We start from the raw sequence: 56341 nt of genomic DNA on the forward strand, positions 1-56341 counted from the left end.
TGCCCATCCGCAGACCAACGGCAAGGACGAACGCTTCCACCGCACGCTGGCCGCCGAAGTGCTGCTGGGTCGCAAGTTTCGCGACCTGACCGATGTCCAGCGGCACTTCAACTCCTGGCGTCACGTCTACAACTTCGAGCGCCCGCATGAAGCTCTGGGTATGCAAACGCCGGCCAGCCGCTACAGCGCCAGCATGCGCTCGATGCCCAGTAAGCTGCCTGACGTCGAGTACGGCCCCGAAGACATCGTCCGGCGTGTCGACGACGGCGGGCGCATCAGTATCCGCGGCATCAAGCTGCGAGTGGGCAAGGCGTTGATCGGGCAGCACGTCGCCTTGCGGCCTCGCCTTGATCGCGATGGCTCCTTCGACGTCTACTTCTGCCATCACAAGCTCGATGCCATCGAGCTGGACGGGGTGGGCTGACCCCGTCCTCTCTGTCACCCATGTCCTCGCACGGGTGTTACCCATCTCCCCGGTCCATACAGGAGGCTGGAGGGGGGCGTCCGACGAGCGGGAGCACCCTCGTGGAGGGGGCTCGGGGGAGCCGTGCGTGAAACCGCAGGCTGGGAGTGGGCGCGGCTTTGGCCGCGCCGACTCCTAGACCGCGCTGGGCGGCACTCCGAAGCGGCGCTTGAAGGTGCGGCTGAAGTGCGCCGGGCTGGTGAAGCCCCAGGCCCAGGCGACCTCGGCGACCGGACGGCCGCGGCGCGAGCGCAGTTCCTGCCAGCAGGCCTGCAGCCGCTGCTCCTGCACCCATTGCATGACCTGCCGGCCGTCGTCGAACAGCCGGTGCAGATAGCGGGTGGAGACACCCAGGTGGGCCGCGATGTGCGCGACGTCGAGGCGGCGGTCGTGCAGGCGCTCGAGGATGAAGGCCTCGGCGCGCCGGCGCTGGCGCATCGCGGCGTTCTCGCCGGGGGCGCCCGCGGCGGCGCCGGCGTCGCCCTCGGCGATGCGCTCGATCATGCGCAGCAGCGCGTCGCCCAGCGCATGGCGCTCGGCCGGCGCGAGATGGTCGTGGTGGCCGGACACGTAGCGCGCCAGCGCGGCGGCGGCGCGCACCTCGGGCTGGCGGCCGTCCAGCCGCTGCAGCGCGGGGGCGCTGGACGCCGGCGTCGTGGGCAGGTCGACCAGCAACTGGCGCACGGCACGCTGGCGGTCGATCCAGATGTCGCGGCCTGGTGCCAGCAGGCAGATTTCGCCGGGCCCGATGCGCTGCGGCCGCCGGTGGCCGGCGACCTGGGCGCTGCCCTCGATCTGCACCAGCAGCGAGACGCTGCCGCCGCCGGCTGCCGCGTCGCGCGGGATGCGCCGCGGCGACTGCTCGACCTCCAGCAGCCGCAGCGTGCCGTGCTCGAGCTCGAGTTCGGCGCAGCGGTCCCGACGGGGCGGCGGGCCGCCGTCAGCCGCCGTCGGCGGCGACGCCGCGGTGATCGAGACCGGATACGCGGAGCAAGCACAAGGCGGTGTTGGTTGCTCTGCGATCATTCGACGGCCCTCTTGTTGGAGTGGTTTTGGCGTCGAATTTATTAACGGCTGATTAACGAATACATACGGATGGGCCCTATCGGGCCCAATCCGGATGGCGCCGCCGCCGCGGCTGGGTCAGCCCGCCGGCTTCAGCAGGATCAGCAGTTCCTTGGCCTGCACCCGCTCGCCGGGCTTGACGTGCACCGCCTCGACGACGGCCTCGCGGTCGGCGGCGACGTGGGTCTCCATCTTCATCGCCTCCAGCGCCAGCAGCGTGTCGCCGGGCGCCACGTGCTGGCCCGGCGCGACGGCGACGCTGACGATGGCGCCGGGCATCGGTGCCGCCACCTGCCAGGGGTTGCCGGGCTCGGCCATCGGCCGCGCCGCGGCGGCCTGCACGCCGGCGCGCGGCACGCGCACCGTGCGCGCCTGGCCGTTGAGCTCGAACTGCACCTTGTGCGCCGTGTCGCCGTCGGGGGCGACGCTCTGCAGCATCACCAGCAGCGACTTGCCGGGGTCGATCTCGACGGCGATCTCCTGCTGCGGCTGCGGGCCGTAGAAGAACACCGGCGTCGGCAGCATCGAGACGTCGCCGTAGCGCCGCAGGTGCTCGTGGTACTCGCGCGCCACCTTCGGGTACATCAGCCAGGAGGCCAGGCCGCGATCGTCGAGCTTGGTGCCGCAGTCGCGCTCGGCCTTCTCGCGCGCCGCGTCCAGGTCCACCGGCGGGATGCGGTCACCCGGGCGGTATGGCGCCGGCGGCGCGGCCTCGGGCGCCAGCTTCAGCACCTTGCGCGACAGCGCCTCGGGGAAACCGTCGGGCGGGAACCCGAGCTCGCCGCGGAACAGCGACACCACCGACTCGGGGAAGGCGATGTCGCGCGCCGGGTCGGCGACGTCGGCCGGCGTCAGGTCCTGCGCGACCATCATCAGCGCCATGTCGCCGACGACCTTGGAGGTCGGCGTCACCTTGACGATGTCGCCGAACAGCCGGTTGACGTCGGCATAGGCGCGCGAGACCTCGGTCCAGCGGTGCGCCAGGCCCAGCGCACGCGCCTGCTCGCGCAGGTTGGTGTACTGGCCGCCGGGCATCTCGTGGCGGTAGACGTCGGCGGTGCCGGAGCGGATCTCCGACTCGAAGGGCGAATAGAAGCGGCGCACGCCCTCCCAGTACATCGACGCCGCGTGCAGCGCGTCGGGCGGCAGGCCGGGGTCGCGTTCGGTGCCGGCCAGCGCGGCGGCGATCGAGGACAGGTTGGGCTGCGAGGTCAGCCCGCTCATCGCGTCGAGCGCGCCGTCCACCGCGTCGCAGCCGGCATCGATCGCCGCCAGCACCGAGGCCGCGGCCGCGCCGCTGGTGTCGTGGGTGTGGAAGTGCACCGGCAGGCCGGTCTCCTCCTTCAGTGCCTTGACCAGCGCCGCGGCGGCGCGCGGCCGGCAGATGCCGGCCATGTCCTTGATGCCCAGCACGTGCACGCCGGCCTGCTGCAGCGCACGCGCGGTCTTCACGTAATAGCCCAGGTCGTACTTGGCGCGTGCCGGGTCGAAGGGGTCGCCGGTGACGCAGATCGCACCTTCGCAGAGCGCGCCGGTGTCGAGCACGGCGTCGATCGCGACCCGCATGTTCTCCACCCAGTTCAGCGAGTCGAAGACGCGGAACAGGTCGATGCCTTCCTTGGCCGCGGTGCGCACGAACTGCTGCACGACGTTGTCGGCGTAGTTCGTGTAGCCCACCGCGTTGGAGCCGCGCAGCAGCATCTGGAACAACACGTTGGGCACGCGCGTGCGCAGCGCCGCCAGGCGCTCCCAGGGGTCTTCCTTCAGGAAGCGCATCGCGACGTCGAAGGTCGCGCCGCCCCAGCATTCGAGCGAGAAGAGCTGGTGCAGTTCGCGCGCGTAGTACGGCGCGATCGGCAGCATGTCGGCGGTGCGCATGCGCGTGGCCAGCAGCGACTGGTGCGCGTCGCGCATCGTCGTGTCGGTCATCAGCACACGTTTCTGCGCCAGCATCCAGTCGGCGAAGCCTTTGGCGCCGAGCTGCTGCAGCCGCTGGCGCGTGCCCGCCGGCGGCGGCGTCTCGTCGTCGACACGTGGCAGCACCGGCTTGGGCAGCGGCAGTTCGGGCAGCGCGCGGCCGCGCACCTCGGGGTTGCCGTCGACCGTGACCTCGCCGAGGAAACGCAGCAGCTTGGTCGCGCGGTCGCGGCGCGCGGCGAAGGCCAGCAGTTCCGGCGTCTGCTCGATGAAACGCGTCGTCACGTCGCCCGAGGCGAACTTCGGGTGGTTGATGACGTTCTCGAGGAACTGCAGGTTGGTCGCCAGCCCGCGCACGCGGAACTCGCGCAGCGCGCGGTCCATGCGCTGGATCGTCTCGTCAGCGGTCGGCGCCCAGGCCGTCACCTTCACCAGCAGCGAGTCGTAATAAGGCGTGATGACGGCGCCGCCGTAGGCCGTGCCGGCGTCCAGACGGATGCCGAAACCGGCGGCGCTGCGGTAGGCGGCGATGGCGCCGTAGTCGGGCAGGAAGCCGTTCTCGGGGTCTTCGGTCGTCACGCGGCACTGCAGCGCGTGGCCGTTGAGCGGGATCTGCGCCTGCGGCGGCACGCCGGCCGACGGGCGCGCCGGGTCGTCGTCGCCGACGCCGATCCAGGCACCTTCGGTGACGCGGATCTGGGCCTTCACGATGTCCACGCCGGTGATCATCTCGGTCACCGTGTGCTCGACCTGGATGCGCGGGTTGACCTCGATGAACCAGCAGCGGCCGGTGTCGGCGTCCATCAGGAACTCGACCGTGCCGGCGTGCGTGTAGCCCACCGAGCGCATCAGCCGCAGCGCGCTGTCGCAGAGCTCGGCGCGTGCCGCGGCGTCGAGGTAGGGCGCCGGGGCGCGTTCGACGACCTTCTGGTTGCGGCGCTGCACGGTGCAGTCGCGCTCGTGAAGGTGCACCAGGTTGCCGTGCCGGTCGCCGAGGATCTGCACCTCGACGTGGCGCGCGCGGCGGATCAGCTTCTCGAAATAGACCTCGTCGTTGCCGAAGGCGGCCAGCGCCTCGCGCCGCGCCGACTCCAGCGCCGCCGGCAGTTCGGCCGCGCTCTCGACGACGCGCATGCCGCGGCCGCCGCCGCCCCAGCTGGCCTTCAGCATCACCGGGAAGCCGATCTCCTCGGCCAGGCGGCGGCATTCGTCGACCTCGCGCGGCAGCGGCGGTGTCGCCGGCATCACCGGCACGCCGGCGGCCACCGCGGCATGGCGTGCGGCGACCTTGTTGCCCAGCACGCGCATCACCTCGGGCGAAGGCCCGATCCACTGCAGCCCGGCGGCGATGACACGTTCGGCGAACTCGGGGTTCTCCGACAGGAAGCCGTAGCCGGGGTGGATGGCGTCGACACCGGCACGGCGCGCGATGCGCAGGATGTCGTCGCCGTCGAGGTAGGCCTCCAGCGGCTTCTTGCCTTCGCCGACGAGGTAGCTCTCGTCGGCCTTGAAGCGGTGCAGCGCCTGGCGGTCCTGCTGCGAATAGATCGCCACCGTGCGCATGCGCATCTCGCTGGCCGCGCGCATCACGCGGATCGCGATCTCGGACCGGTTGGCGATCAGGATGGACCGGATCGGACGAAACTCCATCGAGGCTCCCGCGCGGGCGGTCGACGAAGTCCTGGCGCGCCGCCGCCCGTCCGCCGGCGCGCCTGAAGGGGCGTCAGAACCCGATCGCGAACAGCAGCGCCGCGCAGACCAGGCTGCCCACGGTGGCGAAGCCGTAGAAGAACACCGCCGCGCCATGCCCGGCGTGCACGCCGAGGTCGTGCAGGCTGTGCAGCATGCGGTGGCAGCCGTGGAACAGGAACAGCGCGATCACCGCCAGCACTGCCAGCTTGCCCAGCGGGTGCAGCACGAAGGCGTGCACGTGGGCGTAGCTGAGTGCGTCGGGCGACAGCACGATGGCCAGCGGAGCCAGCACGCCGGTGATCAGGATCAGCGCCGGGCCGACCAGCGCCGACAGCACCCCGCCGGCGCCGAAGAGCGACCAGAAGATCGGTTCGTGCGAGCGTTTCATCGTGTCACCCCCGCGACGACGGCGATCAGGCCGATGGAGACCACCAGCGCCGTGATCCAGCCGCCGACGGTGACCAGCCGGCCCGGGAAGGGCAGCTTGGGCGCGGTCTTCGGCATCACGCCGAACCAGGTGATGCTGTGATACGTGACCAGCGCCGCGGCGACGAGGTGGAAGACGATCGCCAGCGGCGAGGCCAGCGCCGCGCGCCAGGCCTCGTACTCGGCCTCGCCCTGGGCCAGGCGCGCCAAGCCGACGAGCAGCACCAGCGCGTAGGCCGCGAGCAGCACCGCGCTGCCTTCGCGGATCATGTAGAGCACGTAGAACGGGTTCTTCGTCCACCAGCCGGCCATCGGGCGCTGGTAGGTCTTCAGCGTCGGCTTGTAGCGGCTCATCGGGCGCCTCCCTTGGGCGCGAGCAGCTTGCGCACGCCGAAGTAGTCCATCGTGCTGTTCACCTTGTTCTGGTTGATCGCGTGTGCCGGGTCCACGCCCTTGGGGCAGACCTCGGAGCAGTAGCCCACCAGCGTGCAGCCCCAGACGCCTTCCTCGGCGTTGGCGACGTCGGCACGCGCCTCCCAGCCGCGGTCGCGCGAGTCGGCGTTGTAGCGGTGCATCAGCGCCAGCGCCGCCGGGCCGATGAACTCGGGCTTGAGCCCCACCTGCGGGCAGGCGGCGTAACACAGCAGGCAGTTGATGCACTGCGAGAACTGATAGTACTGGTCCAGCTGCGCCGGCGTCTGCCGGCTCGGGCCGTCGGCGACGCTGCGGTTCTCGCAGGGCTGGATCCAGGGCTTGACCGACTCCAGCTTGTCGAGGAACTCGTTCTGGTCGACGACCAGGTCGCGCACGATGGCGAAGTTGGCCAGCGGCTCGACACGCACCTTGTTCGGCCAGTAGTCGCGCAGGAAGGCGTGGCAGGACAGCTGCGGCACGCCGTTGATCATCTTGCCGCAGCTGCCGCAGATCGCCATGCGGCAGGACCAGCGGAAGGTCAGGCTGCCGTCGAAGTGGTCCTTGATGTACTGCAGGCCCTGCAGCACCGAGGTGTCGTCGTCGAACGGCACCTGCCAGCTCTGGAAGCGCGGCGCGCTGTCCGTTTCGGGATCGAAGCGCAGGCACTCGATCTCGATCGTGCGCCCGGTCGCGGGCGTCGGGGTCGTGTCCGTCATGGGGCTCAGGTCAGGATGGCCTTGGTGCCGGCGCCGCCGTAGCTGCGTGCGCGCGGCGCCGAGGTGGTGATGACGACGGGGCGGTGCGAGATCGCCGGGGCGTCGTCGCCGCGGCGTTCGGCCAGCGTGTGCACGAGGAAATGTTCGTCGTCGCGTTCGGTGTAGCCGTCCAGGCGCTGGTGGGCGCCGCGCGACTCCTTGCGCTCGCGCGCCGAGTGCGCCATCGCCTCGGCGACCTCGAGCATCGAGCCGAGCTCGATGGCCGACAGCCACTCGGTGTTGAAGGCGCGGCTGCGGTCGTCGAGCTTGACGCCGGCGCGCCAGCGCGCGCGCAGCTCGGCCAGCGTCGAGCAGGCTTCGGCCAGGCCGGACTCCTCGCGGTAGATGCCGACGTTCTTCTCCATGCACTCGCCCAGCGCCTCGCGCAGCACGGCGACACGTTCGCCGCGCTCGTGCTGGTGCAGCGCCTCCAGGCGCGCCACGGCGGCCTGGGCCTGGCGCTCCAGCGACGCCGCAGACGTCGCGCCCACCGAGCGCACGTACTGCGCCGCCGCTTCGCCGGCGACGCGGCCGAAGACGACGATCTCCGACAGCGAGTTCGAGCCCAGCCGGTTGGCGCCGTGGATGCCGACGCTGGAGCACTCGCCGGCGGCGTAGAGGCCGGGCAGCGAGGTCTCGGTGCGGCCGTTGGTGGCGATGCCGCCCATCGTGTAGTGCACCGCCGGGCGCACCGGGATCGGGTCGTGCACCGGGTCGATGCCGGCGAAGGTCTTGGCGACCTCGGTGATCAGCGGCAGGCGCTCGTGGATCTTCTTCGCACCCAGGTGGCGCAGGTCGAGGTTGACGGCGCTGCCGTGGCGCGTCGTCAGCGTGTTGCCCTTGCGTTCCTCGTGCCAGAAGGCCTGCGACAGGCGGTCGCGCGGGCCCAGTTCCATCGCCTTCGGGCGCGGCCACGGGTCCAGCGGCCCGAGGCCGTAGTCCTGCAGGTAGCGGTGGCCGTCCTTGTTCGTCAGGATCGCGCCTTCGCCGCGGCAGCCTTCGGTGATCAGGATGCCGCTGCCGGGCAGGGCGGTCGGGTGGTACTGCACGAACTCCATGTCGCGCAGCGCGACGCCGTGGCGGTAGGCCAGACCCATGCCGTCGCCGGTGACGATGCCGGCGTTGGTGTTCTGGCTGTAGACGCGGCCGGCGCCGCCGGTGGCCAGGATGACGGCCTTGGCGCGCAGCAGGAAGAACTTGCCGGTGGCGATCTCGATCGCCAGCACGCCTTGCACGCGGCCGTCCTCGACCAGCAGCTCGGCGACGAAGAACTCGTCGAAACGCTGGATGCCCGGGTACTTCAGCGAAGTCTGGAACAGCGTGTGCAGCATGTGGAAGCCGGTCTTGTCGGCGGCGAACCACGTGCGCTGCACCTTCATGCCGCCGAAGAAGCGCACGTTGATGCTGCCGTCGTCCTTGCGGCTCCAGGGGCAGCCCCAGTGCTCCAGGCGGATCATCTCCTCGGGGCAGCGCTCGACGAAGAAGCGCACGACGTCCTGGTCGCAGAGCCAGTCGCCGCCCGAGACGGTGTCGTCGAAATGGTGGTCCAGCGAGTCGTCGTCGCGGATCACGCCGGCCGAGCCGCCTTCGGCGGCCACGGTGTGGCTGCGCATCGGCACCACCTTGGACACGAGCGCGACCTTCAGCCTGGGGTCCGCTTCCTGGACCGCGATCGCCGCGCGCAGGCCTGCGCCTCCGCCCCCGACGATCACGATGTCACTTTGGATGATTTCCATCGAAACTCCGATATCCTCCGCCCGCGCCGCAGAACGCGGCCCGCGCGCCGGTCGCCCTTATACCGGGATTGGCTTTCGCGCACCCCCGGTTTCCGCACACGGTCGGTGCATTGCCGACCGTGTCACCCTCCCCAGGCGTTGCAGGGCTGGCCACAAGCACTATGCTTGCCCGCTGCGCGTCGGGGCGGTTTCCCGCCGCGTTTTTTTGCATGCCGTCGATCCCACCTGCCGCCCCCCCGCTGGAAGAGCTCCAGGGAACCGTTCTCTACATCGAGGACGTGGAGATGAACTTCGCCGTCGTCGAGGGCATCCTCGCGCGCCACCCTGGCATCCGGCTGCTGCGTGCGGCCAACGGCCTGGACGGCGTGCGCATGGTGCAGGAGTGCCGGCCCGACTTCGTGCTGCTGGACATGCACCTGCCCGACATCTCCGGGCTCGAAGTCGTGCGCCGGCTCAGCGAGGAGATCGCCGAGCGCCGGCTGCGCATCACCATCCTGACCGCCGACACGCTGACGATGGACGTGCTGAAGGCGATGAGCCTGGGCGCCTTCGAGTACCTGGTGAAGCCGGTCGAGGTGCGCACCATCGAGGACTGCGTGCGCCGCGCGCTGCTCGCCAAGCGTCAGCAGGCCCCCGGCCGCTGAAGGGCCGCGAGGCTCAGGTTCCTGTTTCGTCCCGGTCGCGTCAGAGCAGCCGCGGCACGAAGCGCCGGGTCCGGGCGCGGTAGGCGTCGTAGCCGGGATGCACCGCGCTCATCCAGCGCTCCTCGAGCGAGGACTTGATCCACAGCACCACGGCCAGCGCTACAGCGGCCGCGACGGTCGTCGCGCCCGGCGCCACGGCGACTGCCGCCAGCGCGAGCAGCAGCAGCGCGGCGTACATCGGGTGCCGGATCCAGGCGTAGATGCCGTGCTCGACGAGCCGGCCGCCGGCGCGCGGTTCGGGGTGCACGTTGAAGTTGCCGGGGCGGTTGGCCGTCACCGCCGCGAGCCCGACGGCCAGCGATGCCGCGGCCAGCACCAGCGCCAGCCAGGGCGCCGCCGGGTCGGCCCAGGCCGGTGCCGCACCGCAGGCCAGCGCCGTCAGCAGCACGAACTGCAGCAGCACCAGCACGGCACCGGCGCGCCGGTCGCTCATGTTGCCTCGCGGCGCAGCAGCCGCACCCGCAGCGGCCGCTCGAAGGCCGCGCCGTCGGGGCCGCAGTGCGGCATGAAGGCGGCGCGCACGCGCTCGACGGTCGCGTCGTCCAGCGTGTAGGTGGCGAAGCTCGGCCGCAGCATGCGACGCTCGAACTCGGCGAAGTCGGCGTAACGCACCGGCTGGGCAAAGCGGTGCTGCACGATCTCGGTCCAGGGGCCGTGCGCCAGCGCCTCGTCCAGCGCCGCCTGCGCGGCGGCGCGCACCGTGCCTTCGTCGTTGTACAGGCGCACGATGTCGTTCAGGCTGCCGTCGTAGACCGGCTCGGACACGTAGAGCAGGCCGCCCGGCACCAGCACCCGTGCGGCTTCGGCCAGCGCCTGGCCCATCGCCGGGATCGGCACGTGGTGCAGCGACTTCAGCATCAGCGCCAGGTCGAAGCTGGCGTCCGGCGTGGGCACGGCCTCGGCGCCGCCTGCGACGAAGCTCAGCCCGGGCGTCGGCGGCGCGGCCAGGTTCCTGGCGTGCTGCACCGCGTCGACCTCGAGCGCGGTGACGCGGCAGTCCGGATGGCGCTGCAGCACGCCGCGCACCAGGCGTGCGTCGCCGCAGCCGAGCTCGACGATGCGCCGCCCGGCCAGCGGCACCAGCGCCGACAGCACCTCGTATTCGTCCTGGCAGAGCGTGGGCGCGTTCATCGGCTGTCGGGGGTGATTTCGATACCGGCGATGGTATCCGGCGCGGCCGCGCAGGCCTGGCGCAGGAAGTCGACGATGTCGGCGACATGCGGCGCCAGCGCCTCGCGCAGGTCGTGGTCGCCGTCGACCGCCAGCAGCCCGGTGCCGGGAGCCGCGGCGGCCTGCAGGCGCAGCGCGTCGTCGAACGGCGCGGTCGTGTCGTGGCGGCCGTGCACCAGCAGCACCGGGCAGCGGGCGCGGCGCACGGTGGCCAGCGGCGCGATGTCGTCGAAGCGGGCGCCGATCACGCGCTGCACGTGGCGGATCACGTACCAGCCCAGCGGCCGGTAGGGCACGCGTTTTTCGGCCAGGAAACGCCGCATCACCTCGTCCGGGTGGGCGAAGGCCGACAGGCTGACGACACCGCGCACGCCACCCGCCCGCGCCGCGTGCAGCAGCGAGGCCGCGGCGCCGACCGAGTGGCCGACCAGCGCCAGCCGGTCGGCCTGCACCTCGGGCCGCGTTCCCAGCCAGGCCAGGCCGGCGGCGATGTCCTCGGCAAAACGCGGCATCGACGTGAAAGCCTCGTCGTCGCTGTCGCCATGGCAGCGTGCGTCCAGCAACAGCACGGCGAAGCCGGCGGCCGCCAGCGGCGGCGCCACCGGCCACATCGTCGTCGCGTTGGCGCCCCAGCCGTGCATCGCCAGCACCGCGGGCGCCGGTGTGCGTTCGGGCAGCACCAGCCAGCCGAAGAGCTTTCGCCCGCGCGGGCCGGGGATGCGCACCTCGTGCACACGCGAGGCGTCCATCGCGAGGCGCGTGTGCGTGCCGTCGTGCGCCATGCGCGGCGCACGCAGCCCGCGCAGGATGGCCTGGTGCGCCAGCGTGCGCAGCGCCACGGCGCCGGCGGCGACGCCTGCTGTGGTGGCCAGCATCAGTCCCAGGGCCGGCCGGCGGCGCGCCAGGCGTCGATGCGCGGCTTCAAGGCGCGGCGGCGCTCCAGGCTCTCCGGGCGCCAGACCTCGGCGGCGTCGTAGTACTCGACCACGGCGCGCGTGCCCTCGGGCAGCGCCAGCCAGGGCTGTTTCGTCGACGTGAAGATGTGGATGTCCGGCGGCAGGCGGTCAGGGTCGTCGAGCGTGCCGACACGCACGAAGGCCACCAGCGGCCCGCTGCCGGCGTAATGGCTCCAGACGGCGATGCGGCAGTGCGGGCAGCGTGCGATGCGCTGGCCCTGGCCGCTGGCCGAGGGCGTGAGCACGATCTCCGGCGCCTCCGCGGTGGCCTCCAGCCGGTCGCGTTCGATCATCGCGTTCAACGCGAAGGCCGTGCCGGTCTCGCGCTGGCACCAGCGGCAGTGGCAGGCGTGCACGACGAGCGGCGCGCCGTGCAGGCGGTAACGCACGCGGCCGCAGTCGCAGCCGCCTTCGAGCATCGTCGGGTCGGTCATCGGCGCGCCGGCGTCCGGCAGGTGGATGCCCGGCGTGCCGATGCTAGCCGTTCAGGCGTTGAGCGCCGGCGCCGGGCGGCGCGTGCGCACGCGCACGATGACGTCGACCTCGCTCAGTTCCAGGCCGTCGCCGAGCTCGGGCAGGCCCAGCACCTGGATCGCCGGGCCGGTGAGATCGGCGACCTCGCCGGTGTCGACGTTGTAGACGTGGTGGTGCGGCGTGACGGTCGAGTCGTAGACCGTGGCCGAGCCTTCGATCGGCAGCGCCTTCAGCAGGCGCTGGCGCACGAACAGCTGCAGCACCGCGTAGACCGTCGCGCGCGACAGCCCCGGCAGGTGCTCGCGCGCGGCACGCAGCACCTGCTCGGCCGTCATGTGCACCGGCGCCGAGAACAGCACCGTGCCGACGGCCACACGCTGCAGCGTCGGCAGGATGTCGGCGTCGCGCAGCTTCTGCTGGATCGAGGTGGTACGGGTCAGGTCCATCGTGTGCTTTCTTCGGGTGGCTGCGTCCGAGAGCTGGACGCATTCCAGGCATCGGAGCCATTTCATGCCCGTTCGCCGCTGCTCGGCCTGCGCTGGGTCAAGCGGCCTGCGGGAAGCCGTCACGCCACGCCGCTTGTTCCACGTGCCGGCGGCGACTATGATTGCTGCATTCCAAATGCAGCTTTAAGCCGGCAATGAAACTGACCAGCTTCACCGACTACAGCCTGCGCGTGCTGATCTACCTGGCGACGCGCCCGGGCCGGCGCGCGACGATCGGCGAGATCGCGGCCAAGTTCTCGGCCTCCGAGAACCACCTGACCAAGGTCGTGCACTTCCTCGGCACCGAAGGCGTGCTGGCGACGGTGCGCGGCAAGGGCGGCGGCCTGGGGCTGGCGCGGCCGCCGCAGGACATCGTCGTCGGCGACATCGTGCGCCGCACCGAGGGCGAGGCGATGCCGGCCGAGTGTTTCGGCAGCGGCGGCGGCTGCGCGATCGCGCCTTGCTGCCGGCTGCGCGGCGTGCTCGGCGAGGCGGTCGACGCCTTCTACGCTGTGCTCGACCGCTACACGCTGGAAGACCTGGTCGCCAACCGCGACCAGCTCGACGCCATCCTGCGCATCGGCGAGATGCCGGTGCCCGCGACGACGGAGCTGCGGGCATGACGACGATCCCGCTGCATTTCACGCCGCGCGAGCCGGTGCGCGGCTTCGGCCTCTGGCGCCTGGGTTTCCGCCCGTTCTACCTGCTGGCCGCCGGGTTCTCCGCGCTGTCGATCGCCTTGTGGTCGCTGCAGTACGCCGGCCTGCTGGGCGCGGCCTATCTCGCCGGGCCGCTGTGGCACGCGCACGAGATGCTGTTCGGCTTCACGCTGGCGGTGGTCGTCGGTTTCCTGTTCACCGCCGGGCGCAACTGGTCGGGCCAGCCGACGCCGACCGGCGGCGCGCTGGCGGCGCTGGCCGCGCTCTGGCTCGCCGGCCGGCTGCTGGTGCTGACGCCCTGGGGGCTGGCTGCCGCGGTCGTCAACGTCGCGTTCCCGCTGCTGGCCGCCGTCGGCCTGGGGCGTGCGCTCTACGCCGGACGCAACCAGCGCAACTACTTCTTCGTCGCGCTGCTGTGTGCGATGGCCGGCGCGCAGGCGCTGTTCCACCTGACGCTGCTCGGTGTGCTGGACCTGCCGCTGCGCGCCGGCATCCAGATCGGGCTGGACGTCGTGCTCTTCGTGATGGCCGTCGTCGCCGGCCGCGTGGTGCCGATGTTCACCAACAACGGCGTGCCGGGCACCGGCGCCGAACGCCGCCCGCGTGTCGAGCAGGTGGCGCTGGGCAGCGTGCTGGCGCTGCTGGCGGCCGACGTGCTGGGGCTGCCGGCGATGATCGTCGCCGCAGTCGCAGCCGTCGCCGCGCTGGCGCACGGCGTGCGGCTGGCGCTGTGGCGGCCGCAGCGCACGCGGCCCAATCCGCTGGTCTGGATCCTGCACGCTGCCTACGCCTGGATCCCGCTGCACCTCGCACTTCGCGCCGCGTCCGAGCTGGGCTGGGCCCAGCCCTCGCTGGCGACGCACGCGCTGACCGCCGGCGCGATCGGCGCGCTGACGCTGGGCATGATGACGCGCACCGCACGCGGCCACACCGGCCGGCCGCTGCGCGCCGACCGCTGGGACATCGCCGCCTACGGCCTGGTGCTGGCCGGCGGCGGGGTGCGCGTGCTGGGGCCGCTGCTGCTGCCGGCCTTGATGCAGGCCGAGATCGTCGTCTCCGGTGCCTGCTGGGCCGCGGCGTTTGCGATCTTCGCCTGGCGTTACGCGCCTTCGCTGTGGCGCGTGCGCGCCGACGGCCAGGCTGGCTGACACCCGCGTGACGGCCGGGGCCGGCCGTCGGCGGGCAAGATCGGCCGCATGAGCGCTCTGCATCCTTCGGCATCGGTCGACTCCTTCAACGCCCGCGGCGCCGGCCACCTGCCGGGCCATCTGGGCATCGTCGTCACCGCCGTCTCGGCGCGCGAGCTGCGCGCCGAACTCGCGGTGCAGCCCTGGCTGATGGCGCCCAACGGCTACCTGCACGCCGGCAGCGTCGTCACGCTGGCCGACACGGCCTGCGGCTACGGCTGCGTCGCCCACCTGCCCGAGGGCGCGAACGGCTTCACGACCGTCGAGCTGAAGTCCAACCACCTCGGCACCGCACGCGACGGCGTGCTCGACGTCGTCGCGACGCTGGCCCACGGTGGCCGCACGACGCAGGTCTGGGACGCCGTCGTCACGCACCGCGACAGCGGCCGCACGCTGGCGCTGTTCCGCTGCACTCAGATGCTGCTGTACCCGCGTTAACCGCGCTGCAGCACGACCGGCTGTTCGGCCGCGGCGCGGGCGCGCAGCTGGCCGCAGCCGCCGGCGACGTCCTGGCCGGCCGAACGCCGCAGCCGCGTCAGCACGCCGCGCCGTCCCAGCGCACGCGCCATCTCGGCGGCACGTTCCCAGGGCGGGCGGCGGAAGCCGTCGCCCTCGGTCTCGTTGTACGGGATCAGGTTCATCATCGCGTAGCGCCCGGCCAGCAGGCGCGCGATCGCGTCGACCTCGTCGTCGCCGTCGTTGATGCCGTCGAGCAGCGTCCACTGGTACTGGATCGGGTAGCCGGTGGCGCGTGCGTAGCGTTCGCCGGCCTCGACAATCTCCTCCGGCGCGAGCTTCGGCGCGCGCGGCAGCAGGCGTTCGCGCAGCTCGGCCTTGGTCGTGTGCAGCGACAGCGCCAGCGCCGGCTTCACGCGGCCCAAGGGCAGGCGCTCGAAGGCGCGCCGGTCGCCGACGGTCGAGAACACCAGGTTCTTGTGGCCGATGCCGCCGGCGGTGCCCAGCAGGTCGATCGCCTCGAGCACCGCGTCGAGGTTGTGCGAGGGCTCGCCCATGCCCATGAACACGACCTTGGAGACGCTGCGCCGCCGCCGCGCCAGCACGACCTGGGCGACGATCTCGGCGCTGCCCAGCTGGCGCAGCAGGCCGTCGCGCCCGGTCATGCAGAAGACGCAGCCGACCGCGCAGCCGACCTGCGTCGACACGCACAGCCCGTCGCGCGGCAGCAGCACGCTCTCCACCGTCTGGCCGTCGCCGAGGCCGACGAGCAGGCGCTCGGCGCCGTCTTCGCCCGGATGCGCCGAACGCAGCGTGGCCAGCGCGGCCAGCGAGTCGAACAGCGCCGGCAGCGCCTCGAACAGCGCGCGCGGATAGAAGTGTTCTGCCTGGCCGCGGCCGGCGGTCGGCGCGCGGCACTGCACCCAGTTGCGCAGCAGCCGCTCCTCGTGGCCCGGGCCGGCGCCCAGCGCGCGCAGGCGCTGGCGCAACTCGGCCACGCCACGCGGCGCGCTGGCGGCCTGGGCGGGGCTCATCGGGGCTCTCCTTCGGGCGTGTCGAGCTCACGCAGCCGCCGGTACAGCGTGCGTTCGCTGATGCCGAGCTCGCGTGCGAGGTCGGCGCGCCGGCCGCCGTGTGCGGCGAGGCGCTCGCGCAGCGCCTGGCGCGAGATCTCGCGCAGCGAACGCGCCGGGGCTTCGACGGCCAGCGCCGGGCGCGACAGCGGCAGCCCGGCGGCGAGCGCGCGTTCGACGTGCAGCGCCTCCAGCACCGGCCCGTCGCAGAACAGCGCCGCGCGCTCGAGCACGTTGCGCAGCTCGCGCACGTTGCCCGGGAAACGGTGGCCGGCCAGCCGCGCCAGCGCCGCCGGCGACAGCGCGAGCCGGCGTTTGGGCGCGACACGGGCCAGCAGCGCCTCGGCCAGCAGCGCCAGGTCGCCTTCGCGCTCGCGCAGCGGCGGCAGCCGGATCGGGAAGGTCGCCAGGCGGTAGTACAGGTCTTCGCGGAAACGCCCGTCGGCGACCATCGTGCCGAGGTCTCGGTGGGTGGCGGCGACGACACGCACGTCGGTGCGCCGCAGCTCGCTGCTGCCGACACGGCGGAAGGTGCCGCTTTCGAGCAGCCGCAGCAGCTTGACCTGCATCGCCAGCGGGATGTCGCCGACCTCGTCGAGGAACAGCGTGCCGCCGTTGGCGGTCTCGGCCAGGCCGGTGCGTGTCGTCGTCGCGCCGGTGAAGGCGCCGCGTTCGTGGCCGAAGACCTCGGCCTCGAACAGCGTCTCGGGCAGGCTGGCGCAGTCGACGACGACCAGCGCCTGCGCCGCGCGTTCGCTGGCTTCGTGCACGGCACGCGCGACCAGTTCCTTGCCGGTGCCCGACTCGCCGAGCAGCAGCACGCTGGCCTCCGACGGCGCGACACGCGCGACCTGCTCCAGCATCTCGCGGAAGGCCGGCGAGCGCCCGATCAGCCCCTGCTGGGCCGGCTGGCCTTGCGCCGTGCGCAGCGGCGCCATGCGCTCGACGAACAGCACCGCCTCGCCGCTGGCGTCGGCCAGCGGTGTCAGCTCGATGTCGATGTAGGCCTCGCCCTGGGGCGTGTGGTGCAGGTGCAGCACCCGTTCGCGCTGGCCCGATTCGCGTGTCTTGGCGAACGGGCAGGACTCGCCGGCCTGGTCGCAGGGCACGGCGAAACGGTGCGAGACCTCGTAGCAGGTGCGCCCCAGCACGCTGGCCGAGGGGCTGTACTGGCGCCGGTAGGCGGCGTTGGCGGCGACGATGCGGTAGCGCCGGTCGAAGACGATGTGCGGTTCTTCGAGGCCTTCGAGATAACTGGCGAGTTCGGGCGGCGCCGTCAGCCGTTCGGCAACGCGGAGCTTGGGGGGCATCGTGGCAGTGTAACGCGCGCCTCTGCCCGATGTGGCAGCAATGGCTGTCAAAAGTGGCAGACATTATTCCCTTCCGAGATCAGGGAATCAAGCGCAAGTGATTGTCATGAAAGAAGTTTTCGTCTTCTGTCAGGTTGGCACGGCACTTGATAGAGATCGTCTGACACGCAACTTCTGCGAGAAGGACCTGACTCGATGGACATGACGCTGCCCGCTCCGGGATCGCCCGCCAACGCCGAACGCCGCACCTGGATCATGGTGACCAGCGCGGCCGGTGGTGCCGCCGCGGTCGCCACCGCGATCCCGTTCGTCTCGACGTTCGCCCCCAGCGAACGCGCCAAGGCCGCCGGCGCGCCGGTGGAGGTGGACATCTCCACGCTGGCCCCGGGCGAGCTCAGAACCGTGGAATGGCGCGGCAAGCCGGTGTGGATCATGCGCCGCACGCCGGAGATGCTGGCTTCGCTCGAGGGCCACGACGACCAGCTCGTCGACCCGAAGTCCGAGCGCAACCAGCAGCCCGAGTACGCGCGCAACGCCACGCGCTCGATCAACCCCGAGGTCTTCGTCACCATCGGCATCTGCACCCACCTGGGCTGCTCGCCGAGCAAGGTGAACAAGGGCAGCGGCAACCCGAGCGTGCCGGCGGACTGGCCGGGCGGCTTCTTCTGCCCCTGCCACGGCTCGACCTTCGACGGTGCCGGCCGCGTCTTCAAGAACAAGCCCGCGCCGACGAACCTGGAGATCCCGCCGCACGTCTACGTCGCCGAGAACCGGCTGCTGATCGGCGAGGACCGCAGCGCCGTCGCCTGATGCCGTTTGCGGCCTGACGGCCGCCGGCGCCTGCCGCGGGTCACACCGCCTCGGATGCCGGACGCCTGCAGGCCCTCTTGCCACGCCCGGCCGCCGCCGGGCGTTTTTTCGTCACTGGTCGGCGAACGCGCGCTCGATGACGAAGTCGCCCGGCGTCGTCGTGTTGCCTTCCTTGAAGCGCATGCCTTCGAGCATGTGCTTCAGGTCGCGCAGCATCGCCGGGCTGCCGCAGATCATCACCCGGTCGTGGATCGGGTCGAGCATCGGCAGGTCGAGGTCGTCGAACATCTTGCCCGACTGGATCAGCTCGGTGATGCGGCCGCGGTTGCGGTAGTTCTCGCGCGTCACCGTCGGGTAGTACAGCAGCTGGCTCTGGATCATCTCGCCCAGGAACTCGTGCTCGGGCAGGTTCTTCGTGAGCAGGTCGTGGTAGGCCAGCTCGTCGACCTGGCGCACGCCGTGCACGAGGATGACCTTCTCGAACTTCTCGTAGGTCTCCGGGTCGCGGATGATCGACATGAACGGCGCCAGCCCGGTGCCGGTCGAGAACAGGTACAGGCGCTTGCCGGGCAGCAGGTAGTCGATCAGCAGCGTGCCGGTGGGCTTGCGGCCGACGATGATCGTGTCGCCGACCTGGATGTGCTGCAGCCGCGAGGTCAGCGGGCCGTTGGGCACCTTGATGCTCAGGAACTCGAGGTGCTCCTCGTAGTTGGGGCTGACGATGCTGTAGGCGCGCAGCAGCGGCTTGCCCTCGACGCGCAACCCGATCATCGTGAAGTGGCCGTTGGAGAAACGCAGCGACTGGTCGCGCGTCGTCGTGAACGTGAACAGGCGGTCGGTCCAGTGGTGGACGCTCAGGACGCGCTCTTCGTTGAATGCACTCATGACCGGAAAGGGTTGAACGAGATCAAATGCTACACATTCGCGAATACCCTGATGCGCACCCCCTTGCCGGCGACGTGGCGAATTCCCGCCGTCCGAGGCCTTCTGAGCGCGGCTAAAGTCGCGGCCGATGAACGATTCCCCGGGCGCCACGGGCGCCGATGATGTCTGCGCCGCGGTGCTCTGCGCCGCCTGGTGCCGCACCTGCGACGCCTATGCGCCGGTGCTCGACGCGGTGGCCGCCGAGTTCCCCGGCCTGGCCCACCGCTGGATCGACATCGAGGACGAGGCCGACCTGGTCGGCGACCTCGACGTCGAGACCTTCCCGACGGTGCTGGTCTTCGATCGCCGCGCGGTGCGTTTCTGCGGCCCGCTGACGCCGCAGCCCGAGACGCTGCGCCGCGTGCTGCGCGCCGCGCTCGACGACCCGCGGCCGGCGCGGGCGCTGGCGCCCGAGGCGGCCGCGCTGGCCGGGCGCCTGCGCGGCGAGGTCTTCGCGTGAGCGCCTACCGCGTGCCGGCCGACGCCCGCGCCGCGGCCTCGCTGCTGCTGCTGCGCGACGGCGCCGCCGGCCCCGAGGTGCTGCTGATGCGCCGCGCCGAGCGCGACGGCGACTACCGCAGCGGCCTGTGTGTCTTCCCCGGCGGCGTGCTCGACGCGCGCGACCGCGAGGCCCACGCCTGGGTCGTCGGCGACGGTGACGCCGCCTGGTCGGCCCGGCTCGGTGTCGCCGAAGGCGGCCTGGACTATGCCGTCGCCGCGCTGCGCGAGTGTTTCGAGGAGGTCGGCCTGCTGCTCGCTGACCGCCCGTTCGACGCCGTCGCCGCGGCCGCCTGGCGGCGCCGGCTGCACGCCGGCGAGGTCGGCATCGCCGACGTCTGCGCCGCGCTGGGCGTGAAGCTGGACCTGCGCACGCTGAGCTGCCACAGCCACTGGCTGACGCCGCCGGGCGTGCCCAAGCGCTTCGACACGCGTTTCTTCGCCGCGGCGGCGCCCGTTGGCCAGCAGGCCGAGGTCGACGGCAACGAGGCCGTCGAGCTGATGTGGCTGACGCCGCAGGCCGCGCTGGACCCGGCGCGCGGGCTCAAGCTGCTGCCGGTGACCGAGCGCACGCTGCAGGAGCTGCTGCCGTTCGCCGATGCCGCGTCGGCGCTGGCCGCCTCGGCCGCCCGCCGCGACATCCGCCTGACGATGCCGCGCAGCGCGCGCCTGGCCGACGGCCGGCGCACCGTGCTGATGCCCGAGCACCCGGCCTGGGCCGAGGTCGGCCGGCTCGACCCCGAGGGCCGCGGCGACGTGCTCGCCGACCTGGTGGCCGGCCGCGCCGTGCGGCTGTCGCCGCGCATCGTGCGTGTCACGGCGCCGAACCCCGGCCTGATGACCGGCCCGGGCACCAACAGCTACCTCGTCGGCGCGGGCGACGCCTGGACCGTCATCGACCCCGGCCCGGCCGACGAGCGCCATCTGCAGGCGCTGCTGGCCGCGGCGCCGGGGCGCATCGAGCGCATCCTCGTCACCCACACCCACCGCGACCATTCACCCGGCGCCGCGGCACTGGCGGCGGCCACCGGCGCGACGGTGGTGGGCCGCCGCCCGGAGTTCCACGACGGCCAGGACACGGGCTTCCGGCCCGACCATGAACCCGCCGACGGCGAGCGCCTGGACTGCGGCGGCGCCGTGCTGCGTGTGCTCGCGACGCCGGGCCATGCGTCCAACCATCTCTGCTTCCTGCTCGAGGACGAGGACCTGCTGTTCACCGGCGACCACGTGATGCAGGGCTCGACCGTCGTCATCAACCCGCCCGACGGCGACATGACGGCCTACCTCGTGTCGCTGGAGCGGCTGCGCGCGGCGCCGCCGGCCTGGCTGGCGCCGGGGCACGGTTTCCTCGTCGCCGAGCCGCAGGCGGTGTTCGACGCGCTGATCCGCCACCGCCTGCGGCGCGAGCAGCGTGTCCTGCGGGCGCTGGCGCAGCGCGGCGACGGGGACCTGGACTCGCTGCTGCCCGAGGTCTACGCCGACGTGCCGGCGCTGCTGCACGCGCCGGCGCGGCGCTCGCTGCTGGCGCACCTGCTGAAGCTGGCCGCCGACGGCCTGGCCGCCAGCGACGACGGCCTCGTCTGGCGCTACGTCGGCCCGGGCTCGCGCCAGGCGCCGTCGAGCAGCAGCTCGTAGGGCCGGAACAGGCTCTTGTAGGCCATCTTCGGGCTCTCGGCGATCCAGTAGCCCAGGTACAGGTTCGGCAGCGCGAGCTGGCGCGTCTGCTCGATCTGCCAGAGCACGCTGTAGGTGCCGTAGCTGGCCTGCTCCTCGGGTTCGTAGAAGGTGTAGACGGCCGAGATGCCGTCGTTGAGCACGTCGACGATGGCCACCATCTTCAGCGCGCCTGCGGGCGTGCGGAACTCGACCAGGCGCGAGTTGACGCGGCTCTGCAGCAGGAACTGCGTGTACTGGTCGACGCTGTCGTGGTCCATGCCGCCGCCGGCGTGGCGCCCGGACTGGTAGCGCAGGTAGAGCTGGTAGTGCTCGGGAATGAAACACAGGCGCAGCACACGCGCCTTCAGCGTCTCGTGCTGCTTCCAGGCGCGGCGCTGGCTGCGCGACGGCACGAAGCGCTCGACCGGCACGCGCAGCGGCACGCAGGCGCGGCAGCCGTCGCAATGCGGGCGGTAGGTGAACATGCCGCTGCGGCGGAAGCCCGCGGCGACCAGCGCCGAGTAGGCGTCGGCGTGGATCAGGTGGCTGGGCGTGGCGACTTGCGACCGGGCCTGCACGCCCGGCAGGTAGCTGCACGGGTAGGGCGCGGTCGCGTAGAACTGCAGCGACGAGAGGGGTAGCTCCTTCGGATGCGTCACGTGGGTGTCGTTCCGGCGCCGTGGGCGGCTACGGTGCGAGCCGCTCCCACAGCGAGGCATCATAGGTCCAACGGCCAATGTCTTCCTGGGCGCAGGCGTTCGCCAGGTGGCGCTCGAAGGCCTCGCGGTCGATCTCGTGTGCGCCCAGCGACGCCAGGTGGCGCGTGTTCTGCTGGCAGTCGATCAGCGTGATGCCGTTGGCGCGGGCGAAGGCGACCAGCGCCGCCAGCGCGATCTTCGAGGCGTCGGTGCGGTGCGCGAACATCGATTCGCCGAAGAACATGCGGCCGATGCCGACGCCGTACAGGCCGCCGACCAGCTCGCCGTCGATCCAGGTCTCGAAGCTGTGCACGCGCCCCAGGCGATGCCACTCGCGATAGGCGTTCATCACCTGCGGCACGATCCAGGTGCCGTCCTGGCCTTCGCGCGGCGTGTTCGCGCAGGCCGCGATGACGCGGTCGAAGGCCTGGTCGACGCGGATCTCGCAGCCCGGCGTGCGCGCGAAGCGGCGCAGCGTCTTGCGCAGCGAATGCGAGACGCGGAACTCCGCCGTCGGCAGCACCATGCGCGGGTCCGGGCTCCACCAGAGCACCGGCTGGCCGGGGCCGTACCAGGGGAAGATGCCTTTGCGGTAGGCCTCCTCCAGCCGCCCCGGCGTCACCTGGCCGCCGGCGGCGACGAGGCCCGGCGCGTCGGAGTCGGGCCCCAGCGCGTGCCGCGCCGGCGGCAGCGGCGTGTCCTCGTCGATCCAGGCGATCGGCAGCATCGTGCCCGGCGTCAGCGGCCCAGCTGCAGTTGCAGGAAGGCGTATTCGAGCGCCGTCATCTGCGCGCGCTGGCCGTTGTCGGCCGCGCCGCCGTGGCCGCCCTCGATGTTCTCCCAGTACAGCACGTCGTGGCCCTGGCGGCGCATGCGCTCGGCCATGCGGCGCGCGTGGCCGGGGTGCACGCGGTCGTCGCGCGTCGACGTGACGAACAGCACGCGCGGCATCTTCACGCCGGGGCGTACGTTGTGGAACGGGCTGTAGCGCGAGATGAAGCTCCACTGCGCCGGGTCGTCCGGGTCGCCGTACTCGGCCATCCACGAGGCGCCGGCCAGCAGCTTGGTGTAGCGCTTCATGTCCAGCAGCGGCACCTGGCAGACGACGGCGTTGAACAGCTCGGGGCGCTGCACCATCACCGCGCCGACCAGCAGGCCGCCGTTGCTGCCGCCTTCGATGCCGAGGTGGCGCGGGCTGGTGACGCGCGTGGCGATCAGGTCCTCGGCGACGGCGGCGAAGTCGTCGTAGGCCTTCTGCCGGTTGGCGCCGACCGCAGCCTGGTGCCAGGCCGGGCCGAACTCGCCGCCGCCGCGGATGTTGGCGAGCACGAAGACGCCGCCGCGCGCGAGCCAGCTCGAGCCGACGACGCCCGAGTAGTAGGGCTGCATCGAGACCTCGAAGCCGCCGTAGCCGTAGAGCAGCGTCGGGTTGGCGCCGTCGGCCTTGGCGCCGCGCGGCCAGACGACGAAGTAGGGCACCCGCGTGCCGTCGCGGCTGGTGGCGAAACGCTGTTCGACACGCATGCCGGCGGCGTCGTAGAACGAGGGCCGCGACTTCAGCACCTCGCGCTCGTCGCGGCCGACGTGGCCCAGCGACAGCGTGTCCGGCGTCAGGAAGTCGGTGTACTGCAGCAGATAGGCGTCGGCCAGCGGGTCGTCGGCGAGCTCGGGGTCGTGCAAGGCGACGGCCGACAGCGTGCCGGGGAAGGGCGCGGCGACCTCGCGGCGCTGCCAGCGGCCGTCGACCGGGCGCCACTCTTCCAGCCGGCCGGCGACGTTGTCCAGGATCTCGACGATCAGCGTGTCGCGCGTGGCCGTCATGCCGGCCAGCGAACGTGTCGCCGTCGGCTCGAACAGCGCGTCGAAGCGGCGTTCGCCGCGCAGGTAGGCGTCGGCGTCGGCGACCAGCAGCGAGCCGCTCTTCCAGCTGCGCCCGGCCACCGTCCAGTCGCTGCGCAGCGTGATCAGCACACGGCTCTTCCAGAAGCTCAGTTCGGCGTCGTCGGGCTTGTCCAGGCGCAGCAGGCGCTCGCCCTGCAGCAGGAACATCTCGCTGCGGTAGAAGTCCACAGCGCGCTGGAACACCGTGCGCTCGTAACCCGGCGTGTGGTCGATCGAGACGCCGGCGGCGACGTCGGTCTTCCGGCCCTCGAACATCGTCGTCGCCGCGGCCAGCGGCGTGCCGCGGCGCCAGCGCTTGACGACACGGGGGTAGCCCGAGTCGGTCAGCGAGCCGGGGCCGAAGTCGGTGCCGACGGCGATCTCGTCGGGGCCGATCCAGTCGACCTCGCTCTTGGCCTCGGGCAGCACGAAGCCGCCGTCGACGAAACGTTTGGCCACCGTGTCGAACTCGCGCACGACGTGCGCGTCGGCGCCGCCGCGCGAGAGCTTGACGAGCACACGCCGGTACTCGGGGCCGAGCGCGACGGCGCCGCTCCAGGTCCAGTTCTCGCCTTCGGCGCGGCCCAGCGCGTCGACGTCGAGCACCGTCTCCCAGGCCGGTTCGCGCTTGCGGTACTCGGCCAGCGTCGTGCGCCGCCACAGGCCACGCGGGTTGTGCTCGTCCTGCCAGAGGTTGTAGAGCCAGGGGCCGCGGCGCACGACGCCGGGGATGCGGTCGCGCGAATCGAGGATGGCGCGGATGCGCTGGCGCGTCGCGTCGAAGCCCGGCTGCTTCTGAAGCAGGGCCTCGGTCTCGGCGTTGCGCTCGCGCACCCAGGCGAGCGCACGTTCGCCCTGAACGTCCTCGAGCCACAGCAGCTCGTCGTCGGGAAGGGGGGCGGCAAGAGTCATCGTCGGCACGGCGGCTGCCAGCGGCAGCGCGAAGGAGAAGTCGCGGCGGGAGATCATCGGGGCGGGTCTTTCAGTCGGCGGGCCAGAGGCGCACGGGGGCGATCTCGACGCTGGAGCCGGCATCGCCGACCCAGACGTGGCCGTCCTGCACCGTCACCTGCAGCTGCATCGAGCGTGCGGCGAGCCGGGCCAGGTCCTGCGTCTGCGCGGCCGGCAACTGCCAGACCCGCAGGTTGCGCAGCCGCGTGATCTTGCCCTGCAGAGCGCTCCACCACACCGGCACCGACTGGCCGTAGGCGTAGAGCGTGACCTGGTCGGCACGGCCGCAGGCCTTGGTGAGGCGGCGTTCGTCGGTCTGGCCGATCTCGATCCAGTGGCGCAGGCGGCCGTCCAGATCACGCTGCCAGAGCGCGGGTTCGTCGCTGTCGGACAGGCCGCGCGTGAACTGCAGGTTGTCGGCAGCGTCGCCGGCGTCGGCCTGCAGCGCGAAGGCCAGCAGGCGCACCATCAGGCGCTCCTCGGTCTCCGAGGGATGCAGGGCCAGGGTCAGGGAGTGGTCCGCGTACAGCGGCCGGTCCATGTCGGCCACCGCGACGGCGGCCTTGTAGATCGTCGATTTGAGCGCCATGAAGGCCCGGGGGAGGCGGCAACGTCGCCGCGCCGCGCACTGTGCCACAGCGGCGACGCGCGGCGCGCGGGCCTGCCCTCGGAGCGCGACGGGGATGGTGGCGGGTGGCATCATTGCCGGTTCGGCCGGCGGGTGCCGGCCACCCCATTCACGAGGATCGTTCATGAAGCGCAACCTTGCGCCGCGCCTGGCCGCGGCCCTGCTCGTCGCCGGCAGCTGCACGGCTGTCTGGGCGCAAAACACGCCGCCTGCCGGCAAGGCGGCGGCCCCGGCCTCGGGCCGCACCTTGTCGCTGGGCGGCAGCGGCGTCGGCGGCGGGCCGCTCCTGACCCGCGCCCAGCTGCGCGACTGCCTGGAGCGCCGTGACGCCGTCGCGGCCGGCCGCGCCGAGGTCGAGGCCGAGCGGGCGAGCCTGGATGCCGAGCGTCCGGCCCTCGCCGCCGAGCAGGACAGCCTGAAGGCCGACCGCGAGAAGCTCAACGAGTTCTCGCAGCGCTCCAAGGAACTGGTCGCGCGTTACAGCGAGCTCAACCAGCGCGTCCAGGACTGGAACCAGCGCATGGAGGATCTGGGCGAGCGCACCGGGCCGACGGCCGAGCGCGAGAAGCGCAAGCTCGACCGCGAGAAGGCCGAGATCGACAAGACCCGCCTCGCGCTCGATGCCGAGCGCCAGCAGCTCGAGCAGGGCGCTCAAGGCGGCGTCAGCGCCTTCAACGCCCGCGCCGCGGCGGCCGAAGCCAAGGTCGTGTCGTGGAACGAACGCAATCTCGCGCTGGCCGAGCGCACCGAGAAGCTCAACGCCGAGCGCGACCTCTGGGCTGGCGAATGCGCCAACCGCCGCTACCGCGAGGACGACGAGATCCTGCTGAAGAAGGGCGCCAAGTGAGCGCCGCCGTGTCGACCCCTCTGGCGGACAACCCGCTGCTGCAGGACTGGACCGCGCCGTTCGGCCTGCCGCCCTTCGACGCCCTGCACCCGGCGCACTTCCGCCCCGCGTTCGAGGCGGCGATGCAGGCCCACCGCGACGAGCTGGCCGCGATCGGCGCCAACCCCGAGGCGCCGAGCTTCGACAACACCGTCGCCGCCCTCGACCGCAGCGGCCGGCTGCTGGCGCGTGTCGAAGCGGTCTTCTACAACCTCAGCGCCTCGCACACCTCGCCCGAGCTGCAGGCCGTGCAGCGCGAGATGGCCGGCCCGCTGGCCGCGCACGACAACGCCGTCTACATGGACGCGGCGCTGTTCGCGCGTCTGGACACGCTGCACGCGCGCCGCGCCGAGCTCGGGCTGGACGCCGAGCAGCAGCGCCTGCTCGAACGCGTGCACCTGGACTTCGTGCGTGCCGGCGCGCGCCTGCAGGGCGCGGCGCAGCAGCGCTACGCCGAGGTGATGGAGGAGTTGGCCGCGCTGACGACACGTTTCGCGCAGAACGTGCTGCACGACGAGGCCTCGTTCCGGCTGGAGCTGAAGACCGAGGACGAGCTGGCCGGGCTGCCCGGCTTCGTGCGTGCCGCGGCGCGCCAGGCCGCGGCCGACCGCGGCCTGGACGGCCACGTCATCACGCTGTCGCGTTCGCTGGTCGTGCCCTTCCTGACCTACTCCGAGCGCCGCGACCTGCGCGAAGCCGCCTGGCGCGCCTGGGTCTCGCGTGGCGAACATGGCGGCGAGCACGACAACCGCGAGGTCGCCCGCGACATCCTGCGCCTGCGCCGCGAGCAGGCTTCGCTGCACGGCCACGCCTGCTACGCCGACTACGCGCTGGCCGACACCATGGCCGGCCGCCAGGCGGCGGTGCAGCAGCTGCTCGGCGAGGTCTGGCCGCGCGCGCTGGACGCGGTGGCGCGCGAACGCGCCGCGCTCGAGGAGGTCAAGGCCGCTGACGGCGTGCCGGGCACGATCGAGGCCTGGGACTGGCGTTTCTGGGCCGAGAAGGTGCGCCAGCAGCGCTACGCGGTGGACGACGCCGAGGTCAAGCCGTACTTCGCGCTGGAGAACGTGGTCGCCGCCGCCTTCGACTGCGCCGGCCGGCTCTTCGGCCTGCAGTTCGTGCGCCGCGCCGACCTGCCGGTCTACCACCCCGACGTGCACGCCTACGAGGTGCGCGACGCCGCGGGCACGGCGATCGGCGTGTTCCTGCAGGACAACTTCGCGCGCCCCAGCAAACGCAGCGGCGCCTGGATGAGCCCGCTGCGCTGGCAGAGCCGCAACGCGCCCGACGGCGGCGCCGAGCTGCCGGTGATCCTGAACAACAACAACTTCGCCAAGGGCGAGCCCGGCCGGCCGACGCTGCTGTCGATGGACGACGTGCGCACGCTGTTCCACGAGTTCGGGCACGGCCTGCACGGCCTGCTGTCCAGCGTGCGTTACGCGCGCCTGTCGGGCACGCAGGTGCTGCGCGATTTCGTCGAGCTGCCGTCGCAGCTCTTCGAGCACTGGGCGACCGAACCCGAGGTGCTGGCGCGCCACGCCCGTCACGTCGACACCGGCGAACCGATCCCGGAAGACCTGGTGCGCCGGCTGCAAGCCGCGCGCCGCTTCAACCAGGGCTACGAGACCGTGCGCTACTGCGCCAGCGCGATCGTCGACATGGCGGTGCACGCGCTGCCCGACGCCGAGCCGCCGGCCGACCTCTGCGCCTTCGAGGCCGAGCTGATGGCCGCGCAGGGGCTGCCGGCCGCGGTCGGCATGAACCACCGCCTGGTGCACTTCCAGCACCTGTTCTCGAGCTCGGGTTACGCCGCCGGCTACTACGTCTACCTCTGGGCCGAGGTGCTGGATGCCGACGGCTACGATGCCTTCACCGAGGCCGGCAGCCCGTTCGACCCGACGGTCGCCGAGGCGCTCAAGCGCTGCATCTACGCCGCCGGCAACAGCCGCGAGCCGGGTGCGGCCTACGCCGCGTTCCGCGGGCGCGCGCCGACGGTGCAGCCGCTGCTGGAGAAGCGCGGCCTGCTGCCCGAGCCGGCCTGAGGCCGTGACGGCCGCTCCTGCCGCTCAGGGCGGGGGCGGCCCGAACATCGCCTCCAGCGACACCATGAAGGCCCGGAAGTCCAGCGGCTTGGTCCAGTAGTCGGCCATGCCGGCGGCCAGCGCGCGCTCGATCTCCTCGGGCATCGCGTTGGCCGACAGCGCGACCACCGGGATCGAGGCCGTCTGCGGCTGCGCACGCAGCTGGCGCATCACCTCGTGGCCGTCGATGTCGGGCAGCTGCATGTCCAGCAGGATCAGGTCCGGGCGCAGTTCGGCGGCCCGGCGCACGCCGCTGGCGCCGTCGTCGGCGATGACCAGCCTCAGGTCGGACCGGCGGGCGACCAGCTCCGAGACGATCAGCGCGTTGACCGGGTTGTCCTCGACGTAGAGCACGGTGCCCGACGATGAACCGGGGGCGGCGGCCGGCAGCGGCCGCGCCGCACGCGGCGGTGTCGGGGGCGGGGTCGGCGAGGCCGTGCCGTCGGCCAGCACCAGCTCGACCACGGTGCCCACGCCCGGCGTGCTGCGCACGGAGATCGAGCCGCCCATGCGCTCGACGAGCGACTTGACGATCACCAGCCCGATGCCGGTGCCGGGGATGCCTTCGCGCTCCAGGCCCAGGCGGTTGAAGGGCTCGAACAGGTGGCGCAGCTGCTGCTCGGTCATGCCTCGGCCGCTGTCGGCCACGCTGACCAGCACCTTGCCGTCGCGGCGGCGCGACTCGATCTCGACCAGCCCGCCGTCGCGGTTGTACTTGATGGCGTTGGTCAGCAGGTTCTGCAGCACCTGGCGCAGGCGCACCGCGTCGGCGAGCACGATGCCGTCGAGCGTGCCGGCGATGACCGTCACGTCGCGCTGGCCGCGCAGCGGCTCGACCAGTTCCAGCGCCTGCAGCGCCAGCCCGCGCAGCGCCACGCGCTCCGAGGCCACGCGCATCTCGCCGCCTTCCAGGCTGGCCAGGTCGAGCACGTCGTCGACCAGCGCCAGCAGCTGCTGGCCGGCGCCGCGCACCGCCTGCAGATGGCGCCGCCAGGAACCGTCGCGGCTGCCGCTGTCGGCCAGCAGCAGCTCGGTGAAGCCGAGCACGGCGTTCAGCGGCGTGCGCAGCTCGTGGCTCATGCGCGACAGGAAACGCGACTTGGCCTGGCTCTCGCGCAGCGCGATCGCGCGCTCCTGGCGCGCCGCCTCGGCGGCGCGGCGGTCGGTGATGTCCCACTCGACGCCGATGCGCCGCCGCGGGCGTCCGTCGGGGCCGGGCAGGACCGTCGAACGCTCGGCGATCCAGCGCACCGTGCCGTCGGGCCAGACGACGCGGAACTCCAGGTCGGGCTCGGAGGCCGGGTTCAGCGGCTCCAGCAGGTGCAGCCGCATCGTGTCGCGGTCGGCCTCGTGCACGAAGCCCAGGCGCTCGGCGATCGTCGGCGGCGTGCTGCGCGGCGGCCGCCCGCGCAGCCGCCACATCTGCTCGTCCCAGATCGCGCTGCCGTCGCGCACGTCGAGCTCCCAGGTGCCGACGCCGGCGCCGCGCGCAGCCAGCATCGCGCGTTCGCTGGCCTGGTGCAGCGCGGCCTCGGCGCGGCGGCGCTCGGTGACGTCGAGCACGATGCCGAACATCGCATCGCCGCCGGGGCCGTCGAAGCCGGCGCGAACGCTCAGCTCGCGCACCTCGCCGTCGGCGCGCACGATGCGGAACACCGTGCCGCTCTGGCGCATGCCGTTCTCGCGCCACTCGTCGAAGCGGCGGCCCACACGCTGACGGTCGTCGGGGTGCACGAAACGCTGCAGCCACTCGTTCCAGCTCGGCACCGGTTCGTGGACCTGCAGGCCGTGCATCGTGCGCAACTGCTCGTTCCAGTGGCCGCCGGCCAGCGGCTCGACGCTCCAGTAGCCGATGCCGGCGGCACGGGTGACGAGCTCGAAGCGCCGGCCGAGTTCGGCCGCGCGGCGCGACTCGTCGACGCGCTCGGTGACGTCCATCGCGACGCCGATGAAGGCCACCGGCCGGCCCTGGTCGTCGCGCTCGACGGCGCGGCGCACCAGCAGGCTGCGCCAGTTCTCGCTGCCGGGACGGCGGTAGCGCAGCTCGGTGTCCACCGGCTCGTCGCTGGCCAGGCAGGCCTGGCGCTGGGCGTCCAGCCGCAGCAGGTCCTGCGGATGCACGAGCTCGCGCACCTGGCCTGCCGGCAGGCCGCGCGGCTCCAGCGGCAGCCCCAGGATCTGGGCCGCACGCGGGTTGTAGTGCACGCGGTCGTCGTGCAGGTCGTGGCGCCACAGCGCGATGCCGGTCATGTCGGCGGCCATCGCGATCTGCGACATCGTCGAGTCGTGCGAGTGGGCCAGCGACCAGGCCAGCGTGTCGTCGACGAGGAAGCCGACGGCGCGCCAGGCCCGGCCCTGCTCGTCGGGCAGCACGACGCACTCGCACAGCATCGAGCGCACCTGGCCGGCCGGCGTGCGCACGTGGTAGCGGTAGCGGTGGCGGCCGGGCTGCTGCAGCGTCTGGCGGATCGTGCCGACGAAGCCTTCGCGGTCGGCGGCGACGATCGCACGCTCGGCCTCCTCCGGCGACGGCGCCTCGCCTTCGCCGTCGAGGCCGCGCATCGCGAAGACGCGCCGGTCCCAGTGGCCGCGGCCGGTCTGCAGGTCGCGGTCCCAGCGCCCCAGGCGGCCGACCGAGGCGGCGACGTCCAGCAGCGCGTGCAGCTCGACGAGCTCGGCCTCGCGGGCGTGTTCGGCGTCGCGCGAGGCCAGCGCCAGCAGCGTCGTGCCGTCGTCCAGGCGGCTGGGCGTCAGCGCCAGCCAGCGCGGGCCCGCCGCGGCCTGGCGGCGCAGCTCGACCGGCTGCAGCCCGCGGCAGCAGCGTGCCAGCGCGTCGGCGCCGTCGTCGTCCAGGCCCAGCAGCTGCGCTGCCGGCATGCCGGCGGTGAAGGCTTCGATGCCGAGCAGCGCCCGGGCGGCGGCATTCAGGCGCTCGACGCTGCCGTCCGCCGCCAGCGCGCCCACGGCGGCCGGCAGCGCCTCGAACCAGTCGCGGCGTTCGGCTGCGGGTGCCGCGGGCGAGGAGCGGGTCGTCGTGGCGCGGCGCGGCATGCGAAAGAGTTGGCGGGGCAGTTCTGACGTCGAAGTTGCAAGTATGACGCCCGCCGTACGCCTTTGCCGCCAGCGCCGGCACGCGTGGCGGCGGCGCGACCCGCCGCGCTCACATCGGCTTGAAGCGCCAGGCATAGGCCTGGCTCACGGCCAGGCGTTCGGGGTGGTCGCGCAGGTGCAGCGTGATGCGGCCGAGGTCGTCGCGGTGGGCGCGTGCGATCGCGCTGGCGCGCACGATGCAGCCGCGGTGCACCTGCCAGAAGGTCTCGTCGTCCAGGCCTTCGGCGATCTCCTTGAGCGCCTTGCGCACGTGGGCCTCGTCGCGGGCGGTGACGACGCGCGTGTACTTCTCGTCGCTCTGGAAGAACAGCACCTCGTCGATGCCGAACATCTTGATCGTGTCGCCGACGCTGGCGCTGATCCAGCGCAGCCGCGTCGCCGCGTCGCGCTGCGCGAACTGCGCGCCCAGGCGCTGCAGCAGCGTGTCGAGCTCGGGGGCCTGGGCGCGTGCGGCCAGGCGCTCGCGCAGCCGCGCCACGGTCTGCGCCAGGCGCTCGGCGACCACCGGCTTGAGCAGGTAGTCCACCGCGCCGGCGTCGAAGGCCTCGATCGCGTGGTTGTCGTAGGCGGTCGTGAACACGGTGTGGCAGCGGCCACTGGCCGCGCGCGCCACGTCCAGCCCGCTGAGCCCCGGCATGCGGATGTCCAGGAAGGCGATGTCGGGGCGGTGCTGCTCGATCGCCTCGACCGCGGCCGGGCCGTGTTCGCATTCGGCGACGATGCGCAGCTCGGGCCAGACGGCGGCCAGCATGCGGCGCAGCTCGGCGCGCGGCAGGTCCTCGTCGTCGGCGAGCAGGGCGGTGGGTTCGCTCATCGTGCGTCCTTCAGGATTCTTCCAGCGGCACCGTGATCGTCGCCGAGACGCCGCCGCCGGGGCGCGCCTTCAGCGTCAGCGCGGCGCGCTCGCCGTACAGCTGCGCCAGGCGCTCGCGGATGTTGGCCAGCCCCAGCCCGGTGCCGGCCGTCGAGGCGCCGAAGCCGGCGCCGTCGTCCTCGACGACCAGCGCCAGCCGGCCGTCGTCGGTGCGTTCGGCGCGCAGGTCCACGCGCACCGGGCCGATCTTCGGTTCGACGCCGTGCTTGACGGCATTCTCGGCCAGCGAGATCAGCATCAGCGGCGGGAAGCGGTGGCGCAGCAGCGCCTCGTCGGCCTGCACCGACCAGGCCAGCCGCGGCATGCGCGCGGCCATCAGCCCGAGGTAGGCACGCACGATCTCGAACTGGCCGCCGACGGTGGCCTGGGCCGAGCCGTCGCTGCGCAGCCGCGGAATCGAGGCGCGCAGGTACTCGACCAGGCGGTCGATCATCTCCGCCGCACGCGCCGGGTCGGTGGCGATGGCGCTGCGCACGCCGGCCAGCGTGTTGAAGACGAAGTGCGGCTCGACCTGCGCCGCCAGCACCGACAGCCGCAGCTCGGCCTCGCGCCGCTGCGCCTGGGCCTCGGCCAGCGCACGTTCGCGTGCCAGCGCGGCCAGGCCCTCGCGTTCGCGGCGCCAGCCGCGCAGCCCCAGGCCGCCGGCGAGCAGGAAGATGATCGTGCCGCGCACCACGTAGTCCAGCGTCGAGCGCACCGGGTCCTGCTGCTCCTCCTGCGCCTGCTGTTCTTTCACCGGGTCGTCCGGCGTGCGGATCGTCATGCCGATCATCATCACGATGCGGCGGCGCTTGCCGTGTTCGTCGACGTCGCCGGTGTGCTCGGCGACGTACTGCTTCAGCGGCTCGGCGGCGTAGGCCTGGAACAGCAGCAGCGTGGCGACGACGGCGGCGATCGCCGCGACCAGGCCCCACCACTCGCGGCGCTCGTCCCAGCCGCGGCGGCGCACCCACAGCCCCAGCAGCGGGCCGGCCGCGGCGGCGGCGAGCATCACCAGCACCAGTTCGGCCAGCCCCAGCCAGGGCCGGTTGGCCGGGTTGTCGGTCGAGAAGACGCCGATGAACATCGGCGACAGCGACAGCAGCAGCACCACGCCGATGTGCAGCCAGCGCTGGCGCACCCAGTTCGGGCTGAACACCGGCCAGCGGCGGTAGCGCGTGAACCAGCCGTGGTGCAGGCCGGTCAGTTCGGCGGGCAGCGGCTGGTCCAGTGTCGGCACGGTCGGGGTCATGGTCCGAGAGCGTAGCGGCAGCCGTCGCCTGCGGGCGGCGCCGCGACGAACACCGCCGCGGCGGGGACGAAGCCGCTCAATCGGCGGTCGTGCCGGCCGCGCCCGCCGCGCGCCTCAGCGGCGCTGGATGCGCCCGGCCAGCGCCTGCCACACCGGCGTCAGCCGCCCGGGCAGGTCGGGCAGGGCGCCGAGGTCGACGCGGCTCTCGTCGGGCGAATGGAAGTCGCTGCCGCGCGAGGCGAGCAGCTCGAACTCGAGCGCGGTGTCGGCGTACTGCAGCTGCTCGGCCACGGTGTGGCTGCCGGTGACGACCTCGACGGCGCGCCCGCCATGGGCGACGAACTCGCTGAACAGCGCGTACTCGGCCGTCGGCGAGAAGCGGTAGCGCGCGGGGTGCGCGATGACGGCCACGCCGCCGGCGCCGGTGATCCAGCGCACCGCATCGCCCAGCCCCGCCCAGTGATGCGGCACGTGGCCGGGTTTGCCGGCGGCCAGGTAGTGGCGGAAGACCTCGTGCGTCTCGGCGAAGTAGCCGGCCTCGACCAGCCAGCGCGCGAAGTGGGTGCGCGAGATCAGATCGGGGTTGCCGACGTAGCGCAGCGCGCCTTCGAAGGCGCCGCGGATGCCGACCGCGGCCAGCGCCTGGCCCATGCGTTCGGCGCGCTCGCGGCGCCCGGCGCGGATCGAGTGCAGCCCGGCGACCAGCGCCTCGTCAGCGGGGTCGACGCCGAGGCCGACGATGTGCACCGACTCGCCGGCGAAGGTCACCGAGATCTCGCAGCCGGCGAGGAAGTCCAGGCCCAGGTCCAGCGCCGCTTCGCGGGCCCGGGCGACGCCGCCCAGCTCGTCGTGGTCGGTCAGCGCCCAGAGCTCGACGCCGCGGGCATGCGCACGCTCGGCGAGCGTGGCCGGGTCCAGCGTGCCGTCGGAGACGTCGGAATGCGAGTGGAGGTCGGCGTTGATCAGGTGCACCGCCGGGGATTCTAGGAAGCGGCCGCGGTGTTCAGCGCGCCAGGGTCATCGTGCGCCCGCAGCGTGCCGCCAGCGATTCGTCGTGGGTGACGACGACGAAGGCCGTGCCCTGCTCGCGCGACAGGCCCAGCATCAGGTCGAAGACGGCGCCGGCGGTGCCGCGGTCGAGGTTGCCGGTGGGTTCGTCGGCGAGCACGCAGGCCGGCCGCGTGACGAGCGCGCGGGCGATCGCGACACGCTGGCGTTCGCCGCCGGACAGCTGCGCCGGGTGGTGCGCCACGCGCGCGGCCAGGCCGACGGCGGCCAGCATGCGCTGCGCCGCGTCGCGCGCCGCCTCGGGGCTCTCGCGCCGGATGCGCAGCGGCATCGCCACGTTGTCCAGCGCGCTGAACTCGGGCAGCAGGTGGTGGAACTGGTAGACGAAGCCCAGGTGCCGGTTGCGCCAGCGGCCCTGTTCGGCGGCGTCCATCGTCGCGAAGTCGCGGCCCATCAGCGTCACGCGGCCGGACGTCGGCCGCTCCAGGCCGCCGAGCAGGTGCAGCAGCGTGCTCTTGCCCGAGCCCGAGGCGCCGACGATGGCCAGCGTGTCGCCGCGGCTGACCTGCAGGCTGACGCCGCGCAGCACCGTGACGTCCAGATCACCTTCGTGGAAACGTTTGTGCAGCTCGACGGCCTCGAGCACGCGGTCGGGATCGTGTTCACTCATAACGCAGCGCCTCGGCCGGGTTCACGCGGCTGGCGCGCCAGCTCGGGTACAGCGTGGCGACGAAGGCCAGCAGCAGCGAGACGACGGCGATCGGCACGATGTCGGCCATCATCGGCTCGCTGGGCATGCGGCTGATGACGTAGATGCTGCCGGGCAGGAAGGCCACGCCCAGCAGGCGTTCCAGCGCCGGCACGATGACGTCGATGTTGAAGGCCACCAGCAGGCCCAGCGCGACGCCGCCGAAGGTGCCGATGATCCCGGCCGTCGCGCCCTGGACGATGAAGATGCCCATGATCGAGCGCGGGCTGGCGCCCAGCGTGCGCAGGATGGCGATGTCGGCGCGTTTGTCGGTCACCGTCATCACCAGCGTCGACACGAGGTTGAAGGCGGCGACGGCGACGATCAGCGTCAGGATGATGGCCATCATGCGCTTCTCGACCTGCACCGCGTCGAACCAGTTGCGGTTGGTCTGCGTCCAGTCGCGCACGACGACCGCCGGGCCCAGCGCCTGGGCGAGCTCGTCGCCGACGCGGCGTGCCTGGTGCACGTCGGCCAGCTTGAGCTGCACGCCGGTCGGGCCGCCGGTCTGGAACAGGCGCGCGGCGTCGTCCAGCGCGATCAGCACCAGGCCGCTGTCGTACTCGTAGTGCCCGGCCTCGAAGGTGCCGCTGACGGTGAACTGCTTGAGCCGCGGCACGACGCCGGCCGGCGTGAACTGGCCGCCCGGCGCGGCGATCGTGATCGTGTCGCCGACGCGCACGCCCAGCAGCCGCGCGAGTTCGGCGCCGATCACCGCATGCCACTGGCCGGGCTGCAGCGCCGCCAGCTCGCGGTCGCGCAGGCGCTGCGCCAGCTCGGTGATCTCGGCTTCGGCCGCCGGCTCGATGCCGCGCACGACGGCGCCGCGCAGCACGTCGCCGCGGCCGACCAGGGTCTGCGCGGCGACGAAGGGGGCCGCGCCGACGACCTCGGGCCTGGCCCGCGCCGCGGCCGCGGTGGCCTGCCAGTCGGGCAGGGCGCCGCCGCCGGCCTCGTGGATCTCGACGGCCGAGATCACGCTCAGCATGCGGTCGCGCACTTCCTTCTGGAAGCCGTTCATCACGCTGAGCACGATGATCAGCGCGGCCACGCCGAGCGTGATGCCGAGCACCGAGATCGCGGAGATGAACGAGATGAAGCCGTTGCGCCGGCCGGCGCGTCCGGCGCGCGTGTAGCGCCAGCCGACGTGCCACTCGTAAGGCAGGTTCATGGGGCGGCGATGCTAACCCGGCGGCCGCGTCTCCCTCGGGCGGCGCCGGATAATGCGCGCCGTGCACCTGATCGTTCCCTTCGCGGCGCCGCTGTCGGACGCCGGACGCGCCGCGCTGCGCAGCCTGGAGCTGCCGCGGCTGCGTGAACTGCTCGCCCGCCTGCCGGCGCGCGTGCACGACGACGGCGTCGAGACCAGCTTCAGCCCGCCGCACGAGCGTGCGCTGGCGCTCGCGCTCGGTTTCGCCGGCGGCGACGGCCAGCTGCCCTGGGCCGCCTGGCATGCCGCCCAGGACGGCGCCACCGACCTCGGCGACCTCGCCTGGGGCGAACTGACGCCGGCGCACTGGCACCTGGGCACCGAGCAGATCAGCTTCCTGGACCCGGCCGGGCTGGCGCTGGACGAGGCCGCCTCGCGCGCCTTCTTCGAGGCCGTGGCGCCGCTGTTCACCAGCGAGGGCTGCCTGCTGCGCTGGGGTGCGCCGCTGCGCTGGTATCTGGCGCACGAGAGCCTGGCCGAGCTGCGCACCGCGTCACCCGACCGGGTCATCGGCCGCCACGTCGACGCCTGGCTGACCGAGCAGCCCGAGGTGCGCCTCGTGCGCCGGCTGCAGAACGAGGTGCAGATGCTGCTGTACACGCACCCGCTGAACGACGAACGCGAGGCGCGCGGCCTGCCCACCGTCAACTCCTTCTGGCTCAGCGGCTGCGGCTCGGCGCAGCCGGTGCGGGGCCGGGTGCCGACGGTCGACACCCGGCTTCGCGGCCCGGCGCTGAACGAAGACTGGGCCGCGTGGTGCCAGGCCTGGCAGACGCTGGACGCCGGCCCGGTCGCCGAACTGCTGGCCGCCCGCGCACGCGGCCAGGCCATCAAGCTGACGCTGTGCGGCGAACGTTCGTCGGTGGCCTGCGAAGCCGGCGGCGCCTGGCAGTCGCTGCGCGCCCGCCTGGCGCGCCCGATGCCGCACGAGCTTCTGGAGAGCCTGTGATCCTGCAATCCCGCGACGTGCCGCCGCGTGCGGCCTTCGCGCTCGAACAGGCCGGTGTGCACCCGCTTCTGGCGCGGCTGCTGGCCGCGCGCGGCGTGCGCGCCGCCGACGAGCTCGACACCCATCCTTCGCGCCTGCTGCGCCCCGACGCGCTGCGCGGCGCCGCCGAGGCCGGCCGGCTGCTGGCCGACACCGTCGCCGGCGGCGGCCGCATCTGCGTCGTCGCCGACTACGACTGCGACGGCGCCACCGCCTGCGCCGTCGCGCTGCGCGGCCTGGCGATGCTCGGCGCGCGCCGCGAACACCTGCACTACGTCGTGCCCGACCGCGCGGTGCACGGTTACGGGCTGACGCCGGCCATCGTCGAACTCGCGCGCGAGAAACGCCCGGACCTGCTGGTCACCGTCGACAACGGCATCGCCAGCCTCGAAGGCGTGGCGCACGCGCGTTCGCTCGGCCTCGCGGTGCTGGTCACCGACCACCACCTGCCGGCGATGGACGCCTCGGGCGTGGTGCTGCCGGCGGCCGACGTCATCGTCAACCCGAACCAGCCCGGCTGCGCCTTCGACAGCAAGGCGCTGGCCGGCGTCGGCGTCGTCTTCTACGTGCTGCTGGCCGCGCGTGCCGAGCTGCGCGCCCGCGGCGCCTTCGACGCCGCCTCGCAGCCACGGCTGGAGTCGCTGCTGGACCTGGTGGCGCTGGGCACGGTGGCCGACGTCGTGCGTCTGGACGCCAACAACCGCCGCCTCGTCGGCCTGGGGCTGGCACGCGTGCGCGCCGGGCGCATGCAGCCGGGCGTCGCGGCCTTGTTCGCCGTCGCGCGCCGGGCGCCCGAGCGTGCCGCGTCCTTCGACTTCGGCTTCGCGCTCGGGCCGCGCATCAACGCCGCCGGCCGCCTGGCCGACATGACGCTGGGCATCGAGTGCCTGCTGAGCGACGACCCGATGCGCGCCGCCGAACTCGCGGCGCAGCTCGACGCCATCAACCGCGAGCGCCGCGAGGTCGAGGCCGGCATGCGCGAGGCCGCCGAAGCGACGGTGCAGCGCTACGGCGACAGCGACACGCCCCCGGCCGTCGCGCTGTTCGACCCCGGCTTCCACGAAGGCGTGGTCGGCATCGTCGCCGGCCGGCTGAAGGACCGGCTGCACCGGCCGACCTTCGCCTTCGCCTGCGGCGCCGACGGCACGCTCAAGGGCTCCGGGCGCTCGATCCCGGGCTTTCACCTGCGCGACGCGCTGGACCTCGTCGCCAAGCGCCACCCCGGGCTGCTGCTGCGCTTCGGCGGCCACGCGATGGCCGCCGGCTGCACGCTGGCCGCAGGTGGTTTCGAGACCTTCGAGCAGGCGCTGCGCGCCGTCGCCGGCGAATGGCTGGACGCGGCGACGCTGGAGCGCCGGCTGGCCGTCGACGGCCCGCTGGAGCCGCAGTGGTTCGACACGAAGACGGTGGCGCTGCTCGAGTCCCAGGTCTGGGGCCAGGGTTTCGAGGCGCCGGTGTTCTGCGACGAGGTGCAGGTCGTGCAGCAGCGCCTGGTCGGCGAGAAGCACACCAAGCTACGCCTGCGCCATGGCGGCGCGCTGCGCGACGCGATCTGGTTCGGCCATGCCGAGCCGCTGCCCGAGCGCCTGCGCCTGGCCTACCGACTGTCGCTGGACGAGTGGAACGGCCAGCAGCGCGTGCAGATGGTGGTCGAGGCCGCGGCCTGAGACCCCGGCGGCACAAGGTTGCCGCCATCCGCGGCAGCATCCGGGCCATGAAACGCCTCGCCCTGTTCGCCGTCGTCGCCGCGTTCGTGGCGCCCGTGTCCGCCGCCGACGCGCTGCGCCCGGTGGTCGTCGCACGCGGGCTGGACCATCCCTGGGCGCTGGCCTTCCTGCCCGACGGCCGGGCGCTGGTCACCGAGAAGGTCGGCCGGCTGCGCCTGCTGCGCGGCGACGGCACGCTGTCGCCGCCGCTGGCCGGGTTGCCGGCGGTCGACGTGCGCGGCCAGTGCGGGCTGCTCGACGTCGCCGTCGACCCCGAGTTCGAACGCAACGGGCTGGTGTTCTGGACCTACGCCGCGCTGCAGGGCGAAGGCAACACGACGGCGCTGGCGCGCGGCCGGCTGGTCGGCGAACGGCTGACCGAGGTGCGCACGATCTTCGTCCAGCAGCCGGGCGTCTCCAGCCGCGCCCACTGCGGCTCGCGCATCGTCTTCCTGCGCGACGGCACGCTGGCCGTCGGCCTGGGCGACCGCTTCTCGCGCCGCGACGACGCCCAGCTGCCGGGCAACCACCTCGGCAAGTTCGTGCGCCTGGACCGCGAGGGCCGGGCGCCGGCCGACAACCCGCGCCGCGCCGGCTGGGCGCCCGAGGTCTGGAGCCTGGGCCACCGCAACGTGCAGGGCGCGGCGCTGCACCCGGCCAGCGGCGAGCTGTGGGCCAGCGAACACGGCCCGCAGGGCGGCGACGAGGTCAACGTCGTCGAGGGCGGGCGCAACTACGGCTGGCCGCTGCTGACCTACGGCCGCAACTACGGCACCGGCACGCGCATCGGCGACGAAGGGCCGCGGCCCGGTTTCGAGCAGCCGCTGAAGGTCTGGGTGCCGTCGATCGCGCCCAGCGGCATGGCTTTCGTGACCTCCGATCGTTACCCGGGCTGGCGTGGCAGCCTGATGCTGGGCGCGCTGCGCGGCGAAGCCCTGGTGCGGCTGACGCTGGACGGCCGCCGCGTCGTCGACGAGCAGCGTCTGCCGATGGGCCAGCGCATCCGCGACCTGCGCCAGGGCCCCGACGGCTGGCTCTACGTGCTGACCGACGGCCGCGACGGCGAACTCTGGCGCCTGGAGCGCTGACGCAGCAGGGGATTGCGCCCTGAAGCGTGCCGCGAACAATGGCTTCCTTCTTCGGAAGGAGGCGACGATGCCGGCAACGCTGCGCGACATGCCCGACGAAGGGCTGGAACTGGTCAAGAGCTTCGAGGGCATCCCCGACGGCGACCCGAGCACGGTCAACGTCGACGCCTATCTCGACCCGGTCGGCATCTGGACCATCGGCTGGGGCCATGCGATCGCCGACCACGCCGGCCGCTGGCTGCGCGGGCCGGCCGCGCGCGAGCAGGCGCGTGCCGCGTACCCGGGCGGCATCACGCGCGCCCAGGCCGAGACGCTGCTGCGCGCCGACCTGCTCGACGCCTGCCGTGACGTGCAGCGGCTGGTGACGGTGCCGCTGTCGGACGCGCAGTTCGGCGCGCTGGTCAGCTTCGTCTTCAACCTCGGCGCCGGCAGCCTGCTGAAGTCGACACTGCTGAAGAAGCTCAACGCCGGCGACGCCGCCGGGGCCGCCGATCAGTTCCTGGTCTGGGACAAGGCGCGTGTCGACGGCGTGCTCCAGCCGCTGCCGGGGCTGACGCGGCGGCGCCGCGCCGAGCGGGCGCTGTTCCTGGGCGAGAACTGGCGTGCCGCCGGCGGGGTGCGCACGGTGCGCGGCGCCGTCGTGCTGCCGCTGGCCGAGCGTTCGATCGCACGCCGTGTCGAGCGCGAGCAGGAGGCCGCCAACACCGCGCCGCGCCGACGCGCGGCACGCGGCGCGGTGCTGGCCACGCAGGACCCGCTGGGCCTGCAACTGCCGGCCAAACCGCGGCGCGCCACCGCCAAGCGGGCGAAAAAGCGCTCCGAGCCGACGCCCGCCTGAACCGCGCCGGGCGCGTCAGGCGACGCGCCCGAACCACCACAGCGACAGCGCCGAGGCCGCCAGCGCGAGCAGCGCGCCCAGCCCGGCGAACAGCGCCGTGATCTCGGTCTCCTTGCGCTCCACGACCATGCGCGAGCCCAGGCGCTGGTAGACCTTCTTCAGATCCTCGGCGGTGCCGGCGTAGAAGTACTCGCCGGTCGTCATCTGCGCGATCTGGCGCAGCGTGTCCTCGTCCAGGCGCACGCGCATCGACCAGCCCTCGAAGCCGATGATCTCGCCCTGCGTCGTGCCGACGCCCACCGTGTAGACGCGGATGCCGCGGTCGGCGGCCATCTTCGCGGCGTCGATCGGGTCGGGGCCGGTCGTGCGCTGGCCGTCGGTCAGCAGGATCATCGCCGCCGAACCGTAGGAGCCCGGCGGCACCGGCGTGAACTCGGTCTTCTTCTCCGGATCGCCGAGCATGCGCGGCATCGTGCGCTGGCCGGTGATCTGCTGGATGTCGATGCCGGCGTCGGGGAAGATCGTCGCCAGCGACAGCACGATGCCGCTGCCGATCGCGGTGCCGCGCTGGAGCTGGAAACGCTCGATCGCGGCGAAGACGTCGTCGCGGCTGGTCGTCGGCGCCTGCACGACGGCGGCGGTGCCGGCGAAGGACACGACGCCGACGCGCACCTCGCGCGGCAGCGACTCGACGAAGGCGCGCGCCGCCTCCTGCGCGGCGACCAGCCGGTTCGGCTTGACGTCCTCGGCGCGCATGCTGCCCGAGACGTCCATCGCCAGGATGATCGTGCGTTCGGCCATCGGCAGCGTCAGCGTCGCCGTCGGCCGCGCCAGCGCCAGCAGCAGCACCGCCAGCGCCAGTGCCAGCAGCGCCGGCGGCACGTGGCGGCGCCAGCCCGGGCCTTTGCCCAGCGCCTGCTTGACGATCGCGACACTCGCCAGGCGCACCGTCGCGCGGCGGCGCCTGCGCAGGATCCACAGGTACAGCAGCACCAGCACCGGCAGCAAGGCCAGCGCCGGCAGCATCTGCGGCCACAGAAAACTCATTGGGGCACCCTCCGGCCTGCGGCCGATCCCGTCAAGCGGGAATGAGCCCCGGACAAGTCCTGAGGGCTCACTGGGGCACCCTTCGGCCTGGCGGCCGGTCCCGCCAAGCGGGAATGAGCCCCGGACAAGTCCTGAGGGCTCATGCCCCGGCCCCCAACGGCTCCGCACGTTGGCGCAGATGCGCCGGCAACCGCGGCGAGGCCTTCAGCCGCGCGCGCTGGCGGCGCAGGTCGGCAAAACGCAGCAGCGCGTCGAGCAGGTCCTCGTCGGTCGCGAGTTCCAGCACGTCGGCGCCGGACTCGAACAGCGCTGCGCGCAGGCGCTCTTCCTGCTCGGCGGCGAGCGCGTCGTGGCGGGCGCGGAACTCGGGGTCGGCGGCGTCGACGAGCAGCTGCTCGCCGGTCTCGGCGTCCTCCACCGTGACCAGGCCGACGTCGGGCAGCGCCATCTCGACCGGGTCGAGCACCCGCACCGCGACCACTTCGTGGCGGCGCGCCAGCCGGCCCAGCGCCGGGCCCCAGCCGGGCGTGCTGATGAAGTCGGAGACGACGAAGACCATCGAGCGCCGGCGCAGGATGCCGCCGGCGGTGTCCAGCAGCTCGGCCAGCGACGTCGGCGTGCTGCCGGGCAGGGGCGTCGCGGGCGCCTGCATGCGGCGCAGCAGTTCGAGCACGTGGCGGCGGGTTGCCGACGGCGGCAGCACGTGCTCGACCTTGCGGCCGTAGAGCACCGCGCCGACGCGGTTGCCGTGGCGCGTGAAGACCCGTGCCAGCGCGCCGACGAAACCCTGCGCGACCTCGCGCTTGCTGCACCCGCCGGAGCCGAAGTCGACGCTCGGCGACAGGTCGAGCAGGAACCAGGCGCTGAGGTCGCGGTCCTCGACGAACTGGCGCACGTAGGGCTGCTGCAGCCGCGCGGTGACGTTCCAGTCGATGTGGCGCACGTCGTCGAAGAGCTGGTATTCACGCAGGTCGGCGAGGTCGACGCCGGCGCCGCGCAGCAGCGTGCGCCAGTCGCCCTGCAGCACGCCGTCCAGGCGGCGCAGCACCGTCCACTCCAGGCGGCGCAGCAGGTGCTCGGCCGACTCAGGCACCGGCGCTCCCGTCGAAACGGCCACCGGCCAGCGGCTTGTCCGGCGGCGCGATCTTCTTCATCACGCGCTGAACGATGGCGTCGGCCGTCACGCCTTCGGCCAGCGCCTCGTAGCTCAGCACCAGACGGTGGCGCATCACGTCGGCGACCATGCCGGCAACGTCCTCGGGCAGCGCGTAGCGCCGGCCGGCGAGCAGCGCCAGCGCACGCGCGCCTTCGATCATGCCGATCGTCGCGCGCGGGCTGGCGCCGTAGGTGATCAGCCGGCCGAGGTCGGCGAAGTCGTGGCGCGCCGGCGTGCGCGTCGCCGAGACCAGCTTCACCGCGTACTGGATCAGCGCCGGGTCGACGTAGACCTCGCGGCACTGGCGCTGCAGCGCGGCCAGCGCGAAGGTGTCGGCCACCGGGTCGATCTCGACGGCCGGGCCGGTCACGCGCTGGGCGATGACGAACTCCTCTTCCTCGCTCGGGTAGTCGACCAGCACCTTCATCATGAAGCGGTCGACCTGGGCCTCGGGCAGCGGGTAGGTGCCCTCGGTCTCGATCGGGTTCTGCGTCGCCATCACGACGAAGGGCTCGGGCACGCGGTGGCTCTCGCCGGCGATCGTCACCTGGCGCTCCTGCATCACCTCCAGCAGCGCGCTCTGCACCTTGGCCGGCGCGCGGTTGATCTCGTCGGCCAGCACCAGGTTGGCGAACACCGGGCCCAGCGAGGTCGAGAACTCGCCGGTCTTCTGGTTGTAGATGCGCGTGCCGACGAGGTCCGAGGGCACGAGGTCGGGCGTGAACTGGATGCGCTTGAAGCTGCCGCGCACGGCGCGCGCCAGCGTCTTCACGGTCAGCGTCTTGGCCAGGCCGGGCACGCCTTCGACGAGCAGGTGGCCCTGGGCGAGCAGCGCCACGAGCACCCGCTCGAGGAAACGGTCCTGGCCGACGACGACCCGCTTGACCTCGTACAGCAGGCGTTCCATCAGCGCCGGGGTGGCTTCGTTTGCGGGCGTCAAGGGGGTCTCCGTAAGGGCGGCCTCAGAACGGCGGCATGCCGGCGGCGGCCGCGGCGTTCTCGATCGGCACGGCGAAGCCGATGCCGACGAAGGTGCGCTGCTCCGAGGGGTTCAGGATGGCGGTGACGATGCCGACCACCTGGCCGTCCATCGTCACCAGCGGGCCGCCCGAGTTGCCGGGGTTGGCGGCGGCGTCGAACTGGATCAGGTTGCTCAGCGTGCGTTTGCCCTCTTCGGAGCGGAACTCGCGGTTCAGCCCCGAGACGATGCCGTAGCTCGTCGACGGGCCGATGCCGAAGGGGTTGCCGACAGCGATGACGTGGTCGCCCGGGCGCAGGTCGGCGGTGCTGCGCATCGTCGCCGCGGCCAGGTCGTCGGGGATGTGGTCGGCACGCAGCACCGCGAGGTCGTTCTCGGTCTGCACGCCGACCAGGCGGGCGCGCGACTCGGTGCCGTCGGCGAAGGTCACGCGCACCCGGTGCGCGCCCCAGACGACGTGCAGGTTGGTCAGGATGGTGCCGTTGTCGATGACGACGACACCGGTGCCCAGGCTGCGCTGCAGCGCACGTTCGGAGTCGTCGAGCCGGCGGCCGTCGTCGTGTTCGTCCATCAGGCCGACGACCCGCACCACCGACGGCGCGACGGCCTCGTAGGCCTTGGCCGCCGCCGACGGCAGCGGCTCCTTCTCGAGCGAGGCACGCACCGCGGCGTCGATGTCGTCCTGTGTCAGCACGCGGGCGCCCGGGTGCAACGGCCCGGAGACCAGCAGCGCGAGCACGGCGACCGCGGCGCCCGCAGCCGCCCACAGCGCCTCGGCCGGCACGCGGCGTCGACGGGCCGATGCTGCGGCTGCGGGCACGGCCGCCTCCGGCGCGGCGGCCGGGGGCGGCGCGGCGACGGGCGCTGCGGCCTCGGCGGGCCGGCGCGAACGGCTGTAGAGCGGTGCCTTCTTCATCGTCGTGGGCTCCTGCACCGGGAACCGCCGGAGACGGTAACACGTCCTGCCGGCCGGGCGAACCCGGTGTTGGCGGCATCATCGTGCCATGTGGATCGACACGCATTGCCATCTCGACGCCGCGGAATTCGACGCCGACCGCGACGCCGTCGTCGCCCGCGCGCGCAGCGCCGGTGTCGTGATGCAGGTGATCCCGGCGGTCGAGGCGGCGAACTTCGGCGCCGTGCGCGAACTGGCCCAGCGCCACGGCCTGGCCTATGCGCTGGGCATCCACCCGCTGTACGTCGGCCGCGCCGCCGACGAGGATCTGCAGCGCCTGGCCGACGAGCTGCGCCGCTACCGTGACGACCCGCGCCTGGTGGCCGTCGGAGAGATCGGGCTGGACCTGTTCGTGCCCGGCCTGGATCTGCAGCGCCAGCGCCGCTTCTACCTGGCCCAGCTGGCGCTGGCGCGCGACGCCGGCCTGCCGGTGATCCTGCACGTGCGGCGCTCGGCCGACCTGCTGCTGCACGGGCTGCGCCGCGTCGAGGTGGCGGGCGGCATCGCGCACGCCTTCAACGGCAGCGACGCGCAGGCGGCGCAGTTCGCCGCGCTCGGGCTGCGCCTGGGTTTCGGCGGCGCGATGAGTTTCGAGCGTGCGCTGCAGATCCGCCGCCTGGCCGCGACGCTGCCCGAGACCGTGCCGGTGCTGGAGACCGACGCCCCCGACATCCCGCCGCAGTGGCTGTACCGCAGCGCCGCCGAGCGCGAGGCCGGCGCCGCGCCGGGGCGCAACGAGCCCGCCGAGCTGCCGCGCATCGCGCGCACGCTGGCCGCGCTGCGCGGCTGGACCGCCGAGCACACCGCCGCGGTGACGACGGCCAACGCCGTGGCCGCGCTGCCGCGGCTGGCCGCGCTGTGAACGCCCGCCTCGTCGGCCTGGCGCCGGTGGCCGACGCGCGCACCCGCCTGGTGGTGCTCGGCAGCTTTCCCGGCGTCGCGTCGCTGGCGGCCGGCCAGTACTACGCCCATCCGCGCAACCAGTTCTGGCCCATCCTGTCGGCGCTGTGGGGCCTGGACCTGCGTGCGCTGCCGTACCCGGAGCGGCTGCAGGAGATGCTGCGCCACGGCCTGGGCCTCTGGGACGTCTACGCCGCCTGCCGCCGCGAAGGCAGCCTGGACACGGCGATCGAGCAACCCGAGCTCAACGACTTCGCCGCGCTGCGCCGCCTGGCGCCGGGGCTGCAGGCGGTGGCGCACAACGGCGGCGAGTCGGCGCGCACGATGCGCCGGCTGCAGGCGCTGGGGCTCGCCACGCTGCGCCTGCCGTCCACCAGCCCGGCCAACGCCAGCTGGAGCTTCGAGCGCAAGCTCGCCGCCTGGCGCGAGGTCTTCGCCGCCCACGGCCTGGCCTGAGCGCGCGCTGGCGGCCCGGTGCCGGGGGCCGGTCACAATGCGGCGGCAAGAGCAAGTGCAGGGAGATCCCGAAGATGTCACGAGGGTGGAGGCGCTGGTGGGCAGCGCTGGCGGCGGGCCTGCTGGCCGCCGGGGCGGCGGCAGCGGCGCCGAAGACGGCCGGTTTCGAGATCGGCCGCGAGCCGGCCTGGGTGCAGCCGATGTCGGCCAGCGGCCTGGACGCCGGCCTGCCGGCGGCGCCGCTGCAGGTGCTGCTGGTCGACCAGCAGACCCGCCTGCCGGCCGGGCGCGGGCCCAGCGAGCGCTACCGCCACGTCGTGCGCCAGGTGCGCGACGCCAGCGGCCTGGAGAACGCGTCGCAGATCAGCATCGAGTTCGACCCGAGCTACGAGCGCCTGACGCTGCACCGGCTGGAACTGCGCCGCGGCGGTGCGCGCATCGACAAGCTGGCCGCGCGCCGCGTGCGCCTGCTCGACCGCGAGACCGGCCTCGAGCAGCAGCGCCTGGACGGCCGCCGCACGGCCTCCATCGTGCTGGACGACGTGCGTGTCGGCGACCGCATCGAGTTCGCCTACACGCTGGTCGGCGACAACCCGGTGTTCGACGGCCGCTTCGTCCAGGTCGACTGGTCCCGCCACGGCCTGGGCCCGACCGGGCTGTACCGCTACCGCCTGCTGGCGCCGGCGCAGCGCCACATCCGCCACCGTGCGGGCGCGGCCGAGGTCAGTGACGCCGGCCGCAGCGCCGACGGCCTGCGCATCACCGAGTTCCGCCGCCGCGGGGTGCCGCGTTTCGTCGAGGACGCGTATGCGCCGGCCGACAGCTGGCTGGACGACATGCTGCAGCTCAGCGAGTTCGCCGACTGGGCCGACGTCGCGCGCTGGGCCGAGACCCTGTTCGAGCCCGCGCTGCGGCCCTCGGCCGAGGTCTCGGCGCAGGCCGAGGCGCTGCGCGGCGCCGACCGCGAGGCGCGCCTGCTGGCGATGCTGGACTTCGTGCAGACCCAGGTGCGCTACTTCGGCACCGAGATCGGCGCCAGCTCGCACCGCCCGGCGCCGGCCGCGCAGACGCTGGCGCAGCGCTACGGCGACTGCAAGGACAAGGTCGTGCTGCTTGGCGCGCTGGCGCGTGCCGCCGGCGTGCGCGCGACGCCGGTGCTGGTGTCCAGCACGATGCGCCGCGACGTCGCGGCGATGCTGCCCAGCCCGCTGGCCTTCGACCACGTCGTCGCCGAGCTGCAGCCCGAAGGCCGCAGCCTGCTCGTCGACCCGACCCGTTCGCTGCAGACCGGGCCGCTGGACGAACGCATCGCGCGCGGCCTGGGCTGGGGCCTGCCGGCACGTGCCGACGCGACGGCGCTGGTCGAGCTGCCCGGCACCCAGGGCCGGCTGCAGGCCGAGGGCGAGGACGTGCTGCGTTTCGCCTCGCTCGCCCAGCCGGCCGCCTTCGAGTCGGTGCAGACCTTCTACGGCGACATCGCCGAGGCGCTGCGCGCCCAGCGCGCCGCGCGCGGGGCCGACGAGTTCGAGCGCGACCTGCGCGCCGACCATCTGCGCCTGTATCCGGGGCTGGCGGCCGACGGCGCGCTGGAGATGACCGACGTGCCGGGCCGCAACGCGGTGCGCCTGGTGCAGCGCTACACGCTGCCGCCGGCCTGGCGTTTCCCCGAGCAGCGGGTCTTCGTCACCGACTACGGCCTGCCGCTGCCGATGTCGGTGCTGCGCCTGCCCGACGGCTCGGACCGCGCGCGCGGCCTGCGCCTGGCCAGCCCCGGGCGCTACCGCCAGAGCGTCGAGTTCCGTTTCGAGCAGCCGACCTTCGGCCGCAGCGGCAGCTCGCGCGCCGAGGAGTCGGCGCCGGCCTTCCGCCTGCAGCTGCGCGCCGAGACGGCGCCGCAGTCGCAGCGTCTGGAGGCCGATCTGGAGATGCTGCAGGACCGCGTCGGCGCGGCCGAGTTCCCGGCCTACCGCGAGCGCCTGGTGCGCGCCTTCGGCCGCCTGGCCGGCACGGTGCAGGTGCCGGCGGTGACGCCTGCCCAGGCCGACACGATGCGCGCCCGCTACGCCGCGCTCGACGCCGAGCTGCGTGCCGGCCGCCTGCGCATCGTCACCGAGGTCCAGCGCGAGGCGCTCGGCCGCCGCGTGCTGCTGGACACCGTGCTCGCCGGCGACCGCCTGGCGCCGGCACTGCGGGCGCAGACGCTGGTCGAGCGCGCGATGCTGCTCGACCACCTGGGTGAACTCGACGCCGCGCGCGCCGACTTCCAGGCCGCGCTGGCCCTGGACCCGGAGCCGGCGGCCACCCATGCCGCCGCGGCGGTCAACGCGCTGATGCGCGGCGCCTACGACGAAGCCGAGCAGCGGGCCGGCGAAGCGCTGCGCCGTGCCCCGGGCGACCTGGACGCGCTGCAGACCCGGGCCCGCGCCGCCTACCTGCGCGGCGACGCTGCCGCGGCGCGCGCCGGCTTCGAGGCCGCGCTGAAGGACCGTTCGGTGCGCGAGGCCGGTTATGCGCCGATCTGGCTGTACCTGGCCGCGCGCCGCGCCGGCGACGACGGCGTCGCCACGCTGCGCCAGGTGGCGCCGGCCGGTGAACGTGCCTGGCCGCACCCGGTGACACGCTGGCTGGCCGGCGAGGCCCGCTACGACGACGCGCTCGCCGCCACGCGCGAGGGCGGCCGTGCCGACCCGGGGCGCGAATGCGAGCTGCAGTTCTTCGCCGGGCAGAAGGCGCTGCTCGACGGCGACCGCGCCGCCGCGCGCCGCCACTTCCGCCGCGCCGTCGACACCGGCGTGACCGAATTCATCGAGTACGGGATGTCCCGGCTCGAACTCCAGCGCCTGGACGGCGCACGCTGATCCCCGATGTCCGAACAAGAGACTTTCTCCCTGCCCGAAGCCACGCTGAGCGAATCCGACGGCGTGCGCTACCTGCACCTGGGCTCGATCTGGGTGCAGGGCGCGATGCGCATCCGCAAGCCCCAGGTCGTCGAGCTGGAATACGTGCAGCGCATGCTCGCCAGCCTGCTGTGGCTGCCCACCGAGGCCATCGGCCAGGGGCGCGCGCTGCAGCTCGGGCTGGGCGCGGCGGCGATCACGCGCTTCACGCACAAGGCGCTGCGCATGCCGACGACGGTCGTCGAGCTCAACCCGCAGGTCGTCGCCGTCTGCCGCAACTGGTTCCACCTGCCGGCCGAGGCCGACGTCGTGGTGGCCGACGCCGGGCGCTGGCTGCACGAGCAGGCCGAGCCGCAGAGCGTGCAGCTGCTGCACGTCGACCTCTACGACCACGAGGCCGCCGCGCCGGTGCTCGACGACGAAGACTTCTACGCCGGCTGCCGCGCCGTGCTCGAGGACGGCGGCCTGATGAGCGTGAATCTCTTCGGCCGCGATGCCAGCTTCGAGCGCAGCATCACGCGCATCGCCGCGGTCTTCGGCGCCGACCAGGTCTGGAGCCTGCGGCCGACGAAGGAGGGCAACACCGTCGTCGTCGCCGGCCGTCACGTCGAGATGCCGGCGCGCAACGTGCTGACCGAACGCGCCGCGACAATCGAGGCGCGTTTCGGCGCCTACGGCCTGCCGGCGCGCAAGTGGTTGCGCATGCTCAGGCCCTACGCCGGGCCGCAACCCGCACGAGAGGCACGATGAACCGCAAGACCCCGCGTGGAAGGCTCGACTGGCGCCAGCTGCTCGACTGGCTGCGCGACGACGGCTGGATCACGCCGGCCGATGCCGAGCGCGTGGTGCGGCGTTTCGGGGCCGGCGCCTCCAGCCTGCATGCGCTGGTGCGTCTGGGCGGCGCGGGGCTGGTGCGCGCCGGCAGCGGCGAGGCGCTGGACACCGAGGCGCTGACCGCCTGGCTGGCCGGCCGCGCCGGTTTGCCCTATCTGCGCATCGACCCGCTGCGGGTCGACGTCGGCCGTGTCGCCGAGGTGATGAGCGTGCACTACGCCGAGAGCCGCCGGGCGCTGCCGGTGGCGGTGTCGCCGACCGAGGTCACGGTGGCCACCGCCGAGCCCTTCGACGTCGCCTGGGTGCCCGAGATCGAGGCCCACACCCGGCGCACGCTGCGGCTGGTCGTCGCCAACCCGGAGGACGTGCGCCGCTACACGACCGAGTTCTACGCCCTGGCCAAGTCGGTGAGGGCGGCGCAGAAGAGCGGCGAGGTGTCGGCGGCGGCCAGCTTCGAGCAACTGGTCGAGCTCGGCCGCGCCAAGGGCACGCTGGACGCCAACGACCAGGGCGTGGTGCAGGTCGTCGACTGGCTGTGGCAGTACGCCTTCGACCAGCGCGCCAGCGACATCCACCTCGAGCCGCGGCGCGAGATGGGAGCGATCCGCTTTCGCATCGACGGCGTGCTGCACACCGTCTACCAGGTGCCGCTGACGGTGATGGGCGCGATGGTCGCGCGCATCAAGCTGCTCGGCCGCATGGACGTCGTCGAGCGCCGCCGGCCGCTGGACGGGCGCATCAAGACCCTGAGGCCGGAGGGCGGCGGCGAGGTCGAGATGCGGCTGTCGACGATGCCCACGGCCTTCGGCGAGAAGCTGGTGATGCGCATCTTCGACCCCGAGACCGTGGTCAAGGGCGTCGAGGCGCTGGGTTTCGGCGCCGCCGAGGCCCGCGCCTGGCAGGAGCTGACCGGGCGCGCGCACGGCATCATCCTCGTCACCGGCCCCACCGGCAGCGGCAAGACGACGACGCTGTACGCGACGCTGAAGGCGCTGGCCAACGAGACGGTCAACGTCTGCACGATCGAGGACCCGATCGAGATGATCGAGCCGGCGTTCAACCAGACCCAGGTCCAGCCGGCGATCGACATGGGTTTTGCCGAAGGGCTGCGGGCGCTGATGCGCCAGGACCCGGACATCATCATGGTCGGCGAGATCCGCGACCTGCAGACCGCCGAGATGGCGATCCAGGCGGCGCTCACCGGCCACCTCGTCTTCAGCACGCTGCACACCAACGACTCGGCCAGCGCGATCACCCGGCTGGCCGACCTGGGCGTGCCGCCGTACCTGATCTCGGCCACCGTCATCGGCGTGCTCGCCCAGCGCCTGACGCGCACGCTGTGCCCGGCCTGTCGGCAGCCCGACGAGGGCGCCTCGCGCGAGGCGCTGGAGGCCATGGTCAAGCCCTGGCGGCTGTCCGGCGGCGTGCGCGCCTACAAGCCGGTGGGCTGCCTGGAGTGCCGCCACACCGGCTACCGCGGCCGCGCCGGGCTGTACGAGCTGCTGGTGATGGACGAGGGTGCACGCGCCCACGTGCACCCGACGCTGGACGCCGACGCGCTGCGCCGCCAGGGCATCAAGGGCGGCATGCGGCCGCTGCGCCTGGCCGGCGCGATGAAGGTCGCCGAAGGGCTGACGACGATCGAGGAAGTGCTGCGCAGCACGCCGTCGCTGAACTGACGCGGCCGGCGCCGACGCCGGCTTACGTGATATCCACATCGGCGCCGCCGGGGTGCGCTGCCAGAATCCGCCACGCTTTGGCTGGAGGAGACACCCCTTGAAAATCAAGAGCCAGAAGGATTTCTGGTCGGGCCTGATGTTCGTCGCCGTCGGCGTCGGGTTCGCCTGGGGCGCGCAGGAGTACAGCTTCGGCAGCGCCGCACGGCCCGGGCCGGCCTATTTCCCGTTCGGCCTCGGCATCCTGCTCGCGATCCTGGGCTCGATGGTGCTGTTCAAGGCACTGACCATCGCCACCGAGGACGGCGACCCGATCGGCCGCTGGGCGTTCAAGCCGCTGGCCATCATCGTCGGCTCGGTCGTCGTGTTCGGCTTCGCGCTGCCGCACCTGGGCATGTTCATCGCGATCCCGCTGCTGGTCGTGATCTCGGCGGCCGCCGGCGACGAGTTCCACTGGCGCGACGCGCTGATCAGCGCCGTCGTGCTGACGGCGGGCAGCTGGGCGATCTTCATCAAGGGCCTGAGCCTGACGATCCCGCTGTGGCCGGCGTTCTTGGGCTGAGGAAGGCGACGAGATGGATCTGCTGAACAACCTGGCGCTCGGCTTCGGCGTCGCCTTCACGCTCGAAAACCTCGCCTACGCCTTCGGCGGGGCGCTGCTGGGCACGCTGATCGGCGTGCTGCCGGGCCTGGGCCCGGTGGCGACGATCGCCATGCTGCTGCCCAGCATCTACTCGCTGGACGCGACGCCGGCGCTGATCATGCTGGCCGGCATCTACTACGGCGCCCAGTACGGCGGCTCGACGACCGCGATCCTGATCAACGTGCCCGGCGAGTCCAGCTCGGTGGTCACGGCGATCGACGGCTACCAGATGGCCCGCCGCGGCCGTGCCGGCCCGGCGCTGGCCGCCGCCGGCCTGGGCTCGTTCTTCGCCGGCTGCGTGGGCACGATCATCATCGCCGCCTTCGCGCCGCCGCTGACCGAGCTGGCCTTCAAGTTCGGCCCGGCCGAGTACTTCAGCCTGATGGTGCTGGGCCTGATCGGCGCCGTCGTGCTGGCTTCGGGCTCGCTGGTCAAGGCCATCGCGATGATCGTGCTGGGCCTGCTGATCGGCCAGATCAACACCGACGTCATCTCCGGCGTGCCGCGCTACAGCTTCGACATCCCCGAGCTCACCGACGGCATCGGCTTCGTCGCCATCGCGATGGGCGTCTTCGGCTTCGGCGAGATCATCGCCAACCTCGGCCAGCCGGCCGAGAAGCGCGAGGTCTTCACCAAGGACGTCAAGGGCCTGTGGCCGACGCGCGACGACTTCCGCAACGCCTGGCCGGCGGTGCTGCGCGGCACCTCGCTGGGCTCGATCCTCGGCGTGCTGCCCGGCGGCGGCGCGCTGCTGGCCTCGTTCGCGGCCTACACGGTCGAGAAGAAGATGGGCATCCGGCCGGGCGAAGTGCCGTTCGGCAAGGGCAACATCCGCGGCATCGCCGGCCCCGAGAGCGCCAACAACGCCGGCGCGCAGACCTCGTTCATCCCGATGCTGACGCTGGGCATCCCGCCGAACGCGGTGATGGCGCTGATGGTCGGCGCGATGACGATCAAGGGCATCCAGCCCGGCCCGCAGGTGATGGCCAGCGACCCGCAGCTGTTCTGGGGCCTGATCGCGTCGATGTGGGTCGGCAACCTGATGCTGGTGATCCTGAACCTGCCGCTGATCGGCATCTGGATCAAGCTGCTGACGGTGCCTTACCGCTTCCTGTTCCCGGCGATCATGGTCTTCTGCTGCATCGGCCTGTACACGCTGAACAACAACAACTTCGACGTCTTCATGGGCGCGGGCTTCGCCATCGCCGGCTACGCGTTCTACAAGCTGGGCTGCGAGCCGGCGCCGCTGCTGCTGGGCTTCATCCTCGGGCCGATGATGGAGGAGAACCTGCGCCGCGCGCTGCTGCTGTCGCGCGGCGACTGGACCACCTTCGCGACGCGCCCGCTGTCGGCCGGCCTGCTCGTCGCGGCGGTGCTGATGGTCATCATCGTGATGCTGCCGTCGATCAAGTCCAAGCGCGAGGAGGCGTTCCAGGACGCGGATTGAATGCTGGTGAATGCCGGGGTCAGAATGCCGGGGTCAGGTCCCGTGGGACCTGACCCCTTCCGCCGCGTACGCCGCTGAATGCTGGGAATGCTGGGGTCAGGTCCTGCGGGACCTGACCCCTCCCGCCGGACCCCTTCCACCGCGTACGCCGCTGAATGCTGGGGTCAGGTCCTGTGGGACCTGACCCCTTCCGCCGGACCCCTTCCACCGCGTACGCCGCTGAATGCCGGGGTCAGGTCCTGCGGGACCTGACCCCTTCCGCCGGACCCCTTCCACCGCGTACGCCGCTGAATGCCGGGGTCAGGTCCTGTGGGACCTGACCCCTTCCGCCGTACCCCTTCCGCCTGCCCCCACGCGCACGGCGTGTAGCGCTCTCGCGCTACGCTCGCGGCTCTCGCACCGTCGCCCGCCGCGTTCTTGAAGCTCCCCGCCGCACTCGCCCCGCTGGAAGGCCCGGTCTTCCGCGGGCTGTGGTTCGCCTGGCTGGCGGCCAACATGACGATGTGGATGAACGACGTTGCGGCCGCCTGGCTGATGACGACGCTGACCACCAGCCCGGCGATGGTGGCGCTGGTGCAGACCGCCTCGACGCTGCCGGTGTTCCTGCTCGGCCTGCCCAGCGGCGCGATGGCCGACATCGTCGACCGGCGGCTGTACTTCGCCGGCACGCAGCTGTGGGTGTCGCTGGTGGCGCTGCTGATCGCCGCGCTGGCCGTCGCCGGGCTGCTGACGCCGTCGCTGCTGCTGCTGCTCACCTTCCTCAACGGCATCGGGCTGGCGATGCGCTGGCCGGTGTTCTCGGCCATCGTGCCCGAGGTCGTCGGCCGCGCGCACCTGCCGGCGGCGCTGGCCCTCAACGGCATCTCGATGAACATGTCGCGCGTCGTCGGCCCGGTGGTCGCCGGCGCGCTGCTGGCCTCGGCCGGCACCGCGGCGGTGTTCGTGCTCAACGCGGTGCTCGCCGGCGTGGCCTTCGTGCTGATCCTGCGCTGGCGCTCCGAGCCGCGCACCAGCGCGCTGCCGGGCGAACGGTTCGTCGGCGCGATGCGCGTCGGGCTGCAGCACGTGCGCCAGTCGCCGCGCATGCGTGCCGTCATCGTGCGCGTGTTCCTGTTCTTCCTGCAGTCCAGCGCGCTGCTGGCGTTGCTGCCGCTGGTCGCCAAGGGGCTCGAGGGCGGCGGCGCCGGCAGCTTCACGCTGTTGATGGCCAGCATGGGCGCCGGCGCGATCTGCGCGGCGCTGCTGTTCCCGCGCTGGCGCCGGCGTTTCAACCGCGACCAGTTCGTGCGCTACGGCAGCATCGTGCAGGCCGCGGCGGCGGCCATCGCCGCCTTCGTGCCCGAGCTCTGGATGGCGGTGCCGGCGGTCTTCGTCTCGGGCATGGCCTGGATCTCGACGGCCAACACGCTGGCGATGTCGGCGCAGTTCGCGCTGCCGAACTGGGTGCGCGCGCGCGGCATGGCGATCTACCAGATGGCACTGATGGCCGGCACGGCCTTCGGCGCGATGGCCTTCGGCAAGCTCGCGGGCCTCGTCGGCGTCGCCGAGGCGATCGCCGCGGCGTCGCTGCTCGGCGCCGCGCTGCTGCCCTGGGCGCAGCGCTGGTCGGTCGAAGGCGAGGACGCCGACTTCACGCCGGCGGTGCCGCGCGCCGCCGCCGAGCCGGCGATCGACATCGAGCCCGACGCCGGGCCGGTGATGGTCACCGTCGAGTACCAGGTCGACGACGCCGACGTGCCCGAGTTCACCGCGTTGATGCAGCTGACACGTGCGGCGCGGCTGCGCCAGGGCGCGCTGTCGTGGGCGCTGTTCCGCGACACCGCGCAGCCCGGCCGCTGGGTCGAGCACTTCGTCGACGAGAACTGGATCGAGCACCAGCGCCGGCTGGAGCGCTTCACCGCCGAGGACGCCGGGCTGCGTGCACGCCGCACCGCGCTGCACCGCGGCAGCGAGCCGCCGCTGTTGCGGCGTTTCTTCGCCGACCGCGAGGCGCCGCCGCACCGCGGCTGACTTGACGACTGGCGAAGCCCGCGCCACGCGCTCGCCGCCGCTGCTGGAGACAATCGCCCGATGGACTTCGCCTCGCCCGACTTCTTCGACTGGAGCGCCGGCTATGCCAGCCGGCGCCTGCCGGTGTTTGCGCGCAACCTCGTCGCCACCTCGCATCCGCTGGCGGCGCAGGCCGGGCTGCGCATCATGGCCGCCGGCGGCAACGCAGTCGATGCGGCGGTCGCGACGGCGGCGGTGATGACCGTCGTCGAGCCCTGCAGCAACGGCCTGGGCTCCGACGCCTTCTGCATCCTCTGGGACGGCGAGCGCCTGCACGGCCTGAACGCCTCGGGCCGTGCGCCGGCGGCCTGGACGCCCGAGTACTTCCGCCGCCGCCACGGCGACGGCGCGCGCACGCCGCCGGCCCGCGGCTGGGACGCGGTGACGGTGCCCGGCGCGGTGGCCTCCTGGGTCGCGCTGGCCGAACGTTTCGGCCGCCTGCCGCTTGCGCAACTGCTCGAACCCGCGGCCGAGATCGCCGAACGCGGCTGCGCGGTGCCGGTCGTCGTCGGCGACAAATGGGTCGCGGCGGCGCAGCTGCCGTC

At 72.8% G+C, this 56341-nt stretch carries 51 protein-coding genes (1 of these 51 cut by a window edge); 23 read left to right on the forward strand and 28 right to left on the reverse strand.

Annotation, left to right across the window (positions count from 1 at the left end; translation table 11 throughout):
- On the forward strand, positions 1 to 424 hold a 424-nt coding region (locus G5B56_RS14950), incomplete at its 5' end, for an integrase core domain-containing protein (protein ID WP_164963748.1).
- Positions 425 to 598: 174 nt separating this feature from the next.
- On the opposite strand, the gene G5B56_RS20090 is transcribed toward G5B56_RS14950, so the two are convergent.
- From G5B56_RS20090 to frdA, 6 genes are all read right to left on the reverse strand, one after another.
- Positions 599 to 1489 (reverse strand): helix-turn-helix domain-containing protein, encoded by an 891-nt coding sequence (locus G5B56_RS20090; RefSeq protein WP_164963749.1) that lies wholly within the window; start codon positions 1487 to 1489, stop codon positions 599 to 601.
- A gap of 117 nt (positions 1490 to 1606) precedes the next feature.
- Positions 1607 to 5095, reverse strand: a complete 3489-nt coding sequence (locus tag G5B56_RS14960; protein WP_164963750.1) for a pyruvate carboxylase — start codon at positions 5093 to 5095, stop codon at positions 1607 to 1609.
- 73 nt (positions 5096 to 5168) lie between these two features.
- A complete protein-coding gene (gene frdD, locus G5B56_RS14965) occupies positions 5169 to 5525 on the reverse strand; it encodes a fumarate reductase subunit FrdD (protein ID WP_009858618.1) in 357 nt (118 codons plus the stop codon).
- Positions 5522 to 5917, reverse strand: a complete 396-nt coding sequence (locus G5B56_RS14970; protein WP_009858617.1) for a hypothetical protein — start codon at positions 5915 to 5917, stop codon at positions 5522 to 5524. Before G5B56_RS14970 ends, frdD begins: the two co-directional genes overlap by 4 nt.
- Positions 5914 to 6693: a succinate dehydrogenase/fumarate reductase iron-sulfur subunit gene (locus tag G5B56_RS14975; protein WP_164963751.1), complete on the reverse strand. Its 780-nt coding sequence runs from the start codon at positions 6691 to 6693 to the stop codon at positions 5914 to 5916. The genes G5B56_RS14970 and G5B56_RS14975 overlap by 4 nt, the downstream gene beginning before the upstream one ends.
- Positions 6694 to 6698: 5 nt before the next feature.
- Entirely contained in the window at positions 6699 to 8468 is a 1770-nt protein-coding gene (gene frdA / locus G5B56_RS14980; RefSeq protein ID WP_164963752.1) for a fumarate reductase (quinol) flavoprotein subunit, read from the reverse strand.
- A gap of 209 nt (positions 8469 to 8677) precedes the next feature.
- On the opposite strand from frdA, the gene G5B56_RS14985 reads away from it, so the two are divergent.
- Positions 8678 to 9112: a response regulator gene (locus tag G5B56_RS14985; RefSeq protein WP_051141728.1), complete on the forward strand. Its 435-nt coding sequence runs from the start codon at positions 8678 to 8680 to the stop codon at positions 9110 to 9112.
- A 40-nt stretch (positions 9113 to 9152) separates the two neighbouring features.
- Here the strand turns inward: G5B56_RS14985 and G5B56_RS14990 are convergent, their stop codons facing one another.
- Genes G5B56_RS14990 through G5B56_RS15010 form a run of 5 tightly spaced genes read right to left on the reverse strand, consistent with a single transcriptional unit; the run spans position 9153 to position 12218 of the window.
- A complete protein-coding gene (locus G5B56_RS14990; protein ID WP_009858613.1) occupies positions 9153 to 9605 on the reverse strand; it encodes an isoprenylcysteine carboxylmethyltransferase family protein in 453 nt (150 codons plus the stop codon).
- Positions 9602 to 10303 carry a class I SAM-dependent methyltransferase gene (locus tag G5B56_RS14995; protein WP_164963753.1) on the reverse strand — a complete coding sequence of 234 codons (702 nt, stop codon included), beginning with the start codon at positions 10301 to 10303 and terminating at the stop codon, positions 9602 to 9604. The genes G5B56_RS14990 and G5B56_RS14995 overlap by 4 nt, the downstream gene beginning before the upstream one ends.
- Positions 10300 to 11217, reverse strand: a complete 918-nt coding sequence (locus tag G5B56_RS15000) for an alpha/beta hydrolase (RefSeq protein ID WP_164963754.1) — start codon at positions 11215 to 11217, stop codon at positions 10300 to 10302. Before G5B56_RS15000 ends, G5B56_RS14995 begins: the two co-directional genes overlap by 4 nt.
- Positions 11217 to 11732: a GFA family protein gene (locus G5B56_RS15005; RefSeq protein ID WP_164963755.1), complete on the reverse strand. Its 516-nt coding sequence runs from the start codon at positions 11730 to 11732 to the stop codon at positions 11217 to 11219. The genes G5B56_RS15000 and G5B56_RS15005 overlap by 1 nt, the downstream gene beginning before the upstream one ends.
- A 51-nt stretch (positions 11733 to 11783) precedes the next feature.
- Positions 11784 to 12218, reverse strand: a complete 435-nt coding sequence (locus G5B56_RS15010; RefSeq protein ID WP_009858609.1) for a Fur family transcriptional regulator — start codon at positions 12216 to 12218, stop codon at positions 11784 to 11786.
- 194 nt (positions 12219 to 12412) lie between these two features.
- Here G5B56_RS15010 and G5B56_RS15015 point away from each other — a divergent pair, with 194 nt between their 5' ends.
- The 3 genes from G5B56_RS15015 to G5B56_RS15025 are packed head-to-tail and all read left to right on the forward strand — an operon-like array spanning position 12413 to position 14541.
- Positions 12413 to 12880: an Rrf2 family transcriptional regulator gene (locus G5B56_RS15015; protein WP_164963756.1), complete on the forward strand. Its 468-nt coding sequence runs from the start codon at positions 12413 to 12415 to the stop codon at positions 12878 to 12880.
- Positions 12877 to 14064 (forward strand): NnrS family protein, encoded by a 1188-nt coding sequence (locus G5B56_RS15020; RefSeq protein ID WP_164963757.1) that lies wholly within the window; start codon positions 12877 to 12879, stop codon positions 14062 to 14064. Before G5B56_RS15015 ends, G5B56_RS15020 begins: the two co-directional genes overlap by 4 nt.
- A 48-nt stretch (positions 14065 to 14112) precedes the next feature.
- On the forward strand, positions 14113 to 14541 hold the full coding sequence (locus tag G5B56_RS15025) for a PaaI family thioesterase (RefSeq protein ID WP_164963758.1): 429 nt from the start codon (positions 14113 to 14115) through the stop codon (positions 14539 to 14541).
- On the opposite strand, the gene G5B56_RS15030 is transcribed toward G5B56_RS15025, so the two are convergent.
- Both G5B56_RS15030 and G5B56_RS15035 read right to left on the reverse strand, forming a co-directional pair.
- Positions 14538 to 15593: an RNA methyltransferase gene (locus tag G5B56_RS15030; RefSeq protein ID WP_164963759.1), complete on the reverse strand. Its 1056-nt coding sequence runs from the start codon at positions 15591 to 15593 to the stop codon at positions 14538 to 14540. The two genes, G5B56_RS15025 and G5B56_RS15030, sit on opposite strands and share 4 nt — an antisense overlap.
- A complete protein-coding gene (locus G5B56_RS15035) occupies positions 15590 to 16942 on the reverse strand; it encodes a sigma-54-dependent Fis family transcriptional regulator (protein ID WP_164963760.1) in 1353 nt (450 codons plus the stop codon). The genes G5B56_RS15030 and G5B56_RS15035 overlap by 4 nt, the downstream gene beginning before the upstream one ends.
- Positions 16943 to 17137: 195 nt before the next feature.
- Between G5B56_RS15035 and petA the strand changes: the two genes are divergently transcribed.
- Entirely contained in the window at positions 17138 to 17752 is a 615-nt protein-coding gene (gene petA, locus G5B56_RS15040) for a ubiquinol-cytochrome c reductase iron-sulfur subunit (protein ID WP_009858603.1), read from the forward strand.
- Between the two features lie 111 nt (positions 17753 to 17863).
- On the opposite strand, the gene G5B56_RS15045 is transcribed toward petA, so the two are convergent.
- Positions 17864 to 18637, reverse strand: a complete 774-nt coding sequence (locus G5B56_RS15045) for a ferredoxin--NADP reductase (RefSeq protein WP_009858602.1) — start codon at positions 18635 to 18637, stop codon at positions 17864 to 17866.
- A 127-nt stretch (positions 18638 to 18764) separates the two neighbouring features.
- Between G5B56_RS15045 and G5B56_RS15050 the strand changes: the two genes are divergently transcribed.
- Positions 18765 to 19136, forward strand: coding sequence for a thioredoxin family protein (locus G5B56_RS15050; RefSeq protein WP_029718963.1), 372 nt, complete (start codon positions 18765 to 18767; stop codon positions 19134 to 19136).
- On the forward strand, positions 19133 to 20809 hold the full coding sequence (locus tag G5B56_RS15055) for an MBL fold metallo-hydrolase (protein WP_164963761.1): 1677 nt from the start codon (positions 19133 to 19135) through the stop codon (positions 20807 to 20809). The genes G5B56_RS15050 and G5B56_RS15055 overlap by 4 nt, the downstream gene beginning before the upstream one ends.
- Here G5B56_RS15055 and G5B56_RS15060 read toward each other — a convergent pair.
- From G5B56_RS15060 to G5B56_RS15075, 4 genes are read right to left on the reverse strand one after another with little or no spacing between them, the layout of a single operon-like run.
- Positions 20761 to 21489 carry an arginyltransferase gene (locus G5B56_RS15060; protein ID WP_164963762.1) on the reverse strand — a complete coding sequence of 243 codons (729 nt, stop codon included), beginning with the start codon at positions 21487 to 21489 and terminating at the stop codon, positions 20761 to 20763. The genes G5B56_RS15055 and G5B56_RS15060 overlap by 49 nt on opposite strands.
- Before the next feature lie 28 nt (positions 21490 to 21517).
- Positions 21518 to 22255 (reverse strand): leucyl/phenylalanyl-tRNA--protein transferase, encoded by a 738-nt coding sequence (gene aat / locus G5B56_RS15065; RefSeq protein WP_164963763.1) that lies wholly within the window; start codon positions 22253 to 22255, stop codon positions 21518 to 21520.
- Positions 22256 to 22266: 11 nt separating this feature from the next.
- Complete coding sequence (locus G5B56_RS15070) at positions 22267 to 24378, reverse strand: prolyl oligopeptidase family protein (RefSeq protein WP_164963764.1); 2112 nt, start codon at positions 24376 to 24378, stop codon at positions 22267 to 22269.
- Positions 24379 to 24391: 13 nt separating this feature from the next.
- Entirely contained in the window at positions 24392 to 24949 is a 558-nt protein-coding gene (locus tag G5B56_RS15075) for a YaeQ family protein (RefSeq protein ID WP_164963765.1), read from the reverse strand.
- 163 nt (positions 24950 to 25112) lie between these two features.
- On the opposite strand from G5B56_RS15075, the gene G5B56_RS15080 reads away from it, so the two are divergent.
- Together G5B56_RS15080 and G5B56_RS15085 are read left to right on the forward strand one after the other, a co-directional pair.
- Entirely contained in the window at positions 25113 to 25835 is a 723-nt protein-coding gene (locus G5B56_RS15080; protein WP_164963766.1) for a hypothetical protein, read from the forward strand.
- Positions 25836 to 25843: 8 nt separating this feature from the next.
- Positions 25844 to 27916, forward strand: coding sequence for a M3 family metallopeptidase (locus tag G5B56_RS15085; RefSeq protein WP_240920824.1), 2073 nt, complete (start codon positions 25844 to 25846; stop codon positions 27914 to 27916).
- 24 nt (positions 27917 to 27940) lie between these two features.
- Here the strand turns inward: G5B56_RS15085 and G5B56_RS15090 are convergent, their stop codons facing one another.
- The 6 genes from G5B56_RS15090 to G5B56_RS15115 all read right to left on the reverse strand — a co-directional run bounded on the left by G5B56_RS15090 (position 27941) and on the right by G5B56_RS15115 (position 36098).
- Positions 27941 to 31006, reverse strand: coding sequence for a PAS domain-containing protein (locus tag G5B56_RS15090; protein ID WP_164963768.1), 3066 nt, complete (start codon positions 31004 to 31006; stop codon positions 27941 to 27943).
- A gap of 109 nt (positions 31007 to 31115) precedes the next feature.
- A complete protein-coding gene (locus G5B56_RS15095) occupies positions 31116 to 31880 on the reverse strand; it encodes a LytTR family DNA-binding domain-containing protein (protein WP_164963769.1) in 765 nt (254 codons plus the stop codon).
- Positions 31881 to 31890: 10 nt separating this feature from the next.
- Complete coding sequence (locus tag G5B56_RS15100) at positions 31891 to 33171, reverse strand: sensor histidine kinase (protein ID WP_164963770.1); 1281 nt, start codon at positions 33169 to 33171, stop codon at positions 31891 to 31893.
- 114 nt (positions 33172 to 33285) lie between these two features.
- Positions 33286 to 34143: a 3',5'-nucleoside bisphosphate phosphatase gene (locus tag G5B56_RS15105; RefSeq protein WP_009855554.1), complete on the reverse strand. Its 858-nt coding sequence runs from the start codon at positions 34141 to 34143 to the stop codon at positions 33286 to 33288.
- A 31-nt stretch (positions 34144 to 34174) separates the two neighbouring features.
- Entirely contained in the window at positions 34175 to 34849 is a 675-nt protein-coding gene (locus G5B56_RS15110; protein ID WP_009855555.1) for an ABC transporter ATP-binding protein, read from the reverse strand.
- Positions 34842 to 36098, reverse strand: coding sequence for a lipoprotein-releasing ABC transporter permease subunit (locus G5B56_RS15115; RefSeq protein WP_009855556.1), 1257 nt, complete (start codon positions 36096 to 36098; stop codon positions 34842 to 34844). The genes G5B56_RS15110 and G5B56_RS15115 overlap by 8 nt, the downstream gene beginning before the upstream one ends.
- 52 nt (positions 36099 to 36150) lie before the next feature.
- Between G5B56_RS15115 and G5B56_RS15120 the strand changes: the two genes are divergently transcribed.
- From G5B56_RS15120 to G5B56_RS15135, 4 genes are all read left to right on the forward strand, one after another.
- Positions 36151 to 37086, forward strand: coding sequence for a hypothetical protein (locus G5B56_RS15120; RefSeq protein ID WP_164963771.1), 936 nt, complete (start codon positions 36151 to 36153; stop codon positions 37084 to 37086).
- Positions 37083 to 38792 carry a single-stranded-DNA-specific exonuclease RecJ gene (gene recJ / locus G5B56_RS15125; RefSeq protein ID WP_164963772.1) on the forward strand — a complete coding sequence of 570 codons (1710 nt, stop codon included), beginning with the start codon at positions 37083 to 37085 and terminating at the stop codon, positions 38790 to 38792. Before G5B56_RS15120 ends, recJ begins: the two co-directional genes overlap by 4 nt.
- A gap of 47 nt (positions 38793 to 38839) precedes the next feature.
- A complete protein-coding gene (locus tag G5B56_RS15130) occupies positions 38840 to 39919 on the forward strand; it encodes a PQQ-dependent sugar dehydrogenase (protein ID WP_164963773.1) in 1080 nt (359 codons plus the stop codon).
- Between the two features lie 67 nt (positions 39920 to 39986).
- Positions 39987 to 40757 carry a lysozyme gene (locus G5B56_RS15135; protein ID WP_009855560.1) on the forward strand — a complete coding sequence of 257 codons (771 nt, stop codon included), beginning with the start codon at positions 39987 to 39989 and terminating at the stop codon, positions 40755 to 40757.
- A gap of 15 nt (positions 40758 to 40772) precedes the next feature.
- On the opposite strand, the gene G5B56_RS15140 is transcribed toward G5B56_RS15135, so the two are convergent.
- From G5B56_RS15140 to G5B56_RS15155, 4 genes are all read right to left on the reverse strand, one after another.
- Positions 40773 to 41804 carry a VWA domain-containing protein gene (locus G5B56_RS15140; RefSeq protein WP_164963774.1) on the reverse strand — a complete coding sequence of 344 codons (1032 nt, stop codon included), beginning with the start codon at positions 41802 to 41804 and terminating at the stop codon, positions 40773 to 40775.
- Positions 41805 to 41943: 139 nt separating this feature from the next.
- Positions 41944 to 42897 carry a DUF58 domain-containing protein gene (locus tag G5B56_RS15145; RefSeq protein WP_240920825.1) on the reverse strand — a complete coding sequence of 318 codons (954 nt, stop codon included), beginning with the start codon at positions 42895 to 42897 and terminating at the stop codon, positions 41944 to 41946.
- Entirely contained in the window at positions 42890 to 43867 is a 978-nt protein-coding gene (locus G5B56_RS15150) for a MoxR family ATPase (protein WP_164963880.1), read from the reverse strand. Before G5B56_RS15150 ends, G5B56_RS15145 begins: the two co-directional genes overlap by 8 nt.
- A gap of 55 nt (positions 43868 to 43922) precedes the next feature.
- Entirely contained in the window at positions 43923 to 44855 is a 933-nt protein-coding gene (locus G5B56_RS15155) for a S1C family serine protease (protein WP_164963776.1), read from the reverse strand.
- Between the two features lie 88 nt (positions 44856 to 44943).
- Between G5B56_RS15155 and G5B56_RS15160 the strand changes: the two genes are divergently transcribed.
- From G5B56_RS15160 to G5B56_RS15200, 9 genes are all read left to right on the forward strand, one after another.
- A complete protein-coding gene (locus tag G5B56_RS15160; protein ID WP_164963777.1) occupies positions 44944 to 45756 on the forward strand; it encodes a TatD family hydrolase in 813 nt (270 codons plus the stop codon).
- Complete coding sequence (locus G5B56_RS15165; RefSeq protein WP_009858642.1) at positions 45753 to 46250, forward strand: DNA-deoxyinosine glycosylase; 498 nt, start codon at positions 45753 to 45755, stop codon at positions 46248 to 46250. Before G5B56_RS15160 ends, G5B56_RS15165 begins: the two co-directional genes overlap by 4 nt.
- A 74-nt stretch (positions 46251 to 46324) precedes the next feature.
- Positions 46325 to 49108 (forward strand): DUF3857 domain-containing protein, encoded by a 2784-nt coding sequence (locus G5B56_RS15170; RefSeq protein WP_164963778.1) that lies wholly within the window; start codon positions 46325 to 46327, stop codon positions 49106 to 49108.
- Positions 49109 to 49114: 6 nt separating this feature from the next.
- On the forward strand, positions 49115 to 49897 hold the full coding sequence (locus G5B56_RS15175; RefSeq protein ID WP_009858644.1) for a hypothetical protein: 783 nt from the start codon (positions 49115 to 49117) through the stop codon (positions 49895 to 49897).
- Positions 49894 to 51660 (forward strand): GspE/PulE family protein, encoded by a 1767-nt coding sequence (locus G5B56_RS15180; RefSeq protein ID WP_009858645.1) that lies wholly within the window; start codon positions 49894 to 49896, stop codon positions 51658 to 51660. Before G5B56_RS15175 ends, G5B56_RS15180 begins: the two co-directional genes overlap by 4 nt.
- A gap of 97 nt (positions 51661 to 51757) precedes the next feature.
- Positions 51758 to 52219 (forward strand): tripartite tricarboxylate transporter TctB family protein, encoded by a 462-nt coding sequence (locus G5B56_RS15185; RefSeq protein ID WP_009858646.1) that lies wholly within the window; start codon positions 51758 to 51760, stop codon positions 52217 to 52219.
- Positions 52220 to 52232: 13 nt separating this feature from the next.
- Entirely contained in the window at positions 52233 to 53747 is a 1515-nt protein-coding gene (locus G5B56_RS15190; protein ID WP_164963779.1) for a tripartite tricarboxylate transporter permease, read from the forward strand.
- A gap of 417 nt (positions 53748 to 54164) precedes the next feature.
- Entirely contained in the window at positions 54165 to 55757 is a 1593-nt protein-coding gene (locus G5B56_RS15195; protein WP_164963780.1) for an MFS transporter, read from the forward strand.
- Between the two features lie 60 nt (positions 55758 to 55817).
- A protein-coding gene (locus G5B56_RS15200) for a gamma-glutamyltransferase family protein (protein WP_164963781.1) crosses the window boundary here: on the forward strand, positions 55818 to 56341 show its 5' end (the start). The gene runs 1114 nt beyond the window's last position; only the first 524 of its 1638 coding nucleotides appear in the window; it begins with the start codon at positions 55818 to 55820; its stop codon lies beyond the right edge, outside the window.

Source organism: Rubrivivax sp. JA1026, from assembly GCF_011065555.1.
GTDB classification, from domain to species: Bacteria; Pseudomonadota; Gammaproteobacteria; order Burkholderiales; family Burkholderiaceae_C; genus Rubrivivax; species Rubrivivax benzoatilyticus.

Coding starts and splice junctions, on each gene's coding strand:
- G5B56_RS15030 (WP_164963759.1), bottom strand. CDS start 15,593: ATGAGCCCCGCCCAGGCCGCCAGCGCGCCGCGTGGCGTGGCCGAGTTG.
- aat (WP_164963763.1), bottom strand. CDS start 22,255: ATGCTGCCGATCGCCTGGATCGACGAGGACACGCCGCTGCCGCCGGCG.
- G5B56_RS14995 (WP_164963753.1), bottom strand. CDS start 10,303: ATGAACGCGCCCACGCTCTGCCAGGACGAATACGAGGTGCTGTCGGCG.
- G5B56_RS15190 (WP_164963779.1), top strand. CDS start 52,233: ATGGATCTGCTGAACAACCTGGCGCTCGGCTTCGGCGTCGCCTTCACG.
- G5B56_RS15050 (WP_029718963.1), top strand. CDS start 18,765: ATGAACGATTCCCCGGGCGCCACGGGCGCCGATGATGTCTGCGCCGCG.
- G5B56_RS15015 (WP_164963756.1), top strand. CDS start 12,413: ATGAAACTGACCAGCTTCACCGACTACAGCCTGCGCGTGCTGATCTAC.
- G5B56_RS15075 (WP_164963765.1), bottom strand. CDS start 24,949: ATGGCGCTCAAATCGACGATCTACAAGGCCGCCGTCGCGGTGGCCGAC.
- G5B56_RS14975 (WP_164963751.1), bottom strand. CDS start 6,693: ATGACGGACACGACCCCGACGCCCGCGACCGGGCGCACGATCGAGATC.
- G5B56_RS15035 (WP_164963760.1), bottom strand. CDS start 16,942: ATGCCCCCCAAGCTCCGCGTTGCCGAACGGCTGACGGCGCCGCCCGAA.
- G5B56_RS15135 (WP_009855560.1), top strand. CDS start 39,987: ATGCCGGCAACGCTGCGCGACATGCCCGACGAAGGGCTGGAACTGGTC.
- G5B56_RS14990 (WP_009858613.1), bottom strand. CDS start 9,605: ATGAGCGACCGGCGCGCCGGTGCCGTGCTGGTGCTGCTGCAGTTCGTG.
- G5B56_RS15010 (WP_009858609.1), bottom strand. CDS start 12,218: ATGGACCTGACCCGTACCACCTCGATCCAGCAGAAGCTGCGCGACGCC.
- G5B56_RS20090 (WP_164963749.1), bottom strand. CDS start 1,489: ATGATCGCAGAGCAACCAACACCGCCTTGTGCTTGCTCCGCGTATCCG.
- G5B56_RS15155 (WP_164963776.1), bottom strand. CDS start 44,855: ATGAAGAAGGCACCGCTCTACAGCCGTTCGCGCCGGCCCGCCGAGGCC.
- petA (WP_009858603.1), top strand. CDS start 17,138: ATGGACATGACGCTGCCCGCTCCGGGATCGCCCGCCAACGCCGAACGC.
- G5B56_RS15140 (WP_164963774.1), bottom strand. CDS start 41,804: ATGAGTTTTCTGTGGCCGCAGATGCTGCCGGCGCTGGCCTTGCTGCCG.
- G5B56_RS15045 (WP_009858602.1), bottom strand. CDS start 18,637: ATGAGTGCATTCAACGAAGAGCGCGTCCTGAGCGTCCACCACTGGACC.
- G5B56_RS15070 (WP_164963764.1), bottom strand. CDS start 24,378: ATGATCTCCCGCCGCGACTTCTCCTTCGCGCTGCCGCTGGCAGCCGCC.
- G5B56_RS15120 (WP_164963771.1), top strand. CDS start 36,151: ATGCGCGCCGTGCACCTGATCGTTCCCTTCGCGGCGCCGCTGTCGGAC.
- G5B56_RS14985 (WP_051141728.1), top strand. CDS start 8,678: ATGCCGTCGATCCCACCTGCCGCCCCCCCGCTGGAAGAGCTCCAGGGA.
- G5B56_RS15175 (WP_009858644.1), top strand. CDS start 49,115: ATGTCCGAACAAGAGACTTTCTCCCTGCCCGAAGCCACGCTGAGCGAA.
- G5B56_RS15130 (WP_164963773.1), top strand. CDS start 38,840: ATGAAACGCCTCGCCCTGTTCGCCGTCGTCGCCGCGTTCGTGGCGCCC.
- G5B56_RS15115 (WP_009855556.1), bottom strand. CDS start 36,098: ATGAACCTGCCTTACGAGTGGCACGTCGGCTGGCGCTACACGCGCGCC.
- G5B56_RS15025 (WP_164963758.1), top strand. CDS start 14,113: ATGAGCGCTCTGCATCCTTCGGCATCGGTCGACTCCTTCAACGCCCGC.
- G5B56_RS15100 (WP_164963770.1), bottom strand. CDS start 33,171: ATGACCCCGACCGTGCCGACACTGGACCAGCCGCTGCCCGCCGAACTG.
- G5B56_RS15180 (WP_009858645.1), top strand. CDS start 49,894: ATGAACCGCAAGACCCCGCGTGGAAGGCTCGACTGGCGCCAGCTGCTC.
- G5B56_RS15095 (WP_164963769.1), bottom strand. CDS start 31,880: ATGAGCGAACCCACCGCCCTGCTCGCCGACGACGAGGACCTGCCGCGC.
- G5B56_RS15090 (WP_164963768.1), bottom strand. CDS start 31,006: ATGCCGCGCCGCGCCACGACGACCCGCTCCTCGCCCGCGGCACCCGCA.
- G5B56_RS14960 (WP_164963750.1), bottom strand. CDS start 5,095: ATGGAGTTTCGTCCGATCCGGTCCATCCTGATCGCCAACCGGTCCGAG.
- frdA (WP_164963752.1), bottom strand. CDS start 8,468: ATGGAAATCATCCAAAGTGACATCGTGATCGTCGGGGGCGGAGGCGCA.
- G5B56_RS15110 (WP_009855555.1), bottom strand. CDS start 34,849: ATGAGTGAACACGATCCCGACCGCGTGCTCGAGGCCGTCGAGCTGCAC.
- frdD (WP_009858618.1), bottom strand. CDS start 5,525: ATGAAACGCTCGCACGAACCGATCTTCTGGTCGCTCTTCGGCGCCGGC.
- G5B56_RS15150 (WP_164963880.1), bottom strand. CDS start 43,867: ATGGAACGCCTGCTGTACGAGGTCAAGCGGGTCGTCGTCGGCCAGGAC.
- G5B56_RS15000 (WP_164963754.1), bottom strand. CDS start 11,217: ATGCTGGCCACCACAGCAGGCGTCGCCGCCGGCGCCGTGGCGCTGCGC.
- G5B56_RS15170 (WP_164963778.1), top strand. CDS start 46,325: ATGTCACGAGGGTGGAGGCGCTGGTGGGCAGCGCTGGCGGCGGGCCTG.
- G5B56_RS15160 (WP_164963777.1), top strand. CDS start 44,944: ATGTGGATCGACACGCATTGCCATCTCGACGCCGCGGAATTCGACGCC.
- G5B56_RS15080 (WP_164963766.1), top strand. CDS start 25,113: ATGAAGCGCAACCTTGCGCCGCGCCTGGCCGCGGCCCTGCTCGTCGCC.
- G5B56_RS14970 (WP_009858617.1), bottom strand. CDS start 5,917: ATGAGCCGCTACAAGCCGACGCTGAAGACCTACCAGCGCCCGATGGCC.
- G5B56_RS15020 (WP_164963757.1), top strand. CDS start 12,877: ATGACGACGATCCCGCTGCATTTCACGCCGCGCGAGCCGGTGCGCGGC.
- G5B56_RS15005 (WP_164963755.1), bottom strand. CDS start 11,732: ATGACCGACCCGACGATGCTCGAAGGCGGCTGCGACTGCGGCCGCGTG.